This is a genomic window from Sulfuritalea sp., from assembly GCF_031426875.1.
Lineage (GTDB): Bacteria > Pseudomonadota > Gammaproteobacteria > Burkholderiales > Rhodocyclaceae > Sulfuritalea.
The window spans coordinates 1-57,671 of the sequence record NZ_JASJPC010000031.1; the positions used below are offsets into that span (position 1 = coordinate 1).

The window sequence follows — 57,671 nt, forward strand, 5'->3', positions numbered from 1 at the left end:
ATGCGCTCGATTGACTTCCCGCGCATGGTGCAGACCTTTCGCTCGGTACGAATCGATCAACTCACGATCCTCGTCGGTGAGATGCAGTTCCGTCTGTCGCATAGCCAACTCCTCGTCATGGGATGGGTATGCGACAGCATAATACATGTTTCGTTATTTACGTGTTGTTATACTAGCATCTGGCGTTCGAGTGCGTCGTAATGCTCAGTGATTTGCTCGAAGGGGACGTGCAGTTCCTCTGCTATTTGATGAATCGAAAACGAGTCGGTTTGCCCTGAAGCAAGATTTCTAACGGCGAGAGATGTGACGCGGGGTGTTTTGCCGTCAGTCTTATCGTAGAAACTCTCGCATGAATAGTGAATGACCAAGGTCGTCGCGGCCTGCTCAAGCAGGCTATCCAACCTTGATACGACGTCCTTGCGGCGCTTTAGTCTTTTGAGTTCACGGCCCATAGTCTAGAGTGTCCGATGTCATGTAGAGAAATCCCTAATGCCAAATGTGGATCTGTAACAACGCGATGTCCTGCGTCATGAGGGAATACATCCCGTCAACACCGACGGAAGTAAAGGCATTGCGGTAAAGAAAAAGCTTGCACATCAACGACCCGTCCATTCGGAGAGAGCGCGAAAGGCGGTCGCGAAACCGTTACCTGCTGAAACGGCTTTCGCTCGTCACGTTTCCGCCGCTCGCGCCAGAATACGCCGTCGCCAAATAGCCGTCCAGCATTCAGCGTCCGGCGCAGGGCGGGGTGGTTGCGGCGGCGGCCCTTGAGAGCCGCCGATGCGAGGAGCCGTGCCAGGGGAAGTCCGCTGGCGTTGTCCGACGACGATGCCGGCTTCATCGGCAGCGGCTAGTTTAGCCAGCGGCCTGGCGCGGCCCCGCAGTGAGGGCAGCCGCAGGCCGGCGAACCAGGGCCGGCGACGCGGCCACCCCGCCCGGTGGGCTTACGTAGGGGGTTTCAACAGCAGCGACGAAAGCTGCTTTGCGATCTGCGCGACGCTCTTGCCGCCGTCCGGCCGGTACCACTGCACGGTCCAGTTCAGCGCGCCGAGCAGGAACAGGCGCGTGACGCGGCTGTCGTCGGCGATCAGGCCGACCTGTTTCAAATCCTTGAGCGCCTTCTGCCACATGGTTTCGTAGCTGTCCTTGAGCGCCACGACTTCGGCCTGCGCCGCGGCGTCGAGATGCCGGCTCTCGTGCAGCAGCGTGGCGGCGAAGTCGCGCCCCTGCTCGCCCAGCAACTGGTCCAGGTGCGCCCGCAGCATGGCCTCGAAGGTGGCGCGCGGTGGCTTGCCCGAAGCGGCGGCCCGCGCCACCGCGGCGTTGATCGCGCCTATGCCTTCCAGCGCCACGGCGCGCAACATGTCCTGCTTGGTCTTGAAGTGGTAGAAGGGCGATCCCGAACGCATGTCGACGGCCCCGGCGATGTCGCGGATCGTCGTCGCCGCGTAGCCCTTTTGGGCGAACAGCCGGCTCGCGGCGCGCACGATATCGGCGCGGCGGTTGGTCTCCTCGGCCTGGGCAGACTTGCGCTTAGTCGCCATGGCGGCCCTCGCCCTGGCGGAAGCGGTCGGCGCCGGATTGCGCATCGCCGCTGTCGAGCGAAATCCGGCCGTGGCGGCATTCGTTCTTCAATGCCTCGGGCAGCGGCAGGCCCCATTGTTCGTAGCTCGAAAGCCGATCGTGACGCATGCAGGTCTGCGGCAAGGCGGCGATCTGCGCGGCCAGCGCTTCGGCTGCGGCGCGCGCCTCGCCATCGGCCACCACACGATTGGCTAGACCCATGGCAAACGCCTCGTCGGCGCCGACCGGCCGGCCGGTGAGGATCAGGTCCAGCGCACGCGAATGGCCGATCAGGCGCGACAGGCGGATGGTGCCGCCGTCGATCAGCGGCACGCCCCAGCGCCGACAGAAGACGCCGAAGGTGGCGGATTGCTCGACCACGCGCAGGTCGCACCAGAGCGCGAGTTCCAGGCCGCCGGCCACGGCGTAGCCGGACACCGCGGCGATCACCGGTTTGGACAAGAGCATGCGGGTCGGCCCTAGCGGCGCGTCGCCATCTTCATTCAATTGCCATTCGCCGGGATTGGCGACAAAGGATTTCAGGTCGGCGCCGGCGCAGAAGTGGCCGCCCGCGCCGCAGAGCACCGCCACCGATGCCGTCGGATCGGCATCGAAGGCGCGGAAAGCGTCGGCCAGCGCTATCGCCGTGGCGCGGTCGATGGCGTTGCGTGGCGCGGGACGATCGATGATGACCGTGGTCACCGCGCCCTGGCGTTCGATGTGAACGCTCATGCTGCGGGCCGGGCGATCGCCTCGTGGTCGAAGTCGCCGGCCTGTCCTTCGCTGACGGCGACCAGTTGCGGGTACATGCGCAGCATGTCGGCCACCAGTTCGTCATAGGGCAGGTCGTCGAATTCGCCGCGCTGCTTGACGTATTCCATGTGGCGCTGGTTGGACGAGTTGTAGGGATGCATCTGCGAGTCGTGCTCGCCGTCGAAATCCAGCGGCAGCACGCCGAAGCGCTGGCACATCTCCAGGTTGAAGGCCGGCGTCGCCTTGACCCACTTGCCGTCGAGCCACAGGCTGACGTAGCCGTGCCAGGCGTAGATGTCGGTGCCCATCAGGCGATCGAGCTTTTCTGTGGACAGGTGGTTCCTCACGTCGGCGAATCCCGGCCGCGCCGGAATGCCCACGGCGCGCAGACAGGCCGCATACAGCAGGGCCTTGGGCACGCAGTAACCGACGCGCTTGACCAGGGTCGTGCTGGCGCGCATCGCCTCGCGCTGCATGCTGGCGCTGTAGGGATCGTAGCGAATGCCGTCGCGCACGGCGTAGTAAAGGCTAAGGGCTTGCTGTTTCGCCGTGCCGGACTCTGTCTGCCGGGAATTCCGCTTCGCGGGCCGGCAAGCGCCAACTCTTGCGGCAACGAATTCGCGGATCGCCGGATGCTCGTGGTCGATGAATTCGGTGGCGGCCAGCCAGGCCGGATCGATCGCCGTCATCAGGCTTGACCCGGCCAGGCGCGATCGAGCAGCGCCTTGAAATCCGTCGCCGCCGGCAGCGTGCCGAACACCGTACCCCAATGGTTGGGCGTCAGGCGCGAGGCACAGAAGGCTTCGGCCACAAAGCCCGGCGCGTGGCGTAGCAGCAACGCGCCCTGCATCGCCAGCGCGATGCCCTGGGTCAGCTCGCGGCCGCGCATTTCGATGTCCTGCGGATTGGCCAAGCCGTCTTTCAGCTTGGCCGCGAAGGCGTCGAAGGCGCGGTTCTTCCCCAGCGCCGGCGCGATTTCGGCGGCCAGCACTTCGACGCTCTTCGGACTGCGTCCCATGGCGCGCAGCGTGTCGAGGCACATGACGTTGCCCGAGCCTTCCCAGATGGAGTTCAAGGGGCTCTGCCGGAACAGGCGCGGCATCGGCCCTTCATCGACATAGCCGTTGCCGCCATGCACCTCCATGGCCTCGGCCACCAGCGTCGGGCAGCGCTTGCAGATCCAGAACTTGGCTACCGGTGTGAGGATGCGGCGCAGCAGGCTTTCCGCTCCATCGTTACCCTGCTCCTGCGCGTCGAAGGCGCGCGCGAGGCGCATCGACAAGGCCGTCGCCGCCTCGGTTTCGAGCGCCATGTCGGCCAGCGTGTTCATCATCAGCGGTTGATCGCGCAGCAGCTTGCCGAAGGCGGAACGCAATCCGGCGTGGTGCATGGCCTGCGACAGCGCGCCGCGCATGATGCCGGTGCTGCCGATGGCGCAATCGAGGCGCGTATAGACGCCCATCTCCAGCACGGTCGGAATGCCGCGTCCTTCCTCGCCGACCAGCCAGCCTTGCGAGCCCCAGAACTCCATTTCGGTGCCGGCATTCGAGCGGTCGCCCAGCTTGTCCTTGAAACGCTGGATGCGCAGTTCGTTGAGCCTGCCGTCCGGCGTCCAGCGCGGCACGAAGAAGCAGGACAGGCCCTTGGGCGACTGCGCGGTGACCAGGAAGGCGTCGCACATCGGCGCCGAGAGGAACCACTTGTGGCCGGTGATGCGCCAGCTTCCGTCGTCCATGCGTTCGGCGCGCGTGGTGTTGGCGCGCACGTCCGAGCCGCCCTGCTTCTCGGTGAGGCCCATGCCGATCAGCACGCCGGTCTTCTGCGCGGCCGGAATGAAGCGTTTGTCGTAGTCGCGCGAGAGCAGCTTGGGCATCCAGTCGCGGGCGATTTCCGGCACATGCTTGAGCACCGGCACCGCGCCGTAGGTCATGGTGGTCGGGCACAGCGAGCCGTCCTCGATCTCGGCGAACATCACGTAGGCCGCGGCGCGGGCGACGTGGGCGCCGGGCTTGGGTTCGGCCCAGGGCCCGGTGTCGCAGCCGTTGCGTTTGAGCCAGCCCAAGCACTCGTGCCACGAGGGATGGAACTCGACCTCGTCGCGGCGGTTGCCGTAGCGGTCGAACAGCCTGAGTTGCGGGATATTCACGTTGGCCAGGCGGCCGTGCTCGATCCACTCCGCGCTGCCGACCTCGGCGCCGCGCGCGATCAGCCAGTCCTGCGCCCAGCCGGCGCCTTGCGTCTTCACCGCCTCCTGCAGCGGCAGGTTGTTGGCGTAGGCGTTGTAGTTCTCCAGCGCATGGGCCTGGTTCAGCACTTCATGCGTGGTGGTCATTATGGGTGGTGTAGGAATCATGGCCTGTCCTCCAATGCGAGTCGGCCATTTTTGCCCCGGCCCCATTCCTTGTCAAGCAAGCGCTTGCTTGGTAGCATGGCTGCCCTTCCGCAGTAACCGGAGAAGCCGCCATGATGTCGATTCCGCGCACCCTGTTCGATGCCGACCACGAAGCCTTTCGCGATACCGCGCGCCGTTTCATGGAACAGGAAGTCGCCCCCCACCACGCGCGCTGGGAGGAGCAATCCCATGTCGATCGCGAGATATGGACCAAGGCCGGCGCCGCCGGCTTCCTCTGCGCGACCATGCCGGAAGAATACGGCGGGGTCGGCGTGGACAAGCGCTTCTCGGTCATCGTCATGGAAGAGGCGGCGCGCATCAATGCCACGGGCCTGGGCTGGGGACTGCATTCCGAGATCGTCGCGCCCTACCTGCTGCACTACGGCAGCGAGACGCTGAAGCAGAAATACCTGCCGAAAATGGCCAGCGGCGAGATGATCGCGGCCATCGCCATGACCGAGCCGGCGGCGGGTTCCGATCTGCAGGGCGTGCGCACCACGGCAGTGAAGGATGGCGACCATTACATCGTGAACGGCTCGAAGATCTTCATCACCAACGGCTATCTCTGCGACCTGGTCATCGTCGTCGCCAAGACCGACCCGGCGAAAGGAGCGAAGGGCACCAGCCTCTTGGTGGTCGACACCTCGATGCCCGGCTTCACCAAGGCCAAGCCGCTGCACAAGGCCGGCATGAAGGCGCAGGACACCTGCGAGCTGTTCTTCGACAACGTCAGGGTGCCGGCGGAAAACCTGCTCGGCGACGAGGGCAACGGCTTCGTCTACCTGATGCAGGAACTGCCCTGGGAGCGCCTGCAGATCGCCGTGATCGCGATCGCCTCGGCCGAAGCGGCGCTGGGCTGGACCGTCCAATATACGAACGAGCGCAAGGCCTTCGGCCAGGAGATCGCCAAGTTCCAGAACACCCGCTTCAAGCTGGCCGAACTCAAGACCGAAATCCAGATCGGCCGCGTCTTCGTCGACCGCTGCATCGAGCTGCTGCTGGAAAACAAGCTCGACCCGGCCACGGCCTCGATGGCCAAGTACTGGTGCAGCGACCTGCAGTTCAAGGTCATGGACGAGTGCGTGCAACTCTTCGGCGGCTATGGCTACATGTGGGAATATCCGATCACCCGCGCCTGGGCCGATGCCCGCGTGCAGCGCATCTACGGCGGCACCAATGAAATCATGAAAGAACTCATCAGCAGGAGCCTGTAATGACCGAAGCCTATATCTTCGACGCCCTGCGCACGCCGCGCGGCAAGGGCAAGCAGGGCGGCGCGCTGAATCAGGCGACGCCGATCCACCTCGCAGCGACCGCCTTGCGCGCGCTGCGCGACCGCAACAATCTCGACACCTCGAAGGTCGACGACGTGATCCTCGGCTGCGTCGAGCCGGTCGGCGAGCAGGGCGCCGACATCGCGCGCGTCGCCGCCTTGTATGCCGACTACGCGACCAGCGCACCGGGCGTCACCGTCAGCCGCTTCTGCGCCTCGGGGTTGGAGGCCTGCAACCAGGCCGCGGCGCAGATCATGTCCGGCCAGGCCGACCTCGTCGTGGGCGGCGGCGTCGAATCGATGTCGCGCGTGCCGATGTTTTCCTCCGGCGGCGCCTGGCCGATCGATCCGCAGGTGGCGGCGAAGACCGCCTTCGTGCCGCAGGGCATTTCCGCCGACCTGATCGCCACCAAGTGGGGCTTCTCGCGCCAGGACGTCGATGCCTACGCTGCCGAATCGCAGCGCCGCGCCAAGACGGCCTGGGACGAAGGGCGCTTCGCCCGATCGATCGTGCCGGTGAAGGACATCAACGGCCTCGTCATGCTTGATCGCGACGAATACATGCGGCCGGAAACTACCCGGGAGTCGCTGGCGCAGATCAAGCCGGCCTTCCAGGAGCAGGGCGAAAAATACGGCTTCAACAGCGTGATGCTGCAGCGCTATCCGGAAGTCGAGCGCATCGAGCACGTGCATCACGCCGGCAACAGTTCCGGCATCGTCGATGGTGCCGCCGCCGTGCTGTTCGGCACCAGGGAAATGGGTGCGGCGCTGGGTCTGAAACCGCGCGCACGGATACGCTCCTTCGCCTCGATCGGCTCCGAGCCCTCGATCATGCTGACCGGGCCTTCGTATGCTGTGGAAAAAGCCCTCAAGCGCGCCGGCATGAAGATCGGCGACATCGACCTGTTCGAACTCAACGAAGCCTTCGCCGCCGTAGTGCTGCGATTCATGCAGGTGCTGAACGTCGCGCACGACAGGATGAACGTCAATGGCGGCGCCATCGCCATGGGCCATCCGCTCGGTGCCACTGGCGCCATGATCCTCGGTACCCTGCTCGACGAGCTCGAGCGGCGCGATCTTTCCACCGGGCTTGCCACGCTCTGCGTTGGTGCGGGGATGGGAACGGCAACGATCATCGAGCGGGTTTGAAATGAAAACCGACGCGGAATTGTCGATTGTGCGGGATCGGGAGGGCGGGGCATTCTGCGCTGCTCATGTCATCCGTCGTCGCCCTTCGGGCTCCTCCTCCTTCTTTACTTCGCTGCGCAGAACATCCCACCCTCCCGATCAGGTGATGCCGTCGCGGATTTTCGGTTGCTATGCGCAGGCCTATCCCGCCAAGGATGGCGGGGGTCCTCCTCCGGGAAGTAAAGGAGGAGGGCCGGCGCCTTTTCGGCCCGGGGGACATGGACGGAGGAGGACCCCCGTCGTCCTTGGCGCTCCCAAAGTATCGCAAATCAACGCCTTTGACCCATTGCAGACTCACACGGCACTCTGGAGCCACTGACATGCTGAACTATTCCGTCGATGCAGAAGGCATCGCCACCGTCGAATTCGACTACCCGGGCAAATCGCAGAACATCCTCAACGCAACCTCGATGGGCGCCTATGCCAAGGCCATGCAGCAGGCGCTGGCCGACCCGGCGGTGAAAGGCATCGTGGTTGCCTCGGCGAAGAAGGATTTCATCGCCGGCGGCGACCTCGCCGAACTCGGCGCCGCCACCGATGCAGCCGCCTTCCACGCGGCGATCAGCGACTGGCATAAGCTGATGCGCGGCATCGAGTTGGGCGGCAAGCCCGTCGCCGCGGCGCTCAATGGCACGACGCTGGGCGGCGGCATGGAAATCGCGCTGGCCTGCCATTACCGCGTCGCGGCCGACAATCCGAAGGCGCGTTTTGGCTTCCCCGAAGTCACGCTGGGGCTGCTGCCTGGCGCCGGCGGCACGCAGCGCCTGCCGCGGCTGGCCGGCATGATGGCCGCAGCACCGCTGCTGATGGAAGGCAAGCGCATCAAGGCCGCCGAGGCGCAGAAGATCGGCATGATCCATGCCGTGGTGGCCGTGGGCGAAGAACGCCAGGCGGCACGCAAGTGGGTGCAGGATGCCATCGCCTCCGGCGCCAAGCCGCTGCAGCCCTGGGATACGAAAGGTTTCAAGATTCCCGGCGGCGGACCAAACACGCCGGGCGGCATGCAGATGCTGATGGCAGCCAACGCCATGCTGCGCGAGAAGACTTACGACAACTACCCGGCGCCGAAGCACATCCTGTCCTGCGTCTATGAGGGGCTGTCGACCAACCTCGACACCGGGCTCGCCATCGAGGCGCGCTACTTCACCAATCTGGTGATGTCGCCGGTGTCGAAGAACATGATCCGCAGCCTGTTCTTCGGCATGCAGGAAGCCAACAAGCTGGCCTCGCGTCCCGCCGACGTGGCGACGCAGAAATACACGAAGATCGGCATGCTCGGCGCCGGCATGATGGGCGCCGGCATCGCCATGTCCACCGCCACGGCCGGCATCGATATCGTGCTGCTCGATACCTCCCAGGAGGCGGCCGAGAAGGGCAAGGCCTACGCCGCCAAGCAGTGGGGCAAGCAGGTCGCCAGGGGACGCATGACCCAGCAGGCGGTCGACGCGCTGCTGGCGCACATCCATCCCACCGCCGACTATGCCGATCTCAAAGGCTGCGAACTGGTGATCGAGGCGGTGTTCGAGAAGCGCGAAATCAAGGCCGAGGTGACGAAGAAGACCGAGGCCGTGATCGCGCCTGATGCGATCTTCGCCTCCAACACCTCGACCCTGCCGATCACCGGGCTGGCCGAAGCGTCCGTGCGTCCGGCGAATTTCATCGGCCTGCATTTCTTCTCGCCGGCGGAGAAGATGCCGCTGGTCGAGATCATCGTCGGCAAGGCGACCTCGGACGCGACGCTGGCGCGGTCGATGGATTACGTGCGCGCCATCGGCAAGACGCCGATCGTGGTCGATGATTCGCGCGGCTTCTACACCAGCCGCGTCTTCGGCACCTATGTTTCGGAAGGCATGGCGCTCTTGGAAGAAGGCGTGCCGGCGGCGCTGATCGACAAGGCCGGGCTGATCGCCGGCATGCCGGTGGGGCCGCTGGCGCTGGCCGACGAAGTTTCGATCGAGCTGGTGCACAAGATCGCGCAGCAGACCCGCGCCGATCTGGGCAAGGCTTATGTCGAACGCGCCGCCGATCGCGTCGCGGCGAAGATGGTGGCGGAACTGGGCCGGCTCGGCCGCAAGTCCGGCGCCGGCTTCTACGACTACCCGGCGGACGGGCCGAAGCATTTGTGGTCCGGGCTGGCACAGCAGTTCCCTACAAGAGTTGGTGCTGACGGCACGGCGATGATCAGCCTCGATGACATCGTCGAACGCCTGATCCTGGTGCAGTCGGTCGAAACCGCGCGCTGCCTGGAAGAGAAAGTGCTGCGCGCGCCCATCGATGCCGATGTCGGCGCCATCCTCGGCTGGGGCTACCCGCCCTTCCGCGGCGGGCCGATCGGCTGGCTGCATACGCTGGGACTGGCGCAAGCCGTAGCGAAGCTGGATGGTCTCGCGGCAAAACATGGCCCGCGCTTTGCCGCACCGAAAATCCTGCGCGACATGGCGGCCAGGGGAGATCGTTTCTATCCTTGATTCCGGTTTGGCTTGTCTGTACAGTAAGAATGTAATGCAATCCTTACCGGAGTACGTCATGCTAGCCGTCGCCAAAATTACCGCCAAGGGCCAGACCACCATTCCGCAAGATGTGCGCGCCGCGCTGAAGGTCTCGGCCGGCGACCTGATCGCCTGGGAAGTCGGCGCTGACGGGACGGCGACTGTCCGCCGGGTGCAGCCGATGGACATCGACTACCTGCGCGCCGTCGAAGGTACGCTTACCGAGTGGGCGAGCAGCGCCGACGAGGAAGCCTACCGTGAGCTTTGAGCGCTTTGCGGTAGTGCGCGTGCCCTTCCCTTTCACCGACCGCAACGCCACAAAGAACCGTCCGGCTCTCGTGCTCTCGGACGCCGATGCCTTCAACACGCCGGCCGGGCATTCGGTGATGGCGATGATCACCTCGGTCTCGAACCCGTCCTGGCCGCTCGACTGCCCGATCCGCGATCTCGCCACCGCCGGCCTGCCGGTGCCCTCGATACTCCGCTTCAAGCTGTTTACCCTGGATCACCGCGTCGTGCGCGGCGAACTCGGGCGGCTGTCGGCGACGGATGCAAAGAACGTCAAAGCCGCACTGTCACAACTGTTTCAGACGCCAGCCAGAGGCGGGTGATCCAGCAGGCCTGAGCCCGCAAGACAGGTTCGTCCGCGAGCTTGAGCGGTTGCGCAGGGACAGTGAGGCGGCAGTGCTGTGCCTATGGAAGTGCTGAATAAGCCGTCACACCGGCAAACGCCGGTGTCCAGCGCCTTGATTCTTCTGGATTTCGGCATTCGCCGGAATGACGATTTGACACTTGATCAGCGCCTCCCTATATGCTTTGCAGTCCTTCTATCTGTCCTGCATGTAGCGCGCGAACAGCACGGGATGTGCTTCGCGCAGTTTACGACGCCCCTCGACCAGTTCGCCATGACGCCCCTGGCGCTCGAGCGCGAGCAGGCCGAGCACGATGCGGGCGCAGGTTTCCGGCCGCGTATGCGCGCCATCCTGGACCAGCCGCAGGCCCGCCGCATGGCGCCTGTCGGCGATCAGCACCCAGGCCGGGAACCAGGCGAAGTCCTCCGCCGCGCCCTCGCCCTCGAACTCGGCATCGAAGCCGCGCAGCAGGCGGTCGAGCTCGGGCAAGGCCAGCCGTGACGCGAGCGCCTGCGCACGTCGCGGCGCCATCCAGGCCAGCTCCGCCAGCAGCGGCCAGATCGCCGCGAAATCAGCGCATCGGCTGCGGGCTTCGATCATCCAGGCCAGCGGCGCCGGCTGCCGTCGCCATGACGCGATGCCCTCGATACTCGCGACGGCCTCGGTCCAGCGACCGGCCCGCAGCAGCAAGGCCGCGGCGTGCAGTTCCTCGTCATCGGGCTGGAACGGGTAAGGGGCGATGGCCGCCGCCAGCTCGGTCCAAACAGGTGCAAGCCAGGCCTGCGCCGAGTTGCCGAACACCGCGTGTGCCGCTGCCGTCACGGCGCTCCGGGTTTCCTGCACAAGCGCGATAGCCGCCTCGCGCGCCAGCGGAGTGGGAAGAAGCGTATGCAATTTCTCGCTGAGCAGGCCGAAGGCCGGCAGCAGTGGATCGGCGCCGTACTCGGCCGCAAGCGCGGCGATTGCATGCGCACAGGCACCGGCATCGCGCAGGCGCAAGGCATCGATGACCGCGTTGCGCAAGACCACGTCGCGGCTGTGCTCGAAGATATCGAGTTGCATGTACGGAATGGAAAGAGGCGGCTCGCGGGACACCGAGGCGGTGAAACGATTATGCCATCGCCGGCCAGGCGGTGCGCCGCTTCTAGGCCGACGCTTCCTGCAGTTCAAGATTCACGTAGCGCAGCCGCGTTGCCATCTCGGTGCTCAGGTTGAACAGGATGGTCGCCGCGATGTCGGGATGGCTGCGCCGAATTTCGTCGAAATGCGCCCGCGTCAGCTTGAGCACCACGCTGCCCTCGTCAGCGATCAGATCGGCCGAGCGCGGCAGGCCGTCAAGCAGGCCCATCTCGCCGAAGACCACGCCGGGCGCCAGCGAGGCGACGCGCTTGCGGCCCTGGCCCTTGTCGCCGCGCAGGTAGACGCTGACGCTGCCCGCAATCACCACGTAGAGTCCGTCGGCCTTGTCGCCGGTGCTGAAGATCGGCGCGCCGCGCTCGATGCGCAGCTCGGTCAAGGCGTCCTGCACTATCCGCAGATCATCCTTGTCGAGGCTGCGGCCGAGCTGGGTTTCCCGCACCGACAAGAGCCGGTCGCGGGGCTCGGGCAGATCGAACTTGGCCAGCAGGTCTTCCTCCGCCCATTCCATGGCATCGTCCGCGGCATCGAACCAGAAGCGTCGCTCCGGCAGTCCGGCACCGCCCAGCATCGCCAGCATGCGGCCGCGGGCGCCATCCGGCTTGACCGAGGCAAAAACCAGCTGGCAATGTTTTGCCGATACTTCGCGGGTCGCCTGCTGCAGGATGCGCGCGCCCGTCACGTCGATTTCGGTCACCCGGCGGAAGTCCAGGATCAGGTATTCGGCCTTGCTCGCAAAACCTTCGATTTCGCGTGCAAGCCGATCGGCCGTGCCGAAGAACAGGGAACCGTCGAGTTCCAGCAGCACGATGCGCCAGCCTTCGCGCTCCAGTTCGCGCATGCGCGAGATGCTGCGCTGGCGCAGCGAGTGATGGTGGTTGCCGTGCAGTTCGCGGCGGATCACGTTGCCGCTGTTGCGGCGCACGAAGAGCAGCATGGCGCCGACCACGCCGACGAACACGGCCGTGATCAGGCTGGTCGCCACGGCGGTGACGACCACGGCCAGCATCACCAGGTAGTTCGCCAGCAGCGTGCGGTGCTGGCTGCCGGTCAGGCCGTGGCCCTGCAGCAGTTGCCGCGGCAAACGCCGGCTCCATTCGTCCACCATGATCCAGGCCACGGCGACCAGCAGCCCGCCGGTCACGGCCAACGGCAGGTAAGCGATCATCTCGACGAGGTACAACATACCCGCCGCAATCAGCGCATAGGTCAATGCCGACCAGCGCGTGCGTGCCCCGGCACGCACGTTGTTGGCGCAACGCGAAAGACCGGCTGCGCTCATCAGGCCGCCGGCGCAGGCGCCAAGCACGTTGGCCAGCCCCTGCGACAGCAGCTCCCGGTTCGAGTGGTGGCGCTGGTGCAGCAGGCCGTCGACCACCGACGCCGTAAGCAGGGATTCCACGGTGGCCAGCAGCGCCAGGCCGAAGGCCGAGGGAATCAGCGCGGGCACCATGGCCCGCAGCTGCGGGTCGCCGAAGATGGTCTGGAATCCGCGCAGCACATCGAAGTCCGGCCATTTGCTGGCCACCGCACCGAGCGTGGCGCCGGCCCGCTCCGGCCCCGCCAGCGCGGCGATCAGGTAATGCAGCAGCAGGCCGCCGGCCAACGCCACCATCAGGGGCGGCAGCCTCGACGCGAAGCGCGGCGGCCGCAGCGCGATCGCCGCGGTGGCGAGCCCGACCAGCACGGCGCCCGGCTGCACCGTCGCCAACTGGTCGGAAAACCCCTGCCACGAGGACACGCCCGGCAGGCCCAGCAAAGGGCGCAGGGCCGAAAGCAGGATCAGCAGCGCTGCGCCATTGACGAAACCGGCGAGCACCGGAAAAGGCATGTACTTGAACAGGCGGCCGATATTGGTCAAGCCCATCAGTAGCTGGGCGACCCCGGCCATGGCCAGCGTCAGCATGGTGAAGGCGAGTATCAGCGGAACATCAGGCTCGCCGTTCACGCGCAGCTTCGCCGCCAGATCGCCGATCAGCACGGCCACCGCCAGTACCAGGGTTGGCCGCGTGCCGCCGAGCAAGCCCGGCCGCGCCGTGGTGAGCGCGGCGACCAGGTTGGCGACCAGCGCGCAATGGATCGCCGCCAGCACGCCGACCGCCATGAAGGACGGGCCGAGGGCCGCGAAGGCGATGATGCCGTAGTTCGCCTCGATCGGGATGCTGACCAGCGACGCCGTCAGCGGGCCGAGAAAATCGCCGGGGAATGCGGGACCGGCGAAATTCCCGACGGGGCCCCTGCTCGTGGTTGATCGATTCGACATTGATGATGCGAGCGTATGGCGGGCGCATTTGCCGGAGAAGCGATACTTCAATTCTAAACAACTATCGGGGCGAATAACGGCGTGCCGACGCGCAATTCGCGCGAGGGAGTTGACGATGGCGCCACGGCGGCCCGGCGCCCGCGCCGCCGCTACAACCGGACAGTGGAAGCTGCGCCATCCCGGTTGCCGATGCTCGACCTATGCGCAAGCGTCGCGCGTCATTGCCACAGCGGTCATTCGTGATGGAATTTGACCGGCTGCGGTGCGTGCATCGGCATTGGTCCCGCAATAGTCCACTCGACGGTCAATCGCGTTGGAAACAATGCCACGCCCTGCCGACATATGCCATCGGCATGACTCGGATAGCGATTCGGCAAGGCTGAATTATGCTTACATACTCTTGACGTAGATCAATTCCACCGCTCCCTAAGAACCGAAAATGGTGCGCGCAGGGTGCGGAGATTGGATGTGCGTGAAATTGCAGGGTTCCATCGCCAGCTCTCGCGGCCGCGTCGGTAAGTGCGTGCGCCATACGGCGTGAAGCGTGGCAGGTACCTGCGCCTGCGCTGCGCCAAGTGCAATGTGTTGGTGACTTTGCGATCGTGCCGCCGCATCCGATCGCCCGGCTTGCCGACATTGGTGAGGAGGCGCGATGACACCTGAAATGCACAAGGGGCTGATACTGCTGATTGAAGACAATCCGGATGACGAGGCGCTCACGCTGCGCTCGCTGAAGAAGAACGGCATCGCCAATCCGGTCAAGGTCGCGCGCGACGGCGAGGAGGCCGTGGACTATTTGTTCGACGCCGGCAACGCGGTTCCCGCACTGGTGCTGCTCGACCTCAAGCTGCCCAGGATTCCCGGTCTCGATATTCTGCAACGCATGCGCGCCGACGCGCGGCTCAGACTGGTGCCGGTCGTCATACTGACCTCGTCGAAGGAGGACTCGGATTTGATTGCCGGTTACAACCTGGGCTGCAACAGCTACATCCGCAAGCCGGTGGACTTCGACCAGTTCAATGCGACGATACAGACGCTCGGGCTCTACTGGCTGGTTCTCAACGAAGCGCCGCCGGTGCGGGTTTAGGCCTTTCCATGGACGCGAGAGCCGCCCCGCAGGAAGCCCGCAGCCCTTTGCGCGTACTGATCGTCGAGGATTCCGCCGACGATGCCGAGCTGCTGCTGCACGCGGTGCGCCAGAGCGGTTACGAGCCGGGTTCGGCACGGGTCGAGACGGCTGCGGCGATGCGCGCGGCGTTGCTCGACAAGCCGTGGGACCTGATCCTGTCCGATTGCCGGATTCCCGGATTCGACGGCATGGAGGCGCTGCGAATTGCCAATGAAAGCGGCCTCGACCTGCCGTTCATCGTGGTTTCGGGCAAGGTCGGCGAGGAAGTCGCGATCGACGACTTCGGCACCGGCTTCTCCTCGCTCAGCTACCTCGCCCGGCTGCCGGTGGATACGCTGAAAATCGACCGCTCCTTCGTCATCGAGATGACGGCCGGACCGCAAGGCCTGGCACTGGTATCGACCATCATCAACCTGGCCCAATCGCGCAAACTCAAGGTGGTGGCCGAAGGTGTCGAAACCGAGGAGCAGCAACGCCTGCTGCGCCTGCTGAACTGCGACGAAATGCAGGGCTACCTGTTCAGCAAGCCGGTGTCGGCGGCACTGTTCGAAACACGATTCCTGGCGCGGCTTGCGCCGGACGACAAACCGGCATGAAACCAAGCTGTCGCAATGCGCTGTTGCAATGAATAGCTCCGTTTACCTGGATACGCGAAGCCTGCTCATCGTCGCCGTCGCCATGGCGGTGCTGATGGGGCTGGTGTCGCTGCTGTTCGGAAGTCTCAGGCACGGCATGCGGGCGCTGAAGTTGTGGGGCTGGAGCCTGCTGGTTTTCGCGCTGGGAATGGGCCTGGTGGCGCTGCGGGGGCGGGTGCCGGATCTTGTCGCCGTGGTGATTGCCGATACGATCATGTTTGCCGCGGCGATCCCGTTGCTGCGCAGCCTGCGCAGCTTCCATGCCGCGCCGGACAGGGATGTTCCGGGCTGGTTGCTGGTGGCGCTGGGCTTCGTGCTCATCACGGTGTCGTCGCTGGTCAGGCCGGATAACACCGCGCGTATCGTGGCATTTTCCGCGATTGTTGCGCTTCAGTATTTCCGCATCGCCGGCTACCTGTTCAGCACCTTGCCGAGGCAGGGGCGGCTGCCGCAAGTCTTCACCGCCGTGGTGATAGCGAGTTTCGGTGCCTCATCGGCCGCACGCGTGGTGCTCACCCTCACGGCGGGGAAGATCGACGATCTATATCAGCCCAGCCACGTGCAATCCGTTTCCGTGCTGGCCTATATCGTGATTTTTGTCGCGGCCACGCTGGGCGTGATGTGGATGGCCTTGCAAGCTGCCAGGGATGAGCTTGCCGAAAGCGAATTGCGCCTGACCGAAGCGCAAAGGCTTGCCCATATCGGCAACTGGACGCTGGACCACCGCCGCAATGCATTGACGTGGTCCGACGAGATCTACCGCATTTTTGAAATCGACAAGAACGCCGGTCCTGCCTCGTACGACGCTTTCCTGAATGCGGTCCATCCCGACGATCGGCAGCGCGTCGATGCCGCCTACGCCGACTCCCTGAAGACGCACCGTCCCTACGCAATCATCCACCGCCTGCTGCTGGCCGACGGCCGGGTCAAGCACGTTCAGGAGCAGTGCGAATCGGTTTTCGACAGCGAGGGCAAGCCCTTGCGTTCCATCGGCACGGTACAGGACGTGAGCGAGCGCGTCATGAATGATCTGGCGCTGCGGGAAAGCGAGGAGCGCTTCCGCACCATCGCCGACTACACCTACGGCTGGGAGTACTGGCTGGGAACCAACGGCGAGCTGCTCTACGTCAACGCGGCCTGCGAACGGATCAGCGGCTATTCCCGGGAGGAGTTCAGCGCCGATCCGGGGCTGATCAGGCGCATCGTGCATGCGGAGGATAGGCCCGCCTACGAGGAACATCTACGGCATGCCTACGGATGCGAGGGCGTCCAGCTCGAATTCCGCATCGTCACCAAGACGGGAGAACTGCGCTGGATCGCGCACGGCTGTCGGGCGGTATTTGCGCCGGACGGCAGGCCCCTCGGACGGCGCATCAGCAACCGCGACATCACCGACCTCAAAGACGCCGAAGAGCATGCCCGGCAGTTGGCGTTTTTCGACAGCCTGACGAAATTGCCCAACCGCCGCATGCTGCTCGATCGGCTGAACCATGACTTGGCACAGGCCAGGCGCTTTGGCCGGCCCATGGCGGTGATGTTCCTCGACCTCGATCATTTCAAGGAGACCAACGACACGCTCGGCCACGACGCCGGCGACTGCCTCCTGCGCGAGATGGCGGGCCGGCTCGCGGCCTGTGTGCGTGCCGGCGACACCGTGTCGCGGCCCGGCGGCGACGAATTCGTCATCGTCCTGCCCGAGATCGCCCATGCCCAGGCGGCGGCCGTGGCCGGCAAGGTCCTCGATGCCATCCACCAGCCGGTCCGTATCGCCGACCACCTGCTCACGGTGACGGCAAGCATCGGCATCGCGATCCGTGAAGCCCATGCCGAGGACGATGCGGCCGATTTGATGAAGCAGGCCGACATCGCGATGTACCAGGCAAAACAGGCCGGGCGCAACGGCTACCGCGTGTTCGCCGCGACAGGCGTCTGAGCGCCCGGCATCGACAAGAGTTGGTGTTGGCGACACGGCGATGCGGCGCGCAAACCAACTCGCTTGATGCATAATTGACACCTGAAGCAGGGCCCAAAAGAAAGCCAATACGGCAGTTTTCCCGGGAGGAGATATCGGGTGTTGCAGCTCCTGCAATTGATCGTCAGCGGAGCAGCGATCGGTTGCATTTATGCGCTGATCGCCCTCGGCTTCGTGCTGATCTACAAGGCCACCGAAACCGTCAATTTCGCCCAGGGCGATTTGATGATGATCGGCGGCTTCATCGGCCTCTCCGCCATGACGGTGATCGGCCTGCCCTTCGCCCTGGCCTTCGTCGCCACCATCGCCGCCATGGCGCTGGTCGGCATGGGCACCGAGCGCCTGGTGCTGCGCCCCCTGCTCGGCCAGCCGGCCTTCACCGTGGTGATGATCACCATCGGCCTGGGCTATCTGGCGCGCGGCGTGGTCACCATGATTCCCTACTGGGGCACCGAAACCCACACGCTGCCGGTGCCCTGGAAGGACGAGGTGATCTGGATCGGCGGCGAGGGCAGCGGGCTGGTGGTTTCGGTCGAGCACCTGGTGATCATCCTGGCGACGGTGGCGCTGGTCGCGCTGCTGTATGTGTTCTTCCGCTACACGCGGCTCGGCATCGCGATGCAGGCGACTTCGCAGAACCAGCTCGCGGCCTTCTACATGGGCATCCCGGTGCGCCGCGTGAACATGCTGGTCTGGGGCCTGTCCTCGGCGATCTGCGGCGTCGCCGGCCTGCTGCTGGCGCCGATCACCTTCGTCCATGCCAACATGGGCTTCGTCGGGCTCAAGGCTTTTCCGGCGGCGGTGGTCGGCGGCTTCGGCAGCATCCCCGGCGCGCTGGTCGGCGGCCTGGTGATCGGCATCGTCGAATCGCTGGCCGGCTTCTACCTGCCCGAAGGTTTCAAGGACATCGCGGCCTACGTGGTGGTGCTGGTGATGCTGGTAGTCAAGCCCAACGGCCTGTTCGGCGAAAACCTGACCAAGAAGGTGTGACCGGGACCGCGCATGCACTTCCTCTTCAAGACCCGTTACGAACAGGACATCGCGCTGTTCAGGCATGGCGGCCAGCGCTTCTGGTACGCCGCCCTGGCCGTGGCGCTGGTCGCCGCGCCCTGGCTGCTGTCGGAATACACGCTGTCGCAGATCACCTTCATCGGCATCTATGCCATCGTCTGCCTCGGCCTGATGCTGCTGGCCGGCTTCACCGGCCAGGTCTCGCTGGGCCATGCCGGCTTCCTCGCCATGGGCGCCTACACCGAGGCCTATCTGCAGGCCAACGGCTGGCCTTTCGTGATTTCCCTGCCGCTGGCGGCGCTGGTGGCGGGCATCACGGGGATCATGATCGGCCTGCCGGCGCTGCGCGTGAAGGGCCTCTACCTGTCGATCGCCACGCTGGCCTTCGGCTTCATCCTCGAACAGGCGGTGGTCAGCGCAGAAGCCATCACCGGCGGCAATGCCGGACTCCAGCTGAACAAGCTGGTCATCGCCGGCATCGACTTCGACGACGGCACCAACTTCTACTACCTGGTCAGCTTCATTGCCGTGCTCTGCGTGCTCGGCGTGCTCAACCTGCTGCGCAGTCCGACCGGCCGCGCCTTCGTCGCGATCCGCGATTCCGAGGTGTCGGCGCAGAGTATGGGCATCAACCTGGCGCACTACAAGACCGTCGCCTTCGCCCTCTCGGCGGCGCTGGCCGGCATCGCCGGGGCGCTCTACGCGCACAAGATCCGCTTCATCACGCCCGACCAGTTCGGCTTCCTGCAGTCGATCGAACTGCTGATGATGGTGGTGATCGGCGGCCTCGGTTCGATCCAGGGCGCGATCTTCGGCCCGGCCTTCTGGTTCGTCGTGCAGCAGTTGATCGTCACCGGCAAGGACTGGCTGCCGGAAGCGCTGGGCCAGCAGACGGGATTGCAGCCGACCGTCTTCGGCATCATCCTGGTCGCCATCGTGCTGTTCGAACCGCTGGGGCTCTATGGGCGCTGGCTGAAATTCCGCACCTTCCTCGAAATCTTTCCGTTCTATCGCAAGGGCATGTTCAGGCGGCAGAAAAGTTATATGAAGTCGGAGCGGATGAAATGACGACGCCGATGCTGCAGGCCGTCAACTTGTCCGTGCAGTTCGGCGGCCTCAAGGCGGTGAACGACGTCTCCTTCGATGTCTGGCCGAACGAGGTGTTCTCCCTGATCGGCCCCAACGGCGCCGGCAAGACCACCATCTTCAACCTGGTCTCGGCGCTTTACCGACCCACTTCGGGCGAGGTGCGTTTCGAGGGCGAGGTGATTTCGCGCATGCCGCCGCATGTCGTGGCGCGCCACGGCATCGCCCGCACCTTCCAGAACATCGAGCTGTTCGAGCATGCCACCGTATTGCAGAACCTGCTGGTCGGCCGCCATTGCCATCGCCACACGGGCTGGTGGCAGGACCTGCTGTTCACCGGCTCGGTGCGCCGCGCCGAACTCGAATTCCGTCGCCAGGTGGAGGAAGTCATCGAGTTCCTCGACCTTCAGCATTACCGCGACAGCATGGTGGTCGGCCTGCCCTACGGCGTGCGCAAGGTAGTCGAACTGGCGCGCGCGCTGTCGATGCGGCCGCGCCTCTTGCTGCTCGACGAACCCTCCTCGGGCCTCAACACCGAAGAGACCGAGGACATGGGCTTCTGGATCGAGGACATCAAGCACGACCTGGGGATTACCGTGGTCATGGTCGAGCACGACATGAGCCTGGTCTCGCGCGTCTCCGACCGAGTCCTGGCGCTGAACCTGGGCGAGGTGCTGACGCTGGGCACGCCCGAGGAAGTCCAGGCGCATCCGGGCGTGATCGAGGCTTATCTGGGCGGGGTGGAGGCATGAACTTCAAAAGCAAAGCGTTAGACACAGAGAACACAGAGGAAGAACTTCACAGAGGTTTTCTCTGTGGCCTCTGTGGCCTCTGTGGCCTCTGTGGCTAAAAGGTTTGACCTTATGTCCGATCCCATCCTCCAGCTCAACAACGTCGAGGCCGCCTATGGCGCGGTCAAGGCGATCCGCGGCGTCTCGCTGGCGGTGCCGACGGGCGCCATCGTCACCGTACTGGGCTCCAACGGGGCGGGCAAGACCACGGTCCTGAAAACCATTTCCGGCATCCTCGATCCGCAGAAGGGCAGCATCGTCTTCAGGAACGACAAGCTGGAAGGCCGCGATCCGGCCTGGATCGTGCGCCAGGGCCTGGTCCACGTGCCGGAAGGGCGCGAGATCTTTCCGCTGTTGACGGTGCGCGAGAACTTGCTGATGGGCGCCTACACGCGGCCGGCGGCCGACCGGGACGCCGTGGCGAAGGACATCGAGGACGTCTTCGGCTATTTCCCGATCCTGAAAGAGCGCACCAACCAGCCGGCCGGCCAGCTCTCCGGCGGCCAGCAGCAGATGCTGGCGATCAGCCGCGCACTCTTGTCCCGCCCGACCATGATGCTGCTCGACGAACCGAGCCTGGGCCTGTCGCCCAAGCTGACCCGGGAGATTTTCGAGATCATCGTGCGCATCAACCGCGAGCGCGGCGTGACGCTGCTGGTGGTCGAGCAGAACGCCCACATCGCGCTGCAATATGCCGACTACGGCTACGTGCTGGAAATCGGCCGCATCGTGATGCACGACACCTGCGCCGCACTGCGCGAGAAGGACGACATCAAGGAGTTCTATCTCGGCGTCAAGGCTGCCGGCGCGCGCGCGGGGCGACGCTGGAAGAAGAAGAAGACTTGGAGGTAACGATGCGGAAACTCTTTCGACGCAGAGGGCGCAGAGACGCAGAGAGCGCAGAGAAGATCCATATCTTGCAGTTTGAGCTTTTCCTCTGCGCCTCTGCGTTAATAGCGGTTAAGGGTTTGTGCCATGTGGCGGCTTGACGGCAAGCATTACTGGGCCGAGGAACGCATCGTCGTTCCCGGCGACAACCTGCCCGAGATGTTCTGGAATGCCGTGGCGCTGCGCGGCGAGCGGACGCTGTTCCGCCAGAAGAAATACGGCCTGTGGCAGAGCCTGTCGTGGAACGCGGTGGGCGAGATCGTGCGCGAGGCCGGCATGGGCCTGCTGGAGCTCGGCTTCGAGGTCGGCGAGACGACCTCGATCCTCGGCAATACGCGCCAGGAATGGCTGTTTTCCGATCTCGCGGTGCTCTCCTGCGGCGGCATCAGTTCCGGCATCTATCCGACCGACGCGGCGAGCCAGGTCGAATACCTGATGCAGGATTCGAATTCGGTGCTGCTCTTCGTCGAGGACGACGAGCAGCTCGACAAGGCGCTCGAAGTGCGCGAACGCCTGCCGCTGCTGCGCCGGATCGTGGTCTGGGACATGGAGGGCCTGCGCGATCTCGACGACGCACAGGTGATCAGTTTCGACCGCCTGCGCGAACTGGGCCGCGCGCGTCTCACCCGCGTCGGCCCCGAAGCCGCCGCCGCCGAGTGGCGCGCGCGCGTCAGTGCGCGCCGCAGCGAAGACCTGGCGATCCTGATCTACACCTCGGGCACCACCGGCAAACCCAAGGGCGCCATGCTTTCGCATCGCAACATCCTGCAGTCGGTGAAGAGCTTCAACATGGTGATCGCGCAGAACGAGGACGACGAGCGCATGTGCTTCCTGCCGCTGTGCCACGTCGCCGAGCGCAACGGCGGCGCCTATTTCGCGATCTATACCGGCACCAAGCTGAACTTCGTCGAGAACCCCGAGACGATTCCCGAGAACGTACGCGAGATCGCGCCGACGGTGTTCGTCGCGGTGCCGCGGGTCTGGGAAAAGTTCTACTCGGGCGTCAGCATCGCGCTCAAGGAATCGAATGCCTTCGAGCAGTGGGCCTACCGCCTGGCGATCGGCATCGGCCTGGAGAAAGTCAGGCGCTACGAGGCACGCCAGGCGATCGGCGGCTGGCTCGACTTCGCCCACTGGCTGGCGCGCGCGCTGGTGCTGAACAATGTCAGGAAGCTGATCGGCATCCATCGCAGCCGCATGCTGATCACCGGCGCGGCGCCTATCTCGCCCGACCTGGTGCGCTGGTACCTGGCGCTCGGCGTGCCGATGCTGGAAGTCTGGGGCATGACCGAAACCGGCGGCGGCTCGACCGCGATGCCGATCGATCGCATCAAGCCCGGTTCGATCGGGGTGCCGGGCAGGATGAACGAACTCAAGCTGTCGGCCGCGGGCGAGCTGATGGTGCGCGGGCCGAACGTCTTCATGGGCTACCTGAACCAGCCGGAGAAGACCGCGGAGACCATCGACGCCGAGGGCTGGCTGCACACCGGCGACGTCGGCACCGTCGATGAAGAGGGCTTCTACCGCATCTCCGACCGCCTCAAGGACATCATCATCACCGCCGGCGGCAAGAACATCACGCCCTCCGAGCTGGAAAACCAGATCAAGTTCTCGCCCTATGTCACCGATGCCGTGGTCATCGGCGACCAGCGCCCCTACCTGGTGGCGCTGATCATGATCGATCAGGAGAACGTCGAGAAGTTCGCCCAGGACCATGACGTGCCCTTCTCCAACTATGTCAGCCTGACCCGCTCGGCGGAAGTGCAGAAACTGATCGGCGGCGAGATCGAACGGGTGAACCAGCAGTTCGCCCGCGTCGAGCAGGTCAAGAAGTTCCGTCTGATCGAGAAAAAGCTCGGCGCCGAGGACGAGGAATTGACCCCGACCATGAAATTGAAGCGTAAGCTAGTCAGTCAAAAATATGCCGAGCTGATCGAGTCGATGTATCGCGACTAGGTCGCCGGCACTGTTGGTTTCAACCGGCAAAAGAGGAGAGCACAATGAAGCGTTACACGAAACTGGCGGCAGCGGTACTCGCGGCTGCGGGAGTTGGCGCTGGCGCCACGGCGCTCGCCGCCGAGCAGATGGGCATCACCAAGAATGAAATCGTCATTGGCACGATCCAGGATCTGTCCGGTCCGCTGGCCGGCTTCGGCAAGGCCTTGCGCTTCGGCATGCAGATGCGGGTCGACGAAGTCAACGAGCAAGGCGGCATCAATGGGCGCAAGATCAAGTTCGTCGCCGAGGATTCCGGCTACGATCCGAAGAAGGGCCTGCTCGCGGCACAGAAGATGGTGCAGCAGGACAAGCTCTTCGCCATGGTCGGCACCATCGGCACGGCGGTCAATCTGGCCACCTTCCCGACCCTGTTCGACAAGGGCGTGATGAACCTTTTCCCGCTGACGGCGGCGCGCGAAATGTATGAGCCGCTGCACAAGCTGAAGTTCTCCTTCGCCGCGCCCTACTACAACCAGATGCGCAAGGGAATTCCATGGATGGTCAAGGAGCGCGGCGCCAAGAAGTTCTGCGTCATCTACCAGGATGACGACTTCGGCACCGAGGTGCTGAAGGGCGCCGAGGACGGCCTCAAAGACATCAACATGAGCTTTGCCGAGAAGACCTCGTTCAAGCGCGGCGCGACCGATTTCTCGGCGCAGGTGTCGAAGATGAAAGCGGCGGGCTGCGATACGGTGGTGCTCGGCACCATCATCCGCGAGACCATCGGCACCATCGGCACGGCACGCAAGATGGGCTGGAACCCGAACTTCGTCGGCTCCTCGGCGGCCTATACCGACCTGATCCACAAGCTCGGCGGCAAGGCGATGGACGGGCTGTATGCCTTCCATCAGGTCGCCGTGCCCTATGCCGACGATTCCTCGAAGAACGTGCGCGACTGGTTCGCTTCCTACAAGGCCAAGTTCAAGGAAGACCCCGGCCTGTTCTCCGCCTACGGCTACGTGGCGATGGACATGTTCATGCAGACGGCGAAGAAGACCGGACCGAAACTGACCACCGACAACTTCATCAAGACCCTGGAGAGCACTACCTTCTCGCGCGACATGTTCGGCAGCCCCGAATACAAGTTCGGGCCCAAGCAGCACCTGGGCAACGACAAGTCCAAGGTGGGCCAGATCCAGAACAGCCGCTGGGTCGCAGTGACCGACTACCTGACTCAGTAGCAGACCACGCCCGCAAGGGCGCGGCCAATCAGCAACGGGCGTCCCGACCAGGGCGCCCGTTGTGTTTGCGGCACCGGATTGCGGCGGCGAACGCAATCCGGCGCCAGACTTGCAGGCTTCCGCGCAAATAGCCCGCAGGCCCCCAGAAAGCGTTACATTGCGCCTGCGCGGTGCAGACCGCGCGCCGGGAGACGACGTCGATCAAGACCGCCCCGGAAGAGGGAGAGGAATATGGCCTTGAACGATAGCGAAACCCTGCATCTATTTCAGACCATCATCGACAACCTGCCCAGCGGGGTGACCCTGATGGACAAGGATCTGCGCTTTGTCGCCTGGAATTCGCAGATCAAGCGCCTGCTCGACTTCCCCGACGAACTGTTCGCGCCCGAGCCGCCCGACCTGACCCGACTGCTGCGCTACAACGCGCAGCGCGGCGAGTACGGTCCGGGCGACCCCGAGGAGCTGGTCAGGTCCGGACTGGAGCGCGCGCGCAGAATGCTGCCGCACGTTTTCGAGCGTATCCGCCCGGACGGGACGGTGCTCGAAATCCGCGGCGTGCCGCTGCCGGACGGCGGCTTCGTGTCGACCTACACCGACATGACGCAGCGCAAACACGCCGAGGACGAACTGCGGCGCATCGCATCGTATTTCCAGGCCGTGCTCGACAACCTGCCCTTCGGCGTCGTGGTGATGGACAAGGATCTGCGCATCGTCTATTGGAGCGGCATGAGCGAAAAGCTGTTCGGCCTGCCGGCGGGTTTCGTCGAGAAACAGATGCCGCTCGTCAGCGTCTTGCGCACCTTCGCCGAGCGCGGCGACTACGGCCCCGGCAATGTCGAGGAGCAGGTTGCCCGGCGCATGGAGATCATCGGCAACTTCGAGGCCCACGCGCTGGAACTGCCCCGCGCCGGCGGCGGTGTGCTGCTGGTGCGCGGCGTGCCGGTGCTGGTCGACGCCGAACCGACGGGCTTTGTGCTGCTGGCCGAGGACATTTCCGAGCGCAAGACCTACCAGGAAACGCTCGAACGGCTGGCGACCACGGACCACCTGACCGGCTTGCTCAACCGCCGCGCCTTTCTCGAAGCCGCGGAAAAGGAAATCCGCCGCGCCCATCGTTTCGGCCAGTCGATTTCGGTGCTGATGATCGACGTCGACTTGTTCAAGTCCATCAACGACCGCTATGGTCACGCCGTCGGCGACGAGGTACTGCGCCGCGTCGGGTTCGAACTCCAGCATGCGCTGCGCGACGAGGACATCGCGGGGCGTATCGGCGGTGAGGAGTTCGCGGTGATCCTGGTCCAGGCCACGCTGCCGGTCGCAACTCGCGTCGCCGAACGCATACGCCTGGCGTTTGCCGGAGCTTCGGTCGAGGCCGGGACCGGCAATGTCGGCTTTACCGCCAGCCTCGGTATCGCAACATTCGCCGAAGGCGTCGATAATGTTCACCACCTGCTGTCCATCGCGGACCAGGGCCTGTATGTGGCAAAAAACAGCGGGCGCAACCGGGTGCACTGCGTGCAGGCGGGCGTCGAGTTGGCGGAAGTTGGCGCCGACGCGAGCCGCTAGCCGAAGCCCGGCGCGTTGCAGCGAGGTAGGCAAGACTCGACAAGACTCGACAATTGATCCGAACTGAGCATTCTTTCATGGAAATGAACTGCAGCCGTACAGCAATATTGCGGTCGGCTGGGCGCGGGACCTGATTCAAATCGCGGGCCGCAGTTCAAACCCGGGATGGAGACGCCAATGGCAGTTGTGTACACCAAATCGGCCAAGGGCCTGCGTGAGGCAAGCGGGAAAACGCGCGACCTGTCCAGGGACTTGCGCGAACTGCTGAAGGCATGCAACGGCTTATTCTCGATCGAGTCGAAATGTGCCGAAGCGGCTCCGGACGACAGGGAGTGGATCGCCAGCGCCCTGGCCGATCTGGTCGACAAGGGCTACCTGCGCGATGTCCCCGAGGCCTCGCTCGATACTGACGAATCCATAGGCGATGGCGGCAGCCTGGACAGCCTTGACTTCAGCAGCCCGGTGCAGATCAAGGCCCGCCAAGGCGAGGAAAAAACCGCCCGCGAAGCCGAGGCAAGAGCTCGGCGCAAGGCCGAAGAACAAGCCCATCGCGAAGCCAAGGAAAAGGCCCAGCGCGAAGCCCGGGAGAAAGCCCAGCACGAGGCCGAAGAAAGAGCCAGGCACGCCGCCAATGAAAAAGCGCGCCGCGAAGCCGAAGAAAAAATCCGGCACGAGGCCGAAGCCAAGGTCCGCCGCGAAGTCGAGGAGAAAATTCGCCGCGAAGCCGAGGAGAAAGCCCGCCGCGAGGCTGAAGAGAAAGTCCGGCGCGACGCCGAAGCTCAGGGCAAGCGCGAGGCCGAGGAGCTGGCACGCCGCGAGGCCGAGGCTCAGGCCAAACGCAAGGCCGAGGAGCTGGCACGCCGCGCGGCCGAGGATCGTGCCCGACGCGAAGCCGAGGAGCTCGCCCGACTCCAGGAGGAAGAGCGCGTCCGCGAGGCCAAGAAGAAGGCCGCCGAGGAAGTGGATGATGCGGCCGCGAAGCTGCGTGCCGAGGTGGCCAACCGGCGCGGACAGCGCGACGGAAGCACCAGCGAACTGCTCAAACAGCTGGACGAGGCGGCGCGGCAGAAGGCGCAGGAAAAGGCCGCCCGCGAGGCCGCGGAAAAAGCCAGGCGCGAAGCCGAGGAAATAGCCCGCCGCGAGGCCGAGGAAAAGGCCAGACGCGAAGCCGAAGAATTGGCCAGACGCGAGGCCGAAGAAAAAGCCCGGCGCGAAGCCGAGGAACGAGCCGCCCACGAGGCCGAGGAGAAGGCGCGGCGCGAAGCCGAAGCGCAGGCCCGCCGTGAGGCAGAAGAGAAAGCCCGGCGCGAAGCCGAGGAGCGTGCGCGGATCGAAGCCGAAGAACGGGCTCGCCGCGAGGAAGAAGAACGCATCCGCCGCGCGGCCGAGGAAAAGACCAGGCGCGAAGCCGAAGAGCTGGCCAGACGCGAGGCCGAGGAAAAAGCCCGGCGCGAAGCCGAGGAACGAGCCGCCCGCGAGGCCGAGGAGAAGGCGCGGCGCGAAGCCGAAGCGCAGGCCCGCCGTGAGGCAGAAGAGAAAGCCCGGCGCGAAGCCGAGGAGCGTGCGCGTATCGAAGCCGAAGAAAGGGCGCGCCGCGAGGAAGAAGAACGAATCCGCCGCGCGGCCGAGGAAAAGGCCAGGCGTGAAGCCGAGGAAATAGCCCGCCGCGAGGCCGAGGAGCGAGCACGGATCGAAGCCGAAGAGAGAGCTCGCCGCGAAGCCGAGGAAAAGGCCAGGCGCGAGGAAGAAGAACGGCTGCGCCGCATTGCCGAGAAAAAGGCGCGCGAGGAAGCGGAAGAGAGGGCGCGCCTGGAGCAGGAGGAACGCGACCGCGAGGCCATCCGGGAAAGAATCCGGCAACGCAGCGCGAAACGGCGCCGCGTCATCCTGCCGACGGTTTTCGGCCTGCTCCTGCCGCTGGCGCTGGGTCTGACGCTGCTGAATTTCTACTCCTTCGAAGGCAAACGGATCGAGTTCGAAAAGACCGCCGCCGAGCTGTTCGGCGTTCCCGTGAAGGCCGGCAGCGCCAAGTTCTGGATTTTGACGGGACCGCAATGGCGGCTCGACGACGTCACGATAGGCTCCGAAGCGGACGCCGTGAAAATCGCCCGGGTCGGGCTCGGGACCTCATTGTTCGGCCTATTCGGGGCGCCGGTTCAGTTTCACTCGATTCACCTGGATCGACCCCAGGTGCCGCCGTCGATTGCCTTTAAGCTGCTGGCCCAGGCATCCACCACGGAGTTGCTGCAGTTGGGCGAGCTCACCGCCACCGGCCTGGTGTTTGCGGCCGATGCCCAGGGCATGCCGCCGTTGAATCTCCGGGCATCCTATCGGGACGGGCGTTTGATGAAGATATCCGCGCAGGGCGAAGATGCCGAATCCGCCAAGCTCAGCCTGGACATGCAGCGGGAGGACCAGTGGCGGCTCACGCTCGGCGCGACGCATCTGCGCTGGCTCCTGGGCCCCGGCCTGCCGCTGAGCGAAGTCGCACTGAAGGCCGACCTGATGCCGGCCAGCCTGGTGGTCACGGAGTTCTCGGCCAGGCTGCTCGACGGCGAACTCGCCGGCAACGGCAACCTCACCTGGCAGGGCGGCTGGCGAGCCGCCGCCAAACTCGAGGGCCGGCTCATCGATGCCACCCGACTGGCGCCGGCATGGATTCTGGAAGGTCGCGTCAACGGCAGCGCGGCGATCGTCGCCGAGGCGGCGAGTCCACGGGAGCTTGTTGCGCGCGCCCGGACAAGCGGCAGCTTCAACATCGGCCGGGGATTGCTTGCCGGCATAGACCTGGACAAGGCGGTGCAGAACCGCGGCCTGGGCGAGCAGTTCCGCTTCGAGTCCCTCAAGGGGGATTTCTTTTCGGATTCGCAGCGCATCGAATTTTCGGGTCTGAACCTGGTGGCCCGAGACCTGAAGGCTCAGGCTGCGCTGGGCGTCGACGCCAATCGCGTAGTGAATGGCCGCGTCAATATCGAAGTCCAGACCACCGGCGAGCGGCGCACGGCAAGCCTGCGGGTGGGCGGGTCTCTCGCCGCACCGCAGTACCAGCGCTGAGTTCAAGCTTTAAGCAGCTCCTGGGCGATGATCAGTTGCCGCACCTGGGTGGTGCCGGCGCCGATCTCGATCAGCTTGCCGGCGCGGTAGAGGCAATTCACCTCGGTCTCCCACATGAAGCCGTTGCCGCCGTGAATCTGCACGGCATGGTCGAGCACGATCTTCAGCATGTAGCCGGCATGGAGCACGGCAGCGGCGGCGCGCTTGTGGATCTCGCCGCGTCCGGCCTCTCCGGCGCCGGCGATTTCCTTGAGCAGCTGGTAGGAGAAGGCGCGCACCGATTCAAGCGCCGCGTACATGTCGGCCAGCATGCCCTGAACCAGCTGGAAACCGGCGATCGGCTGGCCGAACTGGACCCGTGTCCGCGCGTAGTCGAGCGACAGATCGAGCGCACGCTGGGCGATGGCGATGACATGGCCGCTGAAGAACACGCGCTCGATGTCGAGCCCGCTCATCACCACCTTGACGCCCTTGTCCTCGCCACCGACCAGGTTGGCCGCCGGCACACGGCAATCGTCGAACAGCAACTCACCGGTCGGGCTGCCGCGCCAGCCCATTTTCTTCAGGCTCTGCGTCACCGCGAAACCCGGCGTGCCGCGTTCCACAACGAAGGCCGAGATGCCGTGCTGGCCGCGCTCCGGATTGGTCCTGGCATAGATCAGCAGCAGGTCGGCGACCGGGCCGTTGGTGATGAACATCTTGCGGCCGTTCAGCACATAGTGGTCGCCGTCGCGGCGTGCCGTGGTCCGCATCGAGCCCAGCGCATCGGAACCGGCACCCGGTTCGGTCAGGCCCAGGGCGCCGATGCCGGAAAGCATCTTCGGCAGGAAGCGCGCCTGCTGTTCGGCGCTGGCATTGCGCACCAGGTTGTTCACGCAGAGATTCTCGCTGGCGCCCCAGCTCGCGCCGAGCATGTTGTTCCAGTAGGACAGCGCCTCGCCGATGAAGAACTGCGACACCAGGTCGAGCCCCGGCCCGCCCAGCGCCTCGGGCACCGTGGTGCCGAGCAGGCCGACTTCGCCCATGCGGCGATACTCGTCTTCGGGAAACCAGTCCTCGTCGTCCATGCGCCGCAGCAGCGGATGATGCCGTTCGCGTGCATAGCGCCAGGCCATGTCGTAGATCTGCTGGTGCTGCTGGTCGAAGCCGTAATTCTGCAGGTCGATCATGATTTCTCCCTTTCGGTGCTGCCAGTCCAGTACGCAGACATGTTGAAACCGATGGATGCAGGAGCGAGCTTGCTCGCGACAACGGCTTATCGCGAACAAGCTCGCTCCTACAGAGAATGCGCCTTTTCCTTGTTGACTGACTACCAGCAAGCCGCCCCTTGATCGCGCGGGACTCCTGACAGACAATGCCATACCGTTTGGAGGCCTCCCATGCCCGCCCACTTTCTTGCCACGCTGCCGAACTTCCTCGCCTACCTCGGCGCCGCCATCGTGCTGCTGGTCGCCTTCGTCGCGATCTATCTCTACGTCACGCCCTACGACGAGATCCACCTGATCCGCAACAACAACACCGCCGCCGCCATCTCGCTGTCCGGCGCCATACTCGGCTTTGCCCTGCCCATTGCCAACGTCATTGCCCACAGCGACACGCTGGCGGATCTCGCGGTGTGGGGCATCATCGCCGGCATCGTGCAACTGCTGGCCTGGGGCGTGGCGCGCGTGGCGCTGCCGACGCTCAGGGAAGACATCGCCGCCGACCGCGTGGCGCCGGCGACTTTCGTCGCGGTGCTGTCGCTCACCGTCGGCCTGATCAATGCCGCCTGCATGACTTACTGACACTATAAAGGGAGATCCTCATGGCACTCATGGACTTCATCAAGAAACAGTTCATCGACATCATCCAATGGACCGAGGACGACGGCGAAACCATGGCCTGGCGCTTCCCCATGGCCGAGTTCGAGATCCAGCACGGCGCCAGCCTGACGGTGCGCGAATCGCAGATGGCGGTGTTCGTCAATGAAGGCGTGGTGGCCGACGTCTTCGGCCCCGGCATGTACAAGCTGACCACGCAGACGCTGCCGGTGCTGACTTACCTGAAGAACTGGGACAAGCTGTTCGAGTCGCCCTTCAAGTCCGACGTTTACTTTTTTTCCACACGCCAGAAGATCGACCGCAAGTGGGGCACGCCGAACCCGGTCACCATCCGCGACAAGGAATTCGGCATGGTGCGGCTGCGCGCCTTCGGCATCTACGCCTTCCACCTGACCGATCCCAAGGCCTTCCACACCACGATCTCGGGCACGCTCGACAGCTACAGTTCGGAGCAGCTCGAAGGCCAGCTGCGCAACACCATCGTCGGCCACATTGCCGACATCTTCGGTGAATCCGGCGTGGCCTTCATCGACATGGCCGGCAACCAGGTCGAGTTCGGCAATGCGCTGAAGGCCAAGATGGAGCCGATGTTCCAGAGCTTCGGCCTCCAGCTCGACAGCCTCAACGTGCAGAACATCTCGCTGCCCGAGGAACTGCAGGCCATGCTCGACAAGCGCATCGGCGTGAACATGATGGGCGGCATGCAGGCCTATACGCAGTTCCAGACCGCCGAGGCGATCCCGCTGGCGGCGGCCAACGAAGGCGGCCTGGCGGGCCTGGGCGCCGGCGTCGGCGTCGGCTTCGGCGTCGGCCAGCAGGTCGCGGCCTCGATGGCGCAGTCGCTGAACCCTGGCGCTGCAGCCCCGGCCGCCGTAGCGCCAGCGCCAACTCTTGCGGCAGCGGCACCGGTCTCGGCCGACGAGATCGTCGCCACCATAGAAAAGCTGCACGGCCTGGTCGGCAAGGGCATGCTCTCGCAAGCCGAGTTCGATGCGAAGAAGGCGGAACTGCTGAAGAAGCTTGGGTAAAAGCATTTGCCACAGAGCGCCTTGCGTGCCTTGGATACCGCTTCGCGGGAAGGCAACAGAGATCCCCATGAGGCAGCCTTTGCCTTTCTCTGTGCCCTCTGTGTCCTCTGTGGCTAAAACGGTTTTCCGATAATGCCCTTCAGCGCCAACTGCCCGTCCTGCGGCGCGCCGGTCGTCTTCAAGTCCTCGGCCTCGTTCCACGGCGTCTGCGAATTCTGCCGCAGCACCCTGGTGCGCCATGGCGGCGACCTGGAAAACCTCGGCCGCATGGCCGACCTGCTCGAAGATGCCTCGCCGCTGCGGCTCGGCAGCGAAGGCCGGCATCGCGGCGTGCATTTCGCCGTGGTCGGGCGCATCCAGTTGCGTTATGAGGCGGGCATCTGGAACGAGTGGTACCTGCTGTTCGACGACCAGCGCGGCGGCTGGCTCTCGGATGCCGGCGGCGAATACCTGATCAGCTTTCTCACGCCACCCGGCGCACCGCTGCCCGAGTTCGCCGCGCTGATGCCGAACGACGAACTGAAGCTGGCCGGGCGCGACTTCATCGTCACCAATCGCGAAGAGGCGTTGTGCATCTCGGGCGAGGGCGAGCTGCCCTTTGCCTTCGGCGCCGGCTACCCGGCACAACTGGTCGACCTGCGCGCCAGCGACGGCGCCGAGGCGGGCTTCGCCAGCATCGACTACTCGGAAACGCCGCCGCTGGTCTTCATCGGCGAATCGCTGCCCTTCGCGGCATTCAAATTCGCCAATCTGCGCGATGAGCACGGCGGGAGCAAACCCGCCGGCGTGGTCAAGGCGCTGCAGTGCCCCGTCTGCGGCGGCGCCATCGGCCTCCACGACAAGGCGGTGCAAAGCGTGGCCTGCCCGTCCTGCCTCACGGTACTCGACGCCGCCAACCAAAGCCTGAGCATCTTGCAGAAAGCCGTGGCCGCGACGCGCATCGAGCCCGTGATTCCGCTCGGCAGCGTCGGGCATTTCCTCGGCAAGGACTGGACCGTGATCGGTTTCCAGCAGCGCGTGATCCGGGCCGAAGGCGTCGACTACCCCTGGCAGGAATTCCTCCTGCACCACGCGCAGGAGGGCTTCCGCTGGCTGGTCGAAGCGAGCGGCCACTGGAGCTGGGTCACCCCGGTCGCCAAACCGCCGCGCTACCAAGTCGGCTTTCCCTCGGTGATCCACAACGTGGTCGAATTTCGGCGCTACTCGGCGGGCACGGCGGTAACCCGCTATGTCATCGGCGAATTCACCTGGAAGGTCAAGGTCGGCGAAACCTGGGAAATCATCGACTTCGTCGCGCCGCCGCAGATGCTGAGCCGCGAAGCCAGCCACAACGAGCTGAGCTGGTCGCTCGGCGACTACCTGCCGCAGGACGAAGTCATGGCCGCGTTCAAGCTGAAAACCCCGCTGCCCGAACCGGTCGGCATCGCCATGAACCAGCCCAATCCGCGCGCCGAGGGTCATCGCCGCGTCTTCAGCATGTTCTGGAAGTTCCTCGGACTGGCGGTCGTCGCCCAGGCCCTGTGGTTCTTCGTCCTCGGCGGCCGCACGCTGGTGGACCAGCGCCTGGTGTTCTCGCCCGGCAAGGACGAGCCGGTGACCACGCAGACTTTCCGGCTCGACAAGCCGGCCCGCAACCTGGTGCTGCGCCACGACACCGATCTCGACAACAACTGGCTCGGCCTCGGCCTGACCCTGATCGAAAAGACCAGCGGCCGCGCCTGGACCGCGCAAAGCGAAATCGCCTACTGGCACGGCTCGGACGGCGGCGAGAGCTGGAGCGAGGGTGACCGCGCGCGCGAACTGGTGTTCCGCGACCTGCCGGCCGGCACTTACTACTTTGTCATCGACCCGGAAATCTCGGCCGAGAAACCCGTCAGCGTCGCCGACCGCATCAAGGTGGTGCGCGACCAGGCGGCCTGGAGCAATTTCTTCCTGCTGCTGGTCTTCCTCGCCGGCCTGCCGATGTTCAGCCGCTACCGGGTCAGCGCCTTCGAAACCGAGCGCTGGAAGGATGCCGACTTTCTTTCCAGCGGCGGCGATTTCGGTGCCGATGACAGTGATGGTGACAGCGGCGGCGATTCCGGAGGAGACGACTGATGTCGCGCATCGCGATGGTGCTCGGCCTGGCCGCCTTCACGCTGTTCAACTACGGCCAGTACCGGGGCTGGAGCCTGTTTTCCGACGACGCCCAGGCCCAGCCCGCGCGCTCGGCCAACGCCGCCCGCACCTTCCACAAGTAACGATGCCCTGATGCAGCGTCCCCTGCTGGTCTCTGTCTTCGTCGTCGCCTCCTGCGGGCTGGCCTACGAGCTGATCGCCGGCGCCCTGGCGAGCTATCTGCTGGGCGATTCGGTGATGCAGTTTTCGACCGTGATCGGCGTCTATCTGTTCGCCATGGGCATCGGCTCCTGGCTGTCGAAACATGTCGGCGGCAACCTCTTGATTCGCTTCATCCAGATCGAGTTGCTGGTCGGCCTGCTCGGCGGCCTCTCGGCGGGCCTGCTGTTTCTGTTGTTCACGCTGCACGCCGGACCTTTCCGCTTCGCGCTCTACGGGCTGGTGCTGCTGATCGGGATACTCGTCGGCCTCGAAATTCCGCTGATCATGCGCATCCTCAAGCGCGAGGTGGCGTTCAAGGATCTCGTGGCGCAGGTGCTGACCTTCGACTACATCGGCGCGCTGGCGGTGTCGGTGCTGTTTCCGCTGCTGCTGGCGCCGCACCTGGGGCTGGTCAGGAGCGCGCTGCTGTTCGGCCTACTCAATGCCGCCGTCGCGGCCTGGGCGCTGTGGCTGTTCCGCGCCCAGATCGGGCCGCTGGCCGTGCTGCGCGCGCAGTGCGTCGCGGTGATTGGGCTGCTCGCGGTGGGCTTCGGTTTCGCCGGCCAATTCGTCAGCCTGGCCGAGGCCAACCTCTACAACGAGGACATCGTGCATGCCGAGTCCAGCGCCTACCAGCGTATCGTCGTCACGCGCTGGCGCGACGAGACGCGGCTTTATCTCAACCACAATCTGCAATTCTCCTCGCGCGACGAATACCGCTACCACGAGGCGCTGGTCCATCCCGGCCTGGCCACGCTGCCCGGCGCGCGGCGGGTGCTGGTGCTGGGCGGCGGCGACGGCATGGCGGTGCGCGAAATCCTCAAGTACCCGCAGGTCGAGAGCATCACGCTGGTCGACCTCGATCCGCGCATGACTGAGCTGTTCGCGCAATCGCCGATGCTGCGCGAACTCAACGGCGGCGCGCTGGCCTCAAGCAAACTCAAGATCGTCAATGCCGACGCCCTGCAATGGCTCGAAGCCTCGCCGGAGATGTTCGATTTCGTCGTCGCCGATTTCCCCGACCCGTCCAACCACAGCCTCGGCAAGCTCTACTCGACGGCCTTCTACCGTCTGCTCAAACAGCATGTCGCCGAAACCGGCCGCATCGTGGTGCAGGCCACCTCGCCGCTCTACGCACGCGAGAGTTTCTGGACCGTGGTCGCCACGCTGGAAGCCGCCGGCTGGCAGACCGCGCCCTATCACGCGCTGGTGCCGAGCTTCGGCGAATGGGGCTACATCCTCGCCGGCCGCCGCGACTACCGGCCGCCCGCGGCGATCCCGGTGGCGACGCGCTTCGTCACGCCCGACGCGCTGCCGGCGCTGTTCCACTTCCCCGCCGACATGGCACGCATCGCGGCCGAGCCCAACCGGCTCGACAACCAGAACCTGGTGCGCATCTTCGAGCGCGAGTGGGGCAGGGTGCAGGCGCAATAATGCGGCGGCGTGAAAAGTTGGCGCTGACGACACGGCGACACTTCCCGCCTTTGTCGGATGACGCCATTCCAGTAGAGTAGCGAGCTTGCCGTTCCCGCCGGAAACACCCCCCCATGTTTGAACAAGCTTTCAAGAACATCGACGACGTCCTCTGGAAAGAGGCCGGCTGCACCACCGAACTCGACTACACCGAGCAGACTTCCTGGCTGCTGTTCCTCAAGTACCTCGACGGCCTGGAGCAGGACAAGGCGGCCGAAGCCGAACTCGAAGGCAGGAAATACAACTACATCCTCGACGCGCCCTACCGCTGGGAAAGCTGGGCCGCGCCCAAGGGTGGCGACGGCAAGCTCGACCACAACCGGGCACTGACCGGCGACGACCTGCGCGAGTTCGTCGACCGCAAACTCTTCCCCTACCTGCACGGCTTCAAGCAGCGCGCCAGCGGGCCGAACACCATCGAATACAAGATCGGCGAAATCTTCGGCGAGATCAAGAACAGGATTCACAGCGGCTACAACCTGCGCGAGATCATCGACCACATCGACGAACTGCGCTTCCGCTCGCAGGCCGAGAAGCACGAACTCTCGCACCTCTACGAAGCCAAGATCCGCAACATGGGCAACGCCGGGCGCAATGGCGGCGAGTACTACACGCCGCGCCCGCTGATCCGCGCCATGGTGCGCGTGGTCAAGCCGAAGATCGGCGAGCGCATTTACGACGGCGCCTGCGGCTCGGCCGGCTTCCTCTGCGAAACCTTCGATTTCCTGAAGTCGCCGCCGCACGGCCGCCGTCTCACCACCGCCGACTTTTCGACCCTGCAAACCAACACCTTCTTCGGCATCGAAAAGAAGTCGCTGGCCTACGTCATCGCGATCATGAACATGATCCTGCACGGCATCGAGGCGCCGAACATCGTGCATGCCAACACGCTGGCGCTGAATCTCGCCGACGTCCAGGACAAGGACCGCTTCGACGTGATCCTCGCCAATCCGCCCTTCGGCGGCAAGGAACGCAAGGAAGTGCAGCAGAACTTCCCGATCCGCACCGGCGAGACGGCCTTCCTGTTCCTCCAGCACTTCATCAAGCTGCTCAAGGCCGGTGGCCGCGCCGGTGTGGTGATCAAGAACACCTTTCTGTCCAACACCGACAACGCCTCGGTGAGTCTGAGAAAGCTCTTGCTGGAATCCTGCAACCTGCACACCATCCTCGACTGCCCCGGCGGCACCTTTCAGGGCGCCGGCGTCAAGACCGTCGTGCTGTTCTTCGAGAAGGGCGCGCCGACGCGGCAGGTCTGGTACTACCAGCTCGATCCCGGCCGCAACATGGGCAAGACCAACCCACTCAACGACGCCGACCTTGCCGAGTTTGTCGAACTGCAAAAAACCTGTGCCGACTCGCCGAAAAGCTGGACGGTAAAAGTCGGCGATGGCGGGACGGCGAACTTCGATCTTTCGGTGAAAAATCCCAACGGCAATGAGGCCGTCGCCCACCGCAGCCCGCAGGACATCATGGACGAAATCGCCGCGCTGGATGCCGAGAGCGCGGAGGTGCTGGCGAAGATCAAGGCGCTACTGTGACAGGGCGCAAAACTGCGCTTGGTGAGTTGTTCCGTATAGGCTCAAGCAAGCGAGTACTTCAGTCGCAATGGACTACTGAAGGAGTTCCGTTTTATCGGGGGAGGGAAATTACGCGCTTGGCGGCAGACGGCTTTGTTGACAACGCGCTATTTATTACCGAGGACTTGTACGCGGAATTCGCAGCAAGATACGGGGTGCCAAGTGCCGGTGACATCATGATCACCGCGATAGGCACGATTGGGAACTCACATATCGTACAAACGGATGACCGGTTCTACTTCAAGGATGCGAGCGTTCTTTGGCTTAAGAAATCTGCCGATGTAAATAGTGAGTTCGTCAATTGGTGGCTTAAGTCGCCTTTGTTTTTTGATCAACTGGATCGAGGGAATGGGGCCACTGTCGATACGCTTACGATCCAGAAACTTCAGAGCGTGCTCGTTGATCTGCCGTCGCCGGAAGAGCAACACCGCATCGTCGCCATCCTCGACGCAACCTTCGACGGCATCGCCACCGCCAAGGCCAACGCCGAACAGAACCTCCAGAACGCCCGCGCCTTGTTTGAAAGCCACCTGCAATCCGTTTTCACCCGGCGCGGCGAGGGGTGGGTTGAGAAGCGGCTGAGCGACGTGTGCGCCATCACCTCAACTCTCGTCGATCCGCGCAAAGACGAGTTCCTTGATCTGACTCACGTCGGCGCAGGAAACATCGAATCGCAAACGGGTGTCTTTGTTGAGCTCAAGACGGCGAGGGAGGAAGGTTTGATCTCGGGTAAGTTCCTCTTCGACGAATCGATGGTCCTCTACAGCAAGATTCGCCCTTACCTCATGAAGGTGGCCCGCCCCGACTTCAACGGCTTGTGCAGCGCAGACATGTATCCACTCGCGCCACTGCCGAACGAGATTACGCGGGACTACTTGTTTCACTTGTTACTGAGCAAGCCCTTCACCGATTATGCGATCCAAGGCTCGGCGCGCGCCGGAATGCCGAAGGTCAATCGAGAGCATCTGTTCGGGTTCCAAGTATGGCTGCCCGGCGTAGGGAAGCAAAAGGAACTATCCGAGAAGCTCGACGCCCTTCACGACGAAACCCAACGCCTCGAATCCCTCTACCAGCAAAAACTGACCGCCCTCGACGACCTGAAGGAGTCCCTCCTGCACCAAGCCTTCAGCGGCCAGCTATAAGGAACCTCGCCATGTCCGTTCAGCCTGCCTTTTTCGAGTCCCACGCCATCCGCCGCGTCTATGACGAGAACACCGAGACCTGGTTATTTTCGGTCATCGACATTATTCAGGTGCTTACCCAGCAACCGGACTATCAGGGCGCGAGAAAGTACTGGAAGGTCTTGAAAGGCCGCCTGGCCAAGGAAGGTAGTCAACTGGTATCAAGTTGTTACCAGTTGAAATTGGCCGCCGCCGACGGCAAGCAACGCTTGAGCGACATGGCTACCGCCGAAACCCTGCTGCGTCTGGTGCAATCCGTGCCCAGCCCGAAAGCCGAGCCGATCAAGCTCTGGCTGGCCAAGGTGGGTTACGAGCGCATGCAGGAAATGGGCGACCCCGGCCGCGCGCTCGACCGCGCCCGCGAGACCTGGCAGAAACACGGGCGCAGCGAGAAGTGGATACAGCAACGCATGACCGGGCAGGAGACGCGCAACAAACTCACGGACTACTGGGCCAGCCACGAGATCAAGCAGGGCGAGGAATTCGCCATCCTCACCAACATCATCCATCAGGAATGGTCGGGCGTCAGCGTCAAGGCGCACAAGAAGCTGAAGGGCTTGCAGGACCACAACCTGCGCGACCACATGAGCGAGGCGGAACTGATTTTCACCGCGCTGGCCGAATTGTCGACACGTCAGATCGCCGAGACGGATGAGGCTACCGGCATGGCTGAAAACACCGAAGCCGCGACCAAGGGCGGCGCGATTGCCAAACAGGCGCGCAAGGCGCTGGAGGCGAAGACCGGCAAGCCGGTGGTGAGCAGGGAAAATTTCCTGCCGCCGGGCAAGCCAACAGCGCGCAAGGTGCCGAAGAAATCCTGAATGCCGCCGTCCTGCCATCCGCTACGGCGAGGAGAGCGTTTCTTGCTCGACCGCCTTGTAGCGCAGTTGTTTCATCAGCGCCGACTTTTCAAGTCGACTTGACCCATAACTTGACTGATACTTGACTTATCCCCATGTGCTGACGAACTCATGAACGAAGCCGAAACCCGCGCCGAACACATCGACCCGGCCCTCGCCGCCGCCGGCTGGGGCAAGGTCGAGGGCAGCCGGGTGCGGCGCGAATACCCGATCACGCTCGGCCGGCTGGAGGGCGCAGGCCGGCGCGGCAAAGCCTTGAGCGCGGACTACGTGCTGGAATACCGCAACACCAAACTGGCGGTGGTGGAGGCCAAGGCCTGGGACAAGGCGCTGACCGAGGGCGTCGGCCAGGCCAAGGACTACGCCGCCAAGCTGGCCGTGCGCTTCACCTACGCCAGCAACGGCCAGGGCATTTACGGCATCGACATGCAGACCGGGGCCGAGGGCGAACTGAAGGCCTATCCGACACCGGAGGAACTGTGGGCGCTGAGCTTCGCCACGCCGAACGCCTGGCGCGACCGCTTCGCCGCCGTGCCTTTCGAGGATCGGGGCGGCTTCTTCCAAGGTCGTTACTACCAGGACATCGCGGTGGAGCGCGTGCTGGCGGCGCTGGCCGCCGGGCGCAAGCGCATCCTGCTGACGCTGGCGACCGGCACGGGCAAGACCTTCATCGCCTTTCAGATCGCGTGGAAGCTGTTTCACTCGCGGTGGAACCTCAATGACTGGAAATGCGCGGAGGAACCGACGCGCCGGCCGCGCGTGCTGTTCCTTGCCGACCGCAACATCCTGGCCGACCAGGCTTTCAACGCTTTCTCGGCCTTCCCCGACGACGCGCTGGTGCGCATCGCCCCGGACGATATCCGCAAGAAAGGCAAGGTGCCGAAGAACGGCAGCATCTTCTTCACCATCTTCCAGACCTTCATGAGCGGCGCCGACGGTGCCCCGTATTTTGGCGACTACCCGCCCGACTTCTTCGATTTCATCGTCATCGACGAATGCCACCGGGGTGGAGCCAACGACGAGGGCAACTGGCGCGGCATCCTCGATTACTTCGCGCCGGCCGTGCAGCTTGGCCTGACGGCGACGCCAAAGCGCAAGGACAACGTCGACACCTATGCCTACTTCGGCGAGCCGGTGTTTGTCTATTCGCTCAAGGATGGCATCAACGATGGCTACCTGACACCCTTCCGCGTCAGGCAGATCGCCACGACGCTGGACGATTACGTGTTCACGCCGGACGACACCGTGGTCGAGGGCGAGATCGAGGCCGGCAAGCGCTACGAGGAAGCCGACTTCAACCGCATCATCGAAATTCGGGAACGCGAGAAAAAGCGCGTCGAGATTTTCATGGGGCAGATCGACCAGCGCGAAAAGACGCTGGTGTTCTGCGCCAACCAGACCCATGCGCTGGTGATCCGCGACCTCGTGAATCAACTCAAAACCAGTACCGACCCCAACTATTGCCAGCGCGTGACGGCCGACGACGGCGCCCTGGGCGAGCAATGGCTGCGCGATTTCCAGGACAACGAGAAATCCATCCCGACCATCCTGACCACTTCGCAGAAGCTGTCGACCGGCGTCGATGCGCGTAACGTGCGCAACATCGTGCTGCTGCGGCCGGTGAATTCGATGATCGAGTTCAAGCAGATCATCGGCCGCGGTACGCGGCTGTTCGACGGCAAGGACTATTTCACGATTTACGATTTCGTCCGCGCCCACCACCACTTCAACGATGTCGAATGGGATGGCGAACCCATAGAGCCCGACATTCCCTATCCGCCGCCCGCGCCACGCCTGCCACCGGAAGCGCGCGAACCGGACCCCGATGATCGCCAGCCTCCCCGGCGCCGGGTCAAGGTAAAGCTGGCCGACGGCAAGGCGCGCCACATCCAGCACATGATGGCGACCAGCTTCTGGCATCCCGATGGCACGCCGATGTCTGCGGCGCAGTTCATGGAAGCATTGTTCGGCAAGCTGCCCGAGTTCTTCGGGGACGAGGATGAATTGCGGGCACTCTGGAGCGCGCCCGACACGCGTCGCAAACTTCTCGCTGGATTGGCCGAGAAAGGTTTCGGCGCCGACCAGCTCGCCGAGATGCAGAAACTGATCGACGCCGAAAAGAGCGACCTGTTCGATGTGCTCGCCCACGTTGGCTATGCGCTGGAGCCGCTGACCCGCGAGGAACGCGCCGCCAAGGCGAAGACGCTGATCGGCGGACATTTCAGTGACAGGCAACGCAGCTTCCTCGACTTCGTGCTGTCCCACTATGTCAGCGTCGGCGTGGAGGAACTTGACCAGTCCAAGCTGACACCGCTGCTGAAGCTGAAGTACCACGATTCGATCGCGGATGCCGTCGCCGATCTCGGCAGGCCGGATGAGATTGGCAAGGTGTTCAGCGGCTTTCAGCGCTACCTCTACGTAGATCAGAGCTGACGCAAGAGCGATGCGCCGCCGCGATTTTCTTGCCGCCACGGCATCCGCCGCCGCGCTTGCCGCCTGCGGTGCCAAACCTACGCCGCCGCTGCCGCCGGGCACGCTCTCCGGAGCGAACGACATGCTCGGCCATCGCCTGCGCCGGCCCGACTTCCCGGCGCCGACGGAAACCCGGCGCACCACGGTGGCCATCGTCGGCGGCGGCATCGGCGGGCTCTCGGCGGCCTGGAAGCTGGCGCGCGCCGGCTGCGACGACTTCCTGCTGCTGGAAATGGAAAACGAGCCCGGCGGCAATTCGCGCGCCGGCGGCAATGACATTTCGGCGCATCCGCTCGGCGCCCACTACCTGCCGCTGCCGCCGCGCGAGGCGCGCGCCACGCGCCAGCTGCTGGCCGAACTCGGCGTGCTGCAGGGCGACCCCGATGCCGCGCATCCGGCCTACGACGAGAAGTATCTGTGCCACGCGCCGCAGGAGCGGCTCTACACCAACGGCTACTGGCAGGACGGCCTGTGGCCGACGCTCGGCGTGCCGGCAGCCGAGCGCGCGCAGTACACCCGCTTCCAGGAACACGTCGCGGAGCTACGCCAGCGCCGCGACCCGGCCGGGCGGCGCGCCTTCGCGCTGCCGCTGGCGCTTTCCAGCCGCGATCCGCAACTGCTGGCGCTGGACCGCATCACCATGCGCGACTGGCTGCTGGGCGAAGGCTACACGGCGCCGGGCCTGTTCTGGCTGGTCGACTACGCCTGCCGCGACGACTACGGCACCGCCGCGGCGCAGACCTCGGCCTGGGCCGGGCTGCATTACTTCGCCTGCCGCGACGGCGAAGGCCAGGTGCTGACCGCGCCCGAAGGCAACGCCTGGCTGGCGCGCGGCCTGGCGCGGGCGGCGGCGGGGCGGGTGCAGCAGAACGCGCTGGCTTTCCGCGTCGAACAGGGGAAGAAGGAAACCACCTGCGACGTCTACCTCGCGGCGGAAAATCGCAGCGTCCGCGTCATTGCCCGCGAACTGATCTGGGCCGCGCCGCTGTTCCTGATCCCGCATGTGTTCGCCGCACCCCGCCCGGAATGGCTGGCGGCGATCCGCGGCGCCGAGTATGCGCCCTGGATAGTCGCCAATCTGACATTGACGGAAGCACCACAGACGCGCGCCGGCCAGCCGCTGGCCTGGGACAATGTGCTGCATGACAGCGCGGCGCTGGGCTACGTGGTCGCCACCCACCAGCAGCTGCGCTACGCGCCGGCACCGACCGTGATCACCTGGTACCGCGCGCTGCACGAGGAAACGGCGGGGCGCCAACACCAACTCTTGCAGAGTCGCGACGCCTGGGCCGCGCAAGTGCTGGCCGACCTGGCGCGGCCGCACCCCGAGATTTGCGAACTGGCGACCCGAATCGACATCCACCGCCATGCCCACGCCATGATCCGGCCGCTGCCCGGACGGCTCTGGGGCGGCACGCGCCGGGATTTCGAGCGAGGCGCAGCCGGCATCCGGTTCGCCCATGCCGACGTGTCCGGCCTGTCGCTGTTCGAGGAGGCCAATTATCGCGGCGTGCTGGCCGCCGAGCGCACGCTGGCACGGCTCGGCGTATCCTTCGCGTCTTCGCTATGAACGGCCTGCACATCCTTGCCGAATTCCACGCCTGCCAGGGCGACCGCCGTCTGCTGCAGGATGCGGCACTGCTGGCCGCGCTGTGCCGCCGGGCCTGCGCCGGCGCCGGGCTGGAAGTGGTCGCCGCGGCCTTCCACCAGTTCCCTGCGGCCGGCGCCACCGGCGCCCTGGTGCTGGCCGAGTCGCACCTGGCGATCCACACCTGGCCGGAACTCGATGCAGCGACCTGCGACCTTTACGTCTGCAACTATAGCCAGGATAATCGCGCTGCCGCGGAGCTGGCCTATGGCGTCCTGTGCGCCGAATTGCAGCCGGAGCGCATCGTGCGGCGCGACGTGGTGCGCGGCAACCCTGAGCAGGATCATGCCGAACCCGGCCTGACTATTTCGGAAAGGACGCAGTGAGCCAGACCCCACCCTGCGGGACGCGCGCAACATCCCGCCGCGCCCTACCCGGCACGCCCATGCCGGCATGACCATGCGGCCGTTCTTCTTTCTGCTGGTGTTCGCCAATCTGGCCTTCTTCGCCTGGGCGCAGGGCTATTTCGGCGCGATAGACGACAGTCGCGAACCCGAACGGCTGGCGCAGCAGTTGCAGGCCGAGAAGCTGCGCATCCTGCCGACCGCGCCGGCGCCGGCGGCCAAGATCGAGGCCATGGCCTGCCAGATCATCAACGGCCTCAGTATGGCCGACGCCGAGGCACTGCAGTCGACCCCGGCCGCCGCCGGCACGGAACTGAAAATCCTGCCGCCGGCCGAGCCGAAAATCCATCGGGTGGCCATTGTCGACCTCGCCAACCAGGCCGTCGCCGAAAGGAAGGCCGCCGAACTGACCCGCTTTGGCGTCACCGAGCAAAAAACCGTGGCGCTGGCGGACGGCCGCCATGAAATCATTCTCGGCAGCTTCGAAACCGAGGCGGCCGCGAACGAATTCCTGCAAGGCCTGACCAAGCGCGGCATCAAGTCCGCACGCGTGGACAGCCGCGACCCGGCGCCGCTGAAAATCCGCGTCGAGGCGCGCGCCCCGGCATCGACCCTGCTGCGGCAACTGCCGCTATTGATCGCGCCCCATGGCAATGCCACGCTGGCTGAATGCGAGAAATGAGCTACGTGGTCGGACTCACCGGCGGCATCGGCAGCGGCAAGAGCGCGGTCGCCGACTTGTTCGCTGAACGCGGCATCCTGGTGGTCGACACCGATGCCGTCGCCCACGCCCTGACCGCTCCCGGCGGCGCCGCGATGCCGGCCATCCGCGCCGAGTTCGGCGAGGCAGTGGCCGCTGCCGACGGCGCCCTGGACCGTGCCGCCATGCGCGCCAGGGTCTTCGCCGACGGGTCGGCGAAGACCCTGGCGCGCAAGCGCCTCGAAGCCATCCTGCACCCCATGATCCGCAGCGAGAGCGAGCGCCTGCTGGCCGCCGATGCGAGCCGCTCGCCCTATGCCATCCTGATGGTGCCGCTGCTGATCGAAGCCGGCAGCTACCGCGAGCGGGTTGACCGCATCGCCGTCGTCGATTGCGCCGAGGCGACCCAGATCGCCCGGGTCATCAGCCGCAACGGCCTGGCCCGGGAAGAAGTGCAGCGCATTCTTGCAGCGCAGGCAACACGCGCCGAGCGCCTGGCCGCCGCCGACGATGTCATCGACAACGATGGCGACCTGGCCGCCCTGCGCCCCCAAATCGAGCGCCTGCATGTGAATTATTTGGCATACGCGCGCAATGTCGGTTGAGGTTTGCACCGAATTGGGTCACAATCCGACGAATTTTCCCCACTCGGCCGGCGTGTGATCACTTACGAATACCCTCTCAGCGAGCGCGTTCGCACGCTATTGCGGCTTGAGGACCTGTTTGACAAGGTCACGCATTTCGCCGCGGCGGAGGGTGCCCTGGAGCACCATGTCGCACTCGTCACCCTGTTCGAGATTCTTGAGGTCGCCGGCCGCGCCGAGCTGAAATTCGACCTGGTGCAGGAACTCGAACGCCAGCGCCAGATTCTTTTGTCATTCCGCAACAATCCCGAGATTTCCGAGGACGCGCTCTCCGGCGCGCTCTATGAAATCGAGCAGGCGAGCACGCTACTGCTGGCGATGCACGGCAAGATCGGCCATTACCTGCGCGAAAACGAATGGCTGATGACCATCAAGAACCGCGCCGCGATCCCCGGCGGCGTCTGCGAATTCGACCTGCCGGGCTACCACTACTGGCGGCATCGCGATTCGGCGCTGCGCCAGCAGGACATCCAGGGCTGGATCGCGCCGATGCTGCCGATCCGCTCCGGCCTGGCGATCGTCCTGCGCCTGCTGCGGGCCTCGGGCCGTTCCGAGCAGCAGACGGCGCAGCGCGGCATTTTCCAGCTGATGCTGGGCGGTCGCAGCGCGCAATTGATCCGCCTGAAAACAGGGCAGGGCGAGCCCTGCCTGCCGGAAATCTCCGCCGGCAAGTTCGCCGTCAACATCCGTTTCCTGCGCCCGGACATGGACCAGCGGCCACGCCAGATCGACTCCACGGTGCATTTCGAACTCACGCTGTGTAACCTTTAGGCACTTTTCAGGACGTTGCAGAACGTCGCACAGCACCCAACAAAGCCCCGCCGTTGCGGGGTTTTTTGTTTCTGGACGTTGCGTAACGTAGCTGGGCAGCGCATACTATTGACGTAGCTAGGAGCGTAGCTAGGCAACAACAACGTAGCTAGGTGGTAATCATGGGCAGACTGACAGACATTGATTTACGGAACTGGATTAGATCCGGCAAGCCGACCGCGAAGGCGGACGGCGAGGGCTTGACCTTCACCCTGTCGGCAAAAGGTACGGCCGCGTGGACGCTGCGCTACTCGCACGGCGGCAAGGCAAAGGAATTGACCCTGGGACGCTATCCCGATATGAGCCTAGCCAAGGCCCGCGAGATCGCCAGCGCGAAGCGGGTTGAGATTCAACAAGGCGTGGACGTGGCAGCGCAGAAGCGACAAGCCGACCAGGCAGCGGCGCAGGCTTGGACGTTCCGCAGGCTGGCGGAGGATTACTTCGACAAGGGCGCAAAGAAGCTGGCGGCAACGACCACCAAGAATCGCGCCCAACAATTGCGCGATTTTGTCTATCCGAAGATCGGACACATTGCGGCGGCGGACGTTACCCCGGCCGATATTGTCGGCATAGTTGAAGCAACGGCCGGCAGATCGCTACACGTTGCGCGGCTGGTCATGGTTGGCATTCGGATGGTTTTCGCTCATGGCATTGCAAGGCACGTTGTCACCACGAACCCCTGCGCCCATATCCGAAGCGAGGCGATCATAGGCGGCGCGCCCGACCAGCGGGAACGGGTCATGCTGACGGATACCGAGATCGCCGAAGTATTCAGGGAGCTACCGACCATAAGCCGGCCCAATGCGCTCATGGTCCGCATTCTGTTGGCAACCGGGGCGCGGATCGGTGAGCTTGTGCAAGCTGAATGGGTACACCTAGACTTTGAGCGGGCAGAGTGGACAATTCCCCCGGAACACTCCAAGACAAAAAGGGGCTTTGTCGTTCCCCTGCCGCCGATGGTTGCCGGCTGGTTTGCCGAGTTGCATTCAATGGCTTTCGAGTCCCGCTATGTCATGCCGATCCGCGCCCGAATGAACGGCAAGGAAGGCGATCTGCATATGGAACCCGTCACCCTGAATGCCGCCCTTGTCACCCTCGCAAAAAAGCTGGGCAAGAAATGCCGCCGATTCACCCCCCACGATCTGCGCTCAACCTGCCGCAGCCACCTGGGAGCGCTGGGTGTGGACGTGCTGATTGCCGAGCGATGCTTGAATCATTCGCTTGGCGGTTTGGTGGCGACCTATGACAAACACGACTACCTGACCGAGCGGCGGCGCGCGCTGGAATTGTGGGCAGCGAAGCTCGCCAGTATCGAGAACGGCGAAGCCTTCAACGTGGTTCAGTTGCGCCGCGCCTGACCCCCGTTTCCGCCCCCGTTTTCCCATGAAAAAACATCCCTACCCCCCTAAAATTGACCGGGACAGCCGGGACAACCGGGACAAATCGCGGAGGCCGTTGCAGCGCAAGGCTTTCCGGCTTTCGATTATGCCAAATGAACCGGGACACAGCCGGGACACGCCGGGACACTCGTTCGCGGGACGTGTCACAACGGCGCAGTTTTCGGCGCGGCGGCAGAATTCCGGCCGGTTTTTCGCCCCGCGCGCCGTCCCGCCAGCGCCGATTTTTCACCCATTCCGCCGACCAGGGGGACCCCATGAATGCGCTTGAAAAACTGTCCCGCGCGGAGGCCGTAATCGACCTGCTGCGCGTCAATCTTGCCGGCGACTTTTGCGCCGACCTGATTACGAACGCCGGCCCCACCCTGATTGAAGCGAAACAGGATTCCGGGGTTGCCGCCTGCGAGTTGGTGGAATACCTGATAAGCGAGGCGCGCCGGGAGATCGCCGCCCGCTTTGCCGACGCGGTAGCCGATTCCCCCGTGTCCGCACCCCTGAAAAGGCCGCGCAAATCGAAGCCTGCCGCCTCGCCCCGCGCGACGGACGGAAAGGAATTGCGCTTGCACAGCGAGACGCGACGCTATACACTCTTACCGTGATAAAGACGTTCCGCCATAAAGGGCTGCAAGCCTTTTTCGAGACGGGCAGCCGCGCAGGAATACAGCCCCATCATGCGCCGCGCCTGAAACGACAATTGACGCGGCTTGACCTTGCCAATGCCCCCGAGGATATGAACGTGCCCGGCTGGAAGCTGCACCCGCTTTCAACCGGCCATTGGTCGGTTTGGGTAAATGGCAACTGGCGATTGACCTTCGCCTTTGAGGGAACGGATGCCGTATTGGTCGATTATCAGGACTACCACTAGGAGCAAAGAGCATGACCCGAATCCACAATCCACCGCACCCCGGCGAAACCCTGCGGGAGGACGTATTGCCAGCGCTGGGCCTGACCGTGACCGATGCCGCCGCGCAGCTTGGCGTGACCCGCGCCGCTCTGTCCCGCGTGCTGAATGGCCGGGCCGCTATTTCGCCGGAAATGTCGCTGCGGCTGGAAGGCTGGCTAGGCGTCGAAAACGGCGGCCGGGCCGATCTGTGGATTTCGCAGCAGGCCGCGTATGACCTGTGGCAAGCGCGCAAGGCCGGAAAGCCGAAGGTCCGCCGCGCCGTGTTGGTGGCGGCATAGGCGCTCCCATGGGCAAGGCATCGCGCCCCCATGCCGAAACGGTAATCGAACTGCTGCGGGAGGATCCCGCCTTCGCTGGTGAATACCTGCGCGCGGCGATGGAACAAGCCGACGAGGCCTGAATCATGGCCGGCCATGAATCATCGCTCAAAGACAAATTCCTATCGCTGGTTTATGGCGGCGAAGGAACCTTGCTTGATTGGGCGCGCGCCGGAAAGCTGACCAGCATTTTGAATGAAAGCGAAATCGCTTGTTTGATTTGCGAGGGCCGCGACACGGGGCCTATGAGACGGGGCGGGGTTATCGGTGAACTTCGATTGGCCGCGCTGCGTGGCGACATTAAGGCGACGCTTTCAGAGTTTGACCTTTGGGGCATTAAACCCAAGCCAACCGGTCCTGCTCAAGAGGGGCAGCTTTATTGCTATATCCATCGCGATGATGCGCGCCGATACTTTGCGCGCATCGGTCTTGACATACCGGCAGGCTGCCCGCTGTGGTGTTGGTTGAACGCAAAGCAAGCCAGCGAGGCGAGCAAGCTGCGACAAGATCAACGCGACAAGGCGGATTACCAGCAAGAATGCTCACGGGTTTGGGGAATAAGCAATGCCTTGTCGATTACAGGGCTGGAGGGGATTACCTATCACCCGGATTTGTTTGCCTGGCGTAGTCGCTACGAAGGCGGCACGCTGGAAAAATGGGCGCGGGAGGTTGCGCCCGATGGCGTGAAAGGCAAGCGCGGCCGGCGCAAGAAATCTGCGCCCGCCTGAAAACAGATTTTCCAAGCCGCCGACTAATTTTATTTGCATAGATCGGCCGCCATGATTTGCCGCACCGGGACACACCGGGGCATTGAAAGGCGAATCATGGAAAACCAAAAGCAAGACCTACCGAGCGCCGGCCGCCTAGCGGCGCTTGAACGCATCCCGGCCGCTGCAAAGCGAATGGGTATCAGCGTTTCCCAAGCGTATCGAGAAATCAAGACCGGCCGCCTTGTGCCGCTGGTCAAGCTTGGCGAACGCGCATCGGCCGTACCTGCCGAATCCGTCGACCGCTGGATAGCTGAACGCATCGCCGAATCGACGCCGCAGCAAGCGGCGAAAGGGGGCGGCCGTGAGTGAGCGCAACTCCAGCGAAGGCGAGAACCTGACCGAAATCGAGGACCATGCCGCGATTGCTGCCGCTTTCTGGCTTGAACAAGCGAACCAGGCAGCAGATAGCGAACTGACCGACAAGGCGCGCGCGCCCGCATCCATTGCGGGATACCAGATCGCGGCGGCGATTCAATACCAAGCGGAACGGCACGTCGACGCGGCGGAGCGCATCGCCGCAGGGTTGCGCGACGTGGCGAGCGCGATCCGCGAAGGCAAGCAAGCGACGGAAGGCGGCGCGCCATGAGCGAATCAGCGAACACCCTGCCGCCCGAATGGAAAGAATGCGCCGCTGATACAGTCCGCGCCCTGGCGGTTGCGCGGCACCTGGCGACGCGGCACGCGACCGAGGAAACGCCGGAATCGGTATTGCTGCCGGCGCTGCTGCTGAGTGTCACCATGACGCGAGCCAGCGCGGCAATCTGCAACCGTATCGAGGGCGTTTATGACGCGCTCGACGGGCTGCGCGAGCCGATGCTGATTGAACGGCTTGCCGGTATCGAAAACGAACTTTACGGGATTCGCAACAGCGCCTGCGATACGTGGGACGCCACGATGCTATCGCCTGGCAAGGGGCGCGGCGATGGCCGGAAATGACTTTATCCGCACCGTCGCCGCTGCCGCCCTGTCTCGTTTCGACCAGGTAGCGGACTGGCTGGGATTGGCGGGCGGCAAGAATCAGGGCCGGGAATTTTTGCCGCTGAATCCGAAGCGCACCGACACCAAGCCGGGCAGTTTCACAATCAACCGCGATAGCGGCGCATGGTCCGACTTTGCGACCGGCGACAAGGGCGGCGACTTGGTGAGCCTGTGCGCGTACTTGAACGGCATCAAGCAAGGCGCGGCGGCGGACAAGCTGGCGGACTTCCTGGGCATCGAAAAGCCGGACGCGGCAAAACGCCCCGCAAGGTCACCGACCGATGCCGGCAAGGGGAAGGTATCGCCCGCGCCCGAATCGCCGCGCGGCGGCGCAGCGGCGGCGGACAGTGCAGACGTTTGCATGATGCCGATACCCGCCGACGCCCCGGCCCCGCCTGCAACGCATTCACGGCACGGCAAACCGTCCCGGCGCTGGGCATACCCCACGGCGGACGGCGCGGTGAACTTTTATCATGATCGCTACGAACCCAAGACCGAAGGCGAGCGCAAGCAATTTTCCCCGGTTTCCTTGTGGCGAACCCCGGCCGGCCGGCTGGAATGGCGCTACAAGGCACCGCCCGCGCCCCGCCCGCTGTACGGCTTGCCGAGTCTGAGCAAGCCCCGCGCGGCGGTGCTGACCGAAGGCGAAAAGGCGGCGGACGCTGCGGCGCTGCTGTTGCCGGATCATCCGGTATTGACCTGGCAGGGCGGCGCGCAAGCCGTGAGCAAGGCGGATTTTTCCGCGCTGCGCGGCCGTGAGGTTTGGCTATGGCCGGACAACGACGAAGCCGGCGAAAAGGCCGCCCGCGATCTGCTGACGGCGCTACACGCGGCCGGCGCGGGACCGATCAAGCGGTTTGACCTGGCAGCACTCGGACAAACCGCCAGCGAGGAAAACGGCGCGGCGATCCTGATCGAAGGCCCGCCGATGGCGACCGGCGACGATGCCGCCGACCTGGCGGCGCGGGGTTGGACGGCGGCGCATATGGCGCTGATTGTGAGCCGGCCCGATGCGCTGATTCCCTGCGATCCGCCCCCGGCAATAGTTGGCGCTGGCGACACGGCGACGCAGGCACCGAACGCGGACACCAAGCGCAGCGACGCGCCGGCCGGCGGATTCCGCCTGACCGACAAGGGGGTTTATCACGTCAAGGATGATGCTGAACGCTGGATATGTTCGCCCTTGTCCGTGGTGGCGATGGTCCGCGATCCGCAGAACGCGGGCTGGGGACTGCTGACCGAATTTGCCGACCCTGACCGCAACCCGCACCGGATCATCATTCCGATGCAGTTGTTTCGCGGCGACGGCGCGGAGGTTGCCGGCCTGCTGTTGGATCGCGGTTTGAAGATCGCACCACGGGCGCGCCCGATGTTGATTGAATACCTGCAAACGGCGCGCAGCAACAAGCGGGCGCGGATCACCGGGCGCACCGGCTGGCACGAATCGACCAGCGCGGCGGACGGCAAGCCCGGCGCGGTATTCGTCCTGCCGAATGAGGCTATCGGCGCGGGGCGCGATGAATGGATATTCGATTCGGAAAGCCCGGCAACGACATTTACGACACGCGGCACCGTCAAGGGCTGGCAACAGGAAGTTGCTGCGCGATGCCGTGGAAATTCCCGCCTGCTATTCACCGTGTCGGTTGCATTCGCCGCGCCGCTGCTGCACCTGACCGGCAGCGAGGGCGGCGGCTTTCACCTGCGCGGCAACAGCAGCGACGGCAAGACAACCGCGCTGCGGGTTGCCGCCAGCGTATGCGGCGGCCGGGACTATATGCAGACCTGGCGGAACACGGATAACGCGCTGGAAACCACGGCGCAGCAGCATTGCGACGCGCTGCTATTGCTAGACGAAATCGCGCAGGTCGACGCGCGAGCGGCCGGCGAGTGCGTCTATATGCTGGCGAACGGCGGGGCCAAGGGCCGCGCGCAGCGCATGGGCGGACTACGGGCGCGCGCAAGCTGGCGCGTGCTGTTCCTGAGCGCGGGCGAAATCGGGCTATTGGAGCAGATGAGCGAGGCCGGCAAATCGCCAAGGGCGGGACAGGATGCGCGTTTGGCGGAGATTCCCGCCGATGCCGGCAAGGGGCTGGGCATCTTTGAAAACTTGCACGGCTACCAGGGCGGCGCGGAGTTTTCCAAGGCGCTCACGGACGCGGCGCGGACAAACTACGGCGGCCCGTTTCTGGCGTACCTGGCGGAACTGGTCAAGCATCAATCCGGGGTAGCGGACACAGTGAAAGAGGCGCAGCGGAAATTCCAGGCCGCATGCCTGACCATTGAGGCGCACGGGCAGGCGCGGCGGGTTGCGGATCGCTTCGCCCTTGTCGGCGCTGCCGGTGAACTGGCTACCAAGTGGGGGCTTACCGGATGGGAGCCCGGCGAGAGCATGACGGCGGCAAGGAACTGTTTTGACGCATGGAAGGCACGGCGCGGCGGCGAAGGGAATGCGGAGGAACGCGCGGCGCTGGCGGCAGTGCGGGAATTCCTGCGGCGCTATGGTGAATCGAGCTTTACCGAATGGGACCGGCCGCCGAACAAAGACGATCATGCGCCCGTGCGATCCGACCGCAGCGGGTACAGAAAGCACGACGTCGCCGAAGATGCGGTGCACTTCTATATCTTCAACGAGGTTTGGCGCGCCCGCGTCTGCAAGGGATTCGACGCGGCGGCCGTGGGGCGCTTGCTGGTCAAGCGGGGATTTGCCGAGGAAGGCACGGAACCGGATCGCCCCTGGCTGGTCCGCCCGATCATTCCGACTGAGGGCCGACCGCGCGTGGTGCATATCCTGCCGGCGCTGCTGAGTGGCGATGATGATTGATTGGGACGCGCTGCTACCTGCTGCACCGCCAGCGACCCAAGCGACCGGCGCACCCCGGCCGGAACAGGTGCCCGCGCCCCCGACCGCCGACGCATCAAGCGGCGGCATCACCCCGCCCTGGCGGGACGGCGACAACCGGCGACGCTGCACCGACTGCGGCAACCTGAACGAGCGCGGGCTATGCCTGGCGGCGCACCGTGGCGAGATCGTAGCGAGCCGCAGCTATACCCCGATCCGCGAACTATTGCGGCGCTGCGAAGGATTCAGACCGCTGCCGGATGATCCCGACCAGCGCACCGCCTGGGACAGATGGGGAACGATTTACGGCAACCCGGCAACCCCGGCCGCCGCGTCGCCAGCGCCGACTTTTGAGGGCGAACGCGGGAAAGATGCGACGCTGTGACACGTCCCGCGAACGAGTGTCCCGGCTTGTCCCGGTTGTGTCCCGGTTCATTTGGCATAATCGAAAGACGGGAAACCTTGCGCTGCAATGCTTTCGGCGATTTGTCCCGGTTGTCCCGGTTGTCCCGGTCAAATTCTAGGGGGTCAAGATGATTCGCCTTGCGAAAACCGGCGCGCGGAGGGGGCGCGGAGTGGATTGTTTTGCGCGTGCCATACCGTTGCGTTGCGCCTGTCATGCAGCAGGAAAACAGGCAACACCGTTGCGGTGTTGCGGGTCCTCCCTGGGCTTTCAAGCTTGGGGGTCATTGCGAGCGCGCAATACGTCCAGGCCGTGACGGTTGCACATAGGCAACCCGCCAAAGCAAGGCAATACCGACCGGCTTAATCAGGGGCGCACCATGCAGACAGAACAAACACCCGACGCGGACGATTATCGAGGCATCCCGGCCCGCGCCCTGCGAACCAGGCGCGCCCAATTTCTTGCCGAGGCGGATCGGCTTTTCCCCTGGCAAGCATGGGTGGACATGATCGAACCGCACTACCCAAAGCGCGGCAAAGGCCGGCCGCCCTATCCGCTGCCAGCGCTGCTGCGCCTGTACCTGCTGCAACAATGGTTCAACCTGTCCGACCTGGCGGCGCAGGAAGTGGCGACCGATTCCGTAGCGGTGCGGCATTTCATGGGGCTGCCCCTGACCTGGGACAAGACCGCGCCCGATGAATCAACCCTGCTGAACTTCCGCCGACTGCTGACCCGGCGCGGGCTGGCGGCGCAGATCGCCGCCGACGCATCGGCCGCCCTGGCGTGCCAAGGTTGGAAGCTGCGCCCCGGCGAGGTTGCGGAGGCCGGGCTATCCGCGGTCCGCCCCTGATACTTGCGGGTCCTTCCTGGGCTTCCGTCGCACGGGTAATGCGAACCCCGGCCGCGCGCTAGTTTCAAAATCTCTACAAGGGGGGTTGTGAAATACGGGAGGGGGAGGGGGTATAAAATCTCTAGGGCTTCAAGTATCAGGACCGTGCAGGTAATCAAATTTTTGTGCGCGGAGGTTTCAAGGGGAGGGGGGGTAAAAATCTCTGCATCCCCAAGACACTAGACCGGCTGGTTATCCCCGTGCGCAGCGCCGCGTAATTCGATAGGGGGTGGGTATCAAGCCCAGCGGCCCTATTTGACGTAGCTAGGCACGTAGCTAGAACAAGGATAGAGACATGCAACCCCAAGCGCCGCAAGGCTTTCCGCCGATTCTTAGGATTACGCTGTGCAACCTGTAAGACCTGCATCGCCCCGCGCCGTCAACTGCCCCCGCTGCGGCAAGCCGGTCGAATGGGTGGCCGAGAACCGCTATCGGCCATTCTGCTCGGCGCGCTGCAAGGGCGCCGACCTCGGCGCCTGGGCCTCGGATAGCTACCGCATCGAGGCGACCGAAGAGCCGCACCCCGAAGACCCGTCCGAGTAGATCGAACTCCTGCGGGGCCGTTGTAGGGCCGGCTTCAGCCGGCCAGGGGTGGATGGCGGACTGAAGTCCGCCCTACAAGTCCGCCCTACAGTCCGCCCTACAGTCCGCCCTGCGATCCGTCCTGCGGTTTGCCCCACGCGCTACTTTGGGACGCTGCTCCGCCTTCCCAAGCGGCGCGTATCGCCGCGATGCCGTGGGCGCCGGCGCGCCGTGCCATATCCATATCGGCACGCGCCAAGCCGCCCAGGGCAAAAGTTGGCAATGGCGGCACGCCGAGCGCGGCGGAAAACTTCTCCCAGCCGATGCCGGCGACGCCGGGATGGCTGGCCGTGGCCCGCACCGGACCGAACACCGCAAAGTCGCAGCCCAGCTGCGCCGCCCGGTCGAGTTCGGCGGCGGTATGGCAGGACGCCGCGACCAGCGCAAAGTCGGGGCGCAAGGTGCGCGCCGCCAGTTGCGCGGCCGGCAGGTGCAGGCCGTCGGCCCCGGCCGCCGCGGCCAGGCCCGCGTCGTCATTGACCAGCACCCGCGCGCCGTATTGATGGCAGAGGTCGACTGCGGCATGGACGAAGGCCGCGCGGCGCCCCGCGTCGAGCCGGGGTTCGCGCAATTGCACCAGCTTGAGGCCCGCCTCCAGCGCCTGCGCCAGTGCCAGCAACTGGGCGTCGATGCCGATCTCGCCGGCATGGCTGATGGCGTAGAAATCGGGCAGGGCCAAGGCGGCCAGCACCGGCGCGTTGGCCGGCAGCATCGGTGAAACGCTCAGGCCGTCGGCGCGCTGCCAGGACAGTGCGCTATGCACATGGTCGTGCAGCTCGCCGCGCCATTCGCGCACGCGAAAAAAATTCAGCCGCACATGGGCGTGTTCATAGACATGCTCGCGGCGCAGCCAGGGGTCGGCGCGCAGCACCGCGATGCCGAGTTCCTCGGCGAGTTCGCGCAGCAGGGCCTGATGCGGCGTTTCGCCCGGCTCGACCTTGCCGCCGGGGAATTCCCAGTAACCGGGGTAGAAAGTGCCGGGGGAGCGCTGGCCGAGCAGGAATTCGATTCCGCCATCGGCCGCCTGCCGTTCGATGACGGCGGCGGCGACTTCAGTCAGCTTCACGTCGCGTCGCCGGGCCGCCCCAAGGCGCGACCTTCAACATTGGGGAGCGCAGCGAACAACCGTCACCCCCTTCCCGCGGAAGGGGGCTGGGGGGTAGGTCTTTTCCTGGCGTGACGCCCGGCATAGTCGCGGGCGAACTGCCAGGCGACGCGGCCGCTGCGCGAGCCGCGCATCAGCGTCCATTGCAGCGCCTCGCCGCGCGCGGCTTCGATCTGCTCGGGTGCCATGCCGAATTCGGCCAGCCAGTGGGCGCAGATCTCCAGGTAATGATCCTGGCCGAAGGGATAGAAGGACAGCCAGAGGCCGAAGCGCTCGGACAGCGAGACCTTCTCCTCGGTGGTCTCGCCGGGATGGATGTCGCCGTCGGCGTTGTACTTGGTTTCGAGGTTCTCCGACATCTTTTCCGGCATCAGGTGGCGGCGATTCGACGTGGCATAGACCAGCAGGTTGTCGGGCATACCGGTGATCGAGCCGTCGAGAATGCTCTTCATCGCCTTGTAGCCGGGCTCGCCGGATTCGAAGGAGAGGTCGTCGCAGAAAATGATGAAGCGCTCGCGGCGCCCGGCGATCAGGTCGACGATCTCCGGCAGGTGCACCAAGTCGTCCTTGTCGACTTCGATCAGGCGCAGTCCCTTGGCGGCGAACTGGTTCAGCACGGCCTTGACCAGCGAGCTCTTGCCGGTGCCGCGCGCGCCGGTCAGCAGCACGTTGTTGGCGCTGCGCCTGGCGACGAACTGTTTGGTGTTCTGCGCGATGCGCAGCTTCTGGTCCTCGACGCCCTGCAGGTCCTCGAAGCGGATGCGGTGCGGATGCTGGACCGCCTCGAGCCAGCCGCGGCCGGCGCGGGTGCGCCAGCGGTAGGCGCTGGCCGACCAGTCGGTGGCCGGCAGGGGCGGCGGCAGGATCGCCTCGATGCGATCGAACAGCGCGTCGAGGCGTTCGATCAGGGGAGTGACAACGCGGGTCAGGTCGGACATCGGGTAAGCTTGCGGGCTCGTGAAAGCATGGCACTTTAGCAGATTCATGTTTCGATTCTTTGCCGCCCTGATCGTCCTGCTGGCCGTCACCGGCTGTGCGCCAAGCCCGGTCAAACCCGAGCCGCGCGCCGAAGCCTGTCCGGCGCCGCAAGCCTGTCCGGCCTGCCCGGTGTGCCCGGTCGTGGAACCGCCCAAGCCCGCCGAAAAACCGCTGCAGCCGGCTGACTGGAACGATCTGCCGGGCTGGGTCGAAGACGACCCCGGCGCCGCCTTCGCCGCCCTGGTCGCCAGTTGCCGCAGCCTGGAACGCCAGGAGCAATGGAAGCCGGTCTGCAGTTCGGCGCGGGAACTGGAGGACAAATCCGCGCCGGCCCTGCGCGCCTGGTTCGAGGCGCAATTCCGCCCCTGGGCGCTGGTCAACCCGGATGGCACGCGCAATGGCCTGATCACCGGTTATTACGAACCCATCCTCAAGGGCAGCCGCCGGCAAGCGCGCGGCTACGCGCATCCGGTATTCGGCCCGCCCGAGGACATGATCGTCGTCGAGCTGGCGCAGCTCTACCCCGAGCTCAAGCACCTGCGCCTGCGCGGACGCCTCGAAGGGCGCAAGCTGATTCCCTACTACTCGCGCAGCGAATGGACACCGCAGGAGAGCAAGCGCTCACCCGAGGC

At 64.7% G+C, this 57,671-nt stretch carries 52 protein-coding genes (1 of these 52 running past the window's edge); 43 read left to right on the forward strand and 9 right to left on the reverse strand.

Going from position 1 to position 57,671, the window contains the following annotated elements:
- Positions 1–944 precede the first annotated feature (944 nt).
- From RMO95_RS14335 to RMO95_RS14350, 4 genes are read right to left on the reverse strand one after another with little or no spacing between them, the layout of a single operon-like run.
- On the reverse strand, positions 945–1,544 hold the full coding sequence (locus tag RMO95_RS14335; RefSeq protein WP_310451322.1) for a TetR/AcrR family transcriptional regulator: 600 nt from the start codon (positions 1,542–1,544) through the stop codon (positions 945–947).
- Positions 1,534–2,295: a crotonase/enoyl-CoA hydratase family protein gene (locus tag RMO95_RS14340; protein WP_310451323.1), complete on the reverse strand. Its 762-nt coding sequence runs from the start codon at positions 2,293–2,295 to the stop codon at positions 1,534–1,536. The genes RMO95_RS14335 and RMO95_RS14340 overlap by 11 nt, the downstream gene beginning before the upstream one ends.
- Entirely contained in the window at positions 2,292–3,005 is a 714-nt protein-coding gene (locus RMO95_RS14345; protein WP_310451324.1) for a transglutaminase family protein, read from the reverse strand. The genes RMO95_RS14340 and RMO95_RS14345 overlap by 4 nt, the downstream gene beginning before the upstream one ends.
- On the reverse strand, positions 3,005–4,669 hold the full coding sequence (locus RMO95_RS14350; protein ID WP_310451325.1) for an isovaleryl-CoA dehydrogenase: 1,665 nt from the start codon (positions 4,667–4,669) through the stop codon (positions 3,005–3,007). The genes RMO95_RS14345 and RMO95_RS14350 overlap by 1 nt, the downstream gene beginning before the upstream one ends.
- A 110-nt stretch (positions 4,670–4,779) precedes the next feature.
- On the opposite strand from RMO95_RS14350, the gene RMO95_RS14355 reads away from it, so the two are divergent.
- From RMO95_RS14355 to RMO95_RS14375, 5 genes are all read left to right on the forward strand, one after another.
- Positions 4,780–5,922: an acyl-CoA dehydrogenase family protein gene (locus RMO95_RS14355; protein WP_310451326.1), complete on the forward strand. Its 1,143-nt coding sequence runs from the start codon at positions 4,780–4,782 to the stop codon at positions 5,920–5,922.
- The gene (locus RMO95_RS14360; protein ID WP_310451327.1) at positions 5,922–7,130 is read left to right on the forward strand and encodes an acetyl-CoA C-acetyltransferase; all 1,209 of its coding nucleotides are present in this window, start codon (positions 5,922–5,924) and stop codon (positions 7,128–7,130) included. The genes RMO95_RS14355 and RMO95_RS14360 overlap by 1 nt, the downstream gene beginning before the upstream one ends.
- 359 nt (positions 7,131–7,489) lie before the next feature.
- Positions 7,490–9,637 carry a 3-hydroxyacyl-CoA dehydrogenase NAD-binding domain-containing protein gene (locus RMO95_RS14365; protein WP_310451328.1) on the forward strand — a complete coding sequence of 716 codons (2,148 nt, stop codon included), beginning with the start codon at positions 7,490–7,492 and terminating at the stop codon, positions 9,635–9,637.
- Positions 9,638–9,695: 58 nt separating this feature from the next.
- Positions 9,696–9,926 carry an AbrB/MazE/SpoVT family DNA-binding domain-containing protein gene (locus RMO95_RS14370; RefSeq protein ID WP_310451329.1) on the forward strand — a complete coding sequence of 77 codons (231 nt, stop codon included), beginning with the start codon at positions 9,696–9,698 and terminating at the stop codon, positions 9,924–9,926.
- The gene (locus RMO95_RS14375; RefSeq protein ID WP_310451330.1) at positions 9,916–10,269 is read left to right on the forward strand and encodes a type II toxin-antitoxin system PemK/MazF family toxin; all 354 of its coding nucleotides are present in this window, start codon (positions 9,916–9,918) and stop codon (positions 10,267–10,269) included. The genes RMO95_RS14370 and RMO95_RS14375 overlap by 11 nt, the downstream gene beginning before the upstream one ends.
- Before the next feature lie 216 nt (positions 10,270–10,485).
- On the opposite strand, the gene RMO95_RS14380 is transcribed toward RMO95_RS14375, so the two are convergent.
- Together RMO95_RS14380 and RMO95_RS14385 are read right to left on the reverse strand one after the other, a co-directional pair.
- A complete protein-coding gene (locus RMO95_RS14380; RefSeq protein WP_310451331.1) occupies positions 10,486–11,385 on the reverse strand; it encodes a hypothetical protein in 900 nt (299 codons plus the stop codon).
- Between the two features lie 49 nt (positions 11,386–11,434).
- The gene (locus RMO95_RS14385) at positions 11,435–13,690 is read right to left on the reverse strand and encodes a SulP family inorganic anion transporter (RefSeq protein WP_310451332.1); all 2,256 of its coding nucleotides are present in this window, start codon (positions 13,688–13,690) and stop codon (positions 11,435–11,437) included.
- 652 nt (positions 13,691–14,342) lie between these two features.
- On the opposite strand from RMO95_RS14385, the gene RMO95_RS14390 reads away from it, so the two are divergent.
- The 11 genes from RMO95_RS14390 to RMO95_RS14440 all read left to right on the forward strand — a co-directional run bounded on the left by RMO95_RS14390 (position 14,343) and on the right by RMO95_RS14440 (position 29,001).
- Positions 14,343–14,777 (forward strand): response regulator, encoded by a 435-nt coding sequence (locus RMO95_RS14390; protein WP_310451333.1) that lies wholly within the window; start codon positions 14,343–14,345, stop codon positions 14,775–14,777.
- 8 nt (positions 14,778–14,785) lie between these two features.
- On the forward strand, positions 14,786–15,415 hold the full coding sequence (locus tag RMO95_RS14395; protein WP_310451334.1) for a response regulator: 630 nt from the start codon (positions 14,786–14,788) through the stop codon (positions 15,413–15,415).
- Positions 15,416–15,443: 28 nt separating this feature from the next.
- Positions 15,444–17,387, forward strand: a complete 1,944-nt coding sequence (locus tag RMO95_RS14400) for a diguanylate cyclase domain-containing protein (protein WP_310451335.1) — start codon at positions 15,444–15,446, stop codon at positions 17,385–17,387.
- 138 nt (positions 17,388–17,525) lie between these two features.
- Positions 17,526–18,416, forward strand: a complete 891-nt coding sequence (locus RMO95_RS14405) for a branched-chain amino acid ABC transporter permease (protein ID WP_310451336.1) — start codon at positions 17,526–17,528, stop codon at positions 18,414–18,416.
- A gap of 12 nt (positions 18,417–18,428) precedes the next feature.
- A complete protein-coding gene (locus RMO95_RS14410; RefSeq protein WP_310451337.1) occupies positions 18,429–19,505 on the forward strand; it encodes a branched-chain amino acid ABC transporter permease in 1,077 nt (358 codons plus the stop codon).
- Positions 19,502–20,275 (forward strand): ABC transporter ATP-binding protein, encoded by a 774-nt coding sequence (locus RMO95_RS14415; RefSeq protein WP_310451338.1) that lies wholly within the window; start codon positions 19,502–19,504, stop codon positions 20,273–20,275. The genes RMO95_RS14410 and RMO95_RS14415 overlap by 4 nt, the downstream gene beginning before the upstream one ends.
- 111 nt (positions 20,276–20,386) lie before the next feature.
- The gene (locus RMO95_RS14420; RefSeq protein ID WP_310451339.1) at positions 20,387–21,166 is read left to right on the forward strand and encodes an ABC transporter ATP-binding protein; all 780 of its coding nucleotides are present in this window, start codon (positions 20,387–20,389) and stop codon (positions 21,164–21,166) included.
- A 123-nt stretch (positions 21,167–21,289) separates the two neighbouring features.
- Positions 21,290–23,158, forward strand: coding sequence for a long-chain fatty acid--CoA ligase (locus RMO95_RS14425; RefSeq protein WP_310451340.1), 1,869 nt, complete (start codon positions 21,290–21,292; stop codon positions 23,156–23,158).
- 44 nt (positions 23,159–23,202) lie between these two features.
- Positions 23,203–24,381, forward strand: coding sequence for an ABC transporter substrate-binding protein (locus tag RMO95_RS14430; protein ID WP_310451341.1), 1,179 nt, complete (start codon positions 23,203–23,205; stop codon positions 24,379–24,381).
- A 237-nt stretch (positions 24,382–24,618) separates the two neighbouring features.
- A complete protein-coding gene (locus RMO95_RS14435) occupies positions 24,619–25,947 on the forward strand; it encodes a PAS-domain containing protein (RefSeq protein WP_310451342.1) in 1,329 nt (442 codons plus the stop codon).
- 177 nt (positions 25,948–26,124) lie between these two features.
- Positions 26,125–29,001, forward strand: a complete 2,877-nt coding sequence (locus tag RMO95_RS14440) for a hypothetical protein (RefSeq protein ID WP_310451343.1) — start codon at positions 26,125–26,127, stop codon at positions 28,999–29,001.
- A 2-nt stretch (positions 29,002–29,003) separates the two neighbouring features.
- On the opposite strand, the gene RMO95_RS14445 is transcribed toward RMO95_RS14440, so the two are convergent.
- A complete protein-coding gene (locus tag RMO95_RS14445; protein ID WP_310451344.1) occupies positions 29,004–30,170 on the reverse strand; it encodes an acyl-CoA dehydrogenase family protein in 1,167 nt (388 codons plus the stop codon).
- 210 nt (positions 30,171–30,380) lie between these two features.
- Here RMO95_RS14445 and RMO95_RS14450 point away from each other — a divergent pair, with 210 nt between their 5' ends.
- From RMO95_RS14450 to RMO95_RS14575, 26 genes are all read left to right on the forward strand, one after another.
- Positions 30,381–30,785, forward strand: a complete 405-nt coding sequence (locus RMO95_RS14450) for a DUF350 domain-containing protein (RefSeq protein WP_310451345.1) — start codon at positions 30,381–30,383, stop codon at positions 30,783–30,785.
- A gap of 20 nt (positions 30,786–30,805) precedes the next feature.
- Positions 30,806–31,849, forward strand: a complete 1,044-nt coding sequence (locus RMO95_RS14455) for an SPFH domain-containing protein (protein ID WP_310451346.1) — start codon at positions 30,806–30,808, stop codon at positions 31,847–31,849.
- A 132-nt stretch (positions 31,850–31,981) separates the two neighbouring features.
- On the forward strand, positions 31,982–33,946 hold the full coding sequence (locus RMO95_RS14460; protein ID WP_310451347.1) for a DUF4178 domain-containing protein: 1,965 nt from the start codon (positions 31,982–31,984) through the stop codon (positions 33,944–33,946).
- Entirely contained in the window at positions 33,946–34,089 is a 144-nt protein-coding gene (locus RMO95_RS14465) for a hypothetical protein (protein WP_310451348.1), read from the forward strand. The genes RMO95_RS14460 and RMO95_RS14465 overlap by 1 nt, the downstream gene beginning before the upstream one ends.
- Before the next feature lie 10 nt (positions 34,090–34,099).
- Positions 34,100–35,602: a polyamine aminopropyltransferase gene (locus tag RMO95_RS14470; RefSeq protein WP_310451349.1), complete on the forward strand. Its 1,503-nt coding sequence runs from the start codon at positions 34,100–34,102 to the stop codon at positions 35,600–35,602.
- A 113-nt stretch (positions 35,603–35,715) separates the two neighbouring features.
- Positions 35,716–37,179: an N-6 DNA methylase gene (locus RMO95_RS14475; RefSeq protein WP_310451350.1), complete on the forward strand. Its 1,464-nt coding sequence runs from the start codon at positions 35,716–35,718 to the stop codon at positions 37,177–37,179.
- On the forward strand, positions 37,176–38,360 hold the full coding sequence (locus tag RMO95_RS14480) for a restriction endonuclease subunit S (protein ID WP_310451351.1): 1,185 nt from the start codon (positions 37,176–37,178) through the stop codon (positions 38,358–38,360). Before RMO95_RS14475 ends, RMO95_RS14480 begins: the two co-directional genes overlap by 4 nt.
- An 11-nt stretch (positions 38,361–38,371) precedes the next feature.
- Positions 38,372–39,220, forward strand: coding sequence for a hypothetical protein (locus tag RMO95_RS14485; protein ID WP_310451352.1), 849 nt, complete (start codon positions 38,372–38,374; stop codon positions 39,218–39,220).
- A 150-nt stretch (positions 39,221–39,370) separates the two neighbouring features.
- Positions 39,371–41,692 (forward strand): EcoAI/FtnUII family type I restriction enzme subunit R, encoded by a 2,322-nt coding sequence (hsdR, locus tag RMO95_RS14490; RefSeq protein WP_310451353.1) that lies wholly within the window; start codon positions 39,371–39,373, stop codon positions 41,690–41,692.
- A gap of 10 nt (positions 41,693–41,702) precedes the next feature.
- Positions 41,703–43,301: an NAD(P)/FAD-dependent oxidoreductase gene (locus RMO95_RS14495; protein ID WP_310451354.1), complete on the forward strand. Its 1,599-nt coding sequence runs from the start codon at positions 41,703–41,705 to the stop codon at positions 43,299–43,301.
- A complete protein-coding gene (gene speD, locus RMO95_RS14500) occupies positions 43,298–43,705 on the forward strand; it encodes an adenosylmethionine decarboxylase (RefSeq protein WP_310451355.1) in 408 nt (135 codons plus the stop codon). Before RMO95_RS14495 ends, speD begins: the two co-directional genes overlap by 4 nt.
- 67 nt (positions 43,706–43,772) lie before the next feature.
- Positions 43,773–44,405 (forward strand): hypothetical protein, encoded by a 633-nt coding sequence (locus tag RMO95_RS14505; RefSeq protein ID WP_310451356.1) that lies wholly within the window; start codon positions 43,773–43,775, stop codon positions 44,403–44,405.
- Positions 44,402–45,028: a dephospho-CoA kinase gene (gene coaE, locus RMO95_RS14510; RefSeq protein ID WP_310451357.1), complete on the forward strand. Its 627-nt coding sequence runs from the start codon at positions 44,402–44,404 to the stop codon at positions 45,026–45,028. Before RMO95_RS14505 ends, coaE begins: the two co-directional genes overlap by 4 nt.
- 54 nt (positions 45,029–45,082) lie before the next feature.
- Positions 45,083–45,838, forward strand: a complete 756-nt coding sequence (gene zapD / locus RMO95_RS14515) for a cell division protein ZapD (protein WP_310451358.1) — start codon at positions 45,083–45,085, stop codon at positions 45,836–45,838.
- A 161-nt stretch (positions 45,839–45,999) separates the two neighbouring features.
- Positions 46,000–47,235 carry a tyrosine-type recombinase/integrase gene (locus tag RMO95_RS14520; RefSeq protein ID WP_310451359.1) on the forward strand — a complete coding sequence of 412 codons (1,236 nt, stop codon included), beginning with the start codon at positions 46,000–46,002 and terminating at the stop codon, positions 47,233–47,235.
- Positions 47,236–47,531: 296 nt separating this feature from the next.
- Positions 47,532–47,873, forward strand: coding sequence for a hypothetical protein (locus tag RMO95_RS14525; protein WP_310451360.1), 342 nt, complete (start codon positions 47,532–47,534; stop codon positions 47,871–47,873).
- Positions 47,870–48,139, forward strand: coding sequence for a type II toxin-antitoxin system RelE/ParE family toxin (locus RMO95_RS14530; RefSeq protein ID WP_310451361.1), 270 nt, complete (start codon positions 47,870–47,872; stop codon positions 48,137–48,139). The genes RMO95_RS14525 and RMO95_RS14530 overlap by 4 nt, the downstream gene beginning before the upstream one ends.
- 11 nt (positions 48,140–48,150) lie before the next feature.
- Complete coding sequence (locus tag RMO95_RS14535; protein ID WP_310451362.1) at positions 48,151–48,456, forward strand: HigA family addiction module antitoxin; 306 nt, start codon at positions 48,151–48,153, stop codon at positions 48,454–48,456.
- A 125-nt stretch (positions 48,457–48,581) separates the two neighbouring features.
- The gene (locus RMO95_RS14540) at positions 48,582–49,223 is read left to right on the forward strand and encodes a hypothetical protein (RefSeq protein ID WP_310451363.1); all 642 of its coding nucleotides are present in this window, start codon (positions 48,582–48,584) and stop codon (positions 49,221–49,223) included.
- A 96-nt stretch (positions 49,224–49,319) separates the two neighbouring features.
- Entirely contained in the window at positions 49,320–49,574 is a 255-nt protein-coding gene (locus RMO95_RS14545; protein WP_310451364.1) for a hypothetical protein, read from the forward strand.
- Positions 49,567–49,851, forward strand: a complete 285-nt coding sequence (locus RMO95_RS14550; RefSeq protein WP_310451365.1) for a hypothetical protein — start codon at positions 49,567–49,569, stop codon at positions 49,849–49,851. Before RMO95_RS14545 ends, RMO95_RS14550 begins: the two co-directional genes overlap by 8 nt.
- Complete coding sequence (locus tag RMO95_RS14555; RefSeq protein ID WP_310451366.1) at positions 49,848–50,201, forward strand: hypothetical protein; 354 nt, start codon at positions 49,848–49,850, stop codon at positions 50,199–50,201. Before RMO95_RS14550 ends, RMO95_RS14555 begins: the two co-directional genes overlap by 4 nt.
- The gene (locus RMO95_RS14560) at positions 50,188–53,064 is read left to right on the forward strand and encodes a DUF927 domain-containing protein (RefSeq protein WP_310451367.1); all 2,877 of its coding nucleotides are present in this window, start codon (positions 50,188–50,190) and stop codon (positions 53,062–53,064) included. The genes RMO95_RS14555 and RMO95_RS14560 overlap by 14 nt, the downstream gene beginning before the upstream one ends.
- Entirely contained in the window at positions 53,054–53,467 is a 414-nt protein-coding gene (locus RMO95_RS14565) for a hypothetical protein (RefSeq protein ID WP_310451368.1), read from the forward strand. The genes RMO95_RS14560 and RMO95_RS14565 overlap by 11 nt, the downstream gene beginning before the upstream one ends.
- Before the next feature lie 523 nt (positions 53,468–53,990).
- On the forward strand, positions 53,991–54,335 hold the full coding sequence (locus RMO95_RS14570; RefSeq protein ID WP_310451369.1) for a transposase: 345 nt from the start codon (positions 53,991–53,993) through the stop codon (positions 54,333–54,335).
- 384 nt (positions 54,336–54,719) lie between these two features.
- Complete coding sequence (locus RMO95_RS14575) at positions 54,720–54,917, forward strand: DNA gyrase inhibitor YacG (protein WP_310451370.1); 198 nt, start codon at positions 54,720–54,722, stop codon at positions 54,915–54,917.
- A 97-nt stretch (positions 54,918–55,014) separates the two neighbouring features.
- Here RMO95_RS14575 and RMO95_RS14580 read toward each other — a convergent pair whose 3' ends face one another.
- Both RMO95_RS14580 and RMO95_RS14585 read right to left on the reverse strand, forming a co-directional pair.
- Entirely contained in the window at positions 55,015–56,022 is a 1,008-nt protein-coding gene (locus RMO95_RS14580) for a Nudix family hydrolase (RefSeq protein WP_310451371.1), read from the reverse strand.
- A gap of 62 nt (positions 56,023–56,084) precedes the next feature.
- On the reverse strand, positions 56,085–56,999 hold the full coding sequence (locus tag RMO95_RS14585) for an ATP-binding protein (protein WP_310451377.1): 915 nt from the start codon (positions 56,997–56,999) through the stop codon (positions 56,085–56,087).
- A gap of 46 nt (positions 57,000–57,045) precedes the next feature.
- On the opposite strand from RMO95_RS14585, the gene RMO95_RS14590 reads away from it, so the two are divergent.
- Positions 57,046–57,671, forward strand: partial view of a murein transglycosylase A gene (locus RMO95_RS14590; RefSeq protein ID WP_310451372.1) — the 5' portion only. It continues 601 nt past the right edge of the window; the window shows 626 of its 1,227 coding nt (coding positions 1–626); the start codon lies at positions 57,046–57,048; its stop codon lies beyond the right edge, outside the window.

Excerpts from the sequence above, each read along its gene's own strand:
- RMO95_RS14400 (WP_310451335.1), top strand. The coding sequence starts at position 15,444 with ATGAATAGCTCCGTTTACCTGGATACGCGAAGCCTGCTCATCGTCGCC.
- RMO95_RS14475 (WP_310451350.1), top strand. The coding sequence starts at position 35,716 with ATGTTTGAACAAGCTTTCAAGAACATCGACGACGTCCTCTGGAAAGAG.
- RMO95_RS14505 (WP_310451356.1), top strand. The coding sequence starts at position 43,773 with ATGACCATGCGGCCGTTCTTCTTTCTGCTGGTGTTCGCCAATCTGGCC.
- RMO95_RS14425 (WP_310451340.1), top strand. The coding sequence starts at position 21,290 with ATGTGGCGGCTTGACGGCAAGCATTACTGGGCCGAGGAACGCATCGTC.
- RMO95_RS14365 (WP_310451328.1), top strand. The coding sequence starts at position 7,490 with ATGCTGAACTATTCCGTCGATGCAGAAGGCATCGCCACCGTCGAATTC.
- RMO95_RS14470 (WP_310451349.1), top strand. The coding sequence starts at position 34,100 with ATGCAGCGTCCCCTGCTGGTCTCTGTCTTCGTCGTCGCCTCCTGCGGG.
- RMO95_RS14395 (WP_310451334.1), top strand. The coding sequence starts at position 14,786 with ATGGACGCGAGAGCCGCCCCGCAGGAAGCCCGCAGCCCTTTGCGCGTA.
- RMO95_RS14410 (WP_310451337.1), top strand. The coding sequence starts at position 18,429 with ATGCACTTCCTCTTCAAGACCCGTTACGAACAGGACATCGCGCTGTTC.
- RMO95_RS14535 (WP_310451362.1), top strand. The coding sequence starts at position 48,151 with ATGACCCGAATCCACAATCCACCGCACCCCGGCGAAACCCTGCGGGAG.
- RMO95_RS14355 (WP_310451326.1), top strand. The coding sequence starts at position 4,780 with ATGATGTCGATTCCGCGCACCCTGTTCGATGCCGACCACGAAGCCTTT.
- RMO95_RS14370 (WP_310451329.1), top strand. The coding sequence starts at position 9,696 with ATGCTAGCCGTCGCCAAAATTACCGCCAAGGGCCAGACCACCATTCCG.
- RMO95_RS14445 (WP_310451344.1), bottom strand. The coding sequence starts at position 30,170 with ATGATCGACCTGCAGAATTACGGCTTCGACCAGCAGCACCAGCAGATC.
- RMO95_RS14485 (WP_310451352.1), top strand. The coding sequence starts at position 38,372 with ATGTCCGTTCAGCCTGCCTTTTTCGAGTCCCACGCCATCCGCCGCGTC.
- RMO95_RS14385 (WP_310451332.1), bottom strand. The coding sequence starts at position 13,690 with ATGTCGAATCGATCAACCACGAGCAGGGGCCCCGTCGGGAATTTCGCC.
- RMO95_RS14335 (WP_310451322.1), bottom strand. The coding sequence starts at position 1,544 with ATGGCGACTAAGCGCAAGTCTGCCCAGGCCGAGGAGACCAACCGCCGC.
- RMO95_RS14440 (WP_310451343.1), top strand. The coding sequence starts at position 26,125 with ATGGCAGTTGTGTACACCAAATCGGCCAAGGGCCTGCGTGAGGCAAGC.
- RMO95_RS14545 (WP_310451364.1), top strand. The coding sequence starts at position 49,320 with ATGGAAAACCAAAAGCAAGACCTACCGAGCGCCGGCCGCCTAGCGGCG.
- RMO95_RS14520 (WP_310451359.1), top strand. The coding sequence starts at position 46,000 with ATGGGCAGACTGACAGACATTGATTTACGGAACTGGATTAGATCCGGC.
- RMO95_RS14345 (WP_310451324.1), bottom strand. The coding sequence starts at position 3,005 with ATGACGGCGATCGATCCGGCCTGGCTGGCCGCCACCGAATTCATCGAC.
- hsdR (WP_310451353.1), top strand. The coding sequence starts at position 39,371 with ATGAACGAAGCCGAAACCCGCGCCGAACACATCGACCCGGCCCTCGCC.
- RMO95_RS14455 (WP_310451346.1), top strand. The coding sequence starts at position 30,806 with ATGGCACTCATGGACTTCATCAAGAAACAGTTCATCGACATCATCCAA.
- RMO95_RS14430 (WP_310451341.1), top strand. The coding sequence starts at position 23,203 with ATGAAGCGTTACACGAAACTGGCGGCAGCGGTACTCGCGGCTGCGGGA.
- RMO95_RS14495 (WP_310451354.1), top strand. The coding sequence starts at position 41,703 with ATGCGCCGCCGCGATTTTCTTGCCGCCACGGCATCCGCCGCCGCGCTT.
- RMO95_RS14565 (WP_310451368.1), top strand. The coding sequence starts at position 53,054 with ATGATGATTGATTGGGACGCGCTGCTACCTGCTGCACCGCCAGCGACC.
- RMO95_RS14555 (WP_310451366.1), top strand. The coding sequence starts at position 49,848 with ATGAGCGAATCAGCGAACACCCTGCCGCCCGAATGGAAAGAATGCGCC.
- RMO95_RS14585 (WP_310451377.1), bottom strand. The coding sequence starts at position 56,999 with ATGTCCGACCTGACCCGCGTTGTCACTCCCCTGATCGAACGCCTCGAC.
- RMO95_RS14540 (WP_310451363.1), top strand. The coding sequence starts at position 48,582 with ATGGCCGGCCATGAATCATCGCTCAAAGACAAATTCCTATCGCTGGTT.
- RMO95_RS14390 (WP_310451333.1), top strand. The coding sequence starts at position 14,343 with ATGACACCTGAAATGCACAAGGGGCTGATACTGCTGATTGAAGACAAT.
- RMO95_RS14525 (WP_310451360.1), top strand. The coding sequence starts at position 47,532 with ATGAATGCGCTTGAAAAACTGTCCCGCGCGGAGGCCGTAATCGACCTG.
- RMO95_RS14465 (WP_310451348.1), top strand. The coding sequence starts at position 33,946 with ATGTCGCGCATCGCGATGGTGCTCGGCCTGGCCGCCTTCACGCTGTTC.
- RMO95_RS14450 (WP_310451345.1), top strand. The coding sequence starts at position 30,381 with ATGCCCGCCCACTTTCTTGCCACGCTGCCGAACTTCCTCGCCTACCTC.
- RMO95_RS14360 (WP_310451327.1), top strand. The coding sequence starts at position 5,922 with ATGACCGAAGCCTATATCTTCGACGCCCTGCGCACGCCGCGCGGCAAG.
- speD (WP_310451355.1), top strand. The coding sequence starts at position 43,298 with ATGAACGGCCTGCACATCCTTGCCGAATTCCACGCCTGCCAGGGCGAC.
- RMO95_RS14350 (WP_310451325.1), bottom strand. The coding sequence starts at position 4,669 with ATGATTCCTACACCACCCATAATGACCACCACGCATGAAGTGCTGAAC.
- coaE (WP_310451357.1), top strand. The coding sequence starts at position 44,402 with ATGAGCTACGTGGTCGGACTCACCGGCGGCATCGGCAGCGGCAAGAGC.
- RMO95_RS14420 (WP_310451339.1), top strand. The coding sequence starts at position 20,387 with ATGTCCGATCCCATCCTCCAGCTCAACAACGTCGAGGCCGCCTATGGC.
- RMO95_RS14560 (WP_310451367.1), top strand. The coding sequence starts at position 50,188 with ATGGCCGGAAATGACTTTATCCGCACCGTCGCCGCTGCCGCCCTGTCT.
- RMO95_RS14415 (WP_310451338.1), top strand. The coding sequence starts at position 19,502 with ATGACGACGCCGATGCTGCAGGCCGTCAACTTGTCCGTGCAGTTCGGC.
- RMO95_RS14570 (WP_310451369.1), top strand. The coding sequence starts at position 53,991 with ATGATCGAACCGCACTACCCAAAGCGCGGCAAAGGCCGGCCGCCCTAT.
- RMO95_RS14340 (WP_310451323.1), bottom strand. The coding sequence starts at position 2,295 with ATGAGCGTTCACATCGAACGCCAGGGCGCGGTGACCACGGTCATCATC.
- RMO95_RS14460 (WP_310451347.1), top strand. The coding sequence starts at position 31,982 with ATGCCCTTCAGCGCCAACTGCCCGTCCTGCGGCGCGCCGGTCGTCTTC.